Origin of the sequence: Streptomyces sp. NPDC029216, from assembly GCF_040648015.1 — a bacterium.
Classification (GTDB): Bacteria; Actinomycetota; Actinomycetes; order Streptomycetales; family Streptomycetaceae; genus Streptomyces.
Genome location: NZ_JBEZWL010000028.1, coordinates 1 through 56,806, shown reverse-complemented (window position 1 = coordinate 56,806; position 56,806 = coordinate 1). Strand labels below are relative to the sequence as shown.

Annotated in this window: 49 protein-coding genes, 1 tRNA gene and 1 other RNA gene (1 of these 51 cut by a window edge); 14 read left to right on the top strand and 37 right to left on the bottom strand. The window is 72.9% G+C overall.

The features are described 5' to 3' along the window. A protein-coding gene (locus AB0F18_RS13895; protein ID WP_362059088.1) for an FAD-linked oxidase C-terminal domain-containing protein crosses the window boundary here: on the bottom strand, window positions 1-612 show its start. 759 nt of this gene lie to the left of the window's left edge; only the first 612 of its 1,371 coding nucleotides appear in the window; the start codon lies at window positions 610-612; the stop codon falls past the left edge of the window. Window positions 613-708: 96 nt separating this feature from the next. Here AB0F18_RS13895 and AB0F18_RS13890 point away from each other — a divergent pair, with 96 nt between their 5' ends. Then, window positions 709-2,259 carry a tetratricopeptide repeat protein gene (locus AB0F18_RS13890; RefSeq protein ID WP_362059085.1) on the top strand — a complete coding sequence of 517 codons (1,551 nt, stop codon included), beginning with the start codon at window positions 709-711 and terminating at the stop codon, window positions 2,257-2,259. 75 nt (window positions 2,260-2,334) lie between these two features. Here AB0F18_RS13890 and hppD read toward each other — a convergent pair whose 3' ends face one another. Beyond that, a complete protein-coding gene (hppD, locus tag AB0F18_RS13885; RefSeq protein ID WP_362059082.1) occupies window positions 2,335-3,480 on the bottom strand; it encodes a 4-hydroxyphenylpyruvate dioxygenase in 1,146 nt (381 codons plus the stop codon). A 129-nt stretch (window positions 3,481-3,609) separates the two neighbouring features. Here hppD and AB0F18_RS13880 point away from each other — a divergent pair, with 129 nt between their 5' ends. From AB0F18_RS13880 to AB0F18_RS13865, 4 genes are all read left to right on the top strand, one after another. Then, the gene (locus AB0F18_RS13880; RefSeq protein WP_362059080.1) at window positions 3,610-4,080 is read left to right on the top strand and encodes an Lrp/AsnC family transcriptional regulator; all 471 of its coding nucleotides are present in this window, start codon (window positions 3,610-3,612) and stop codon (window positions 4,078-4,080) included. A 79-nt stretch (window positions 4,081-4,159) separates the two neighbouring features. Continuing rightward, window positions 4,160-4,765 (top strand): winged helix-turn-helix domain-containing protein, encoded by a 606-nt coding sequence (locus AB0F18_RS13875; protein WP_362059077.1) that lies wholly within the window; start codon window positions 4,160-4,162, stop codon window positions 4,763-4,765. 53 nt (window positions 4,766-4,818) lie between these two features. Beyond that, window positions 4,819-5,028 carry a hypothetical protein gene (locus AB0F18_RS13870; RefSeq protein ID WP_362059074.1) on the top strand — a complete coding sequence of 70 codons (210 nt, stop codon included), beginning with the start codon at window positions 4,819-4,821 and terminating at the stop codon, window positions 5,026-5,028. After that, complete coding sequence (locus AB0F18_RS13865) at window positions 5,025-6,326, top strand: MFS transporter (RefSeq protein WP_362059071.1); 1,302 nt, start codon at window positions 5,025-5,027, stop codon at window positions 6,324-6,326. Before AB0F18_RS13870 ends, AB0F18_RS13865 begins: the two co-directional genes overlap by 4 nt. Here AB0F18_RS13865 and AB0F18_RS13860 read toward each other — a convergent pair. Beyond that, window positions 6,256-7,053 carry a S16 family serine protease gene (locus tag AB0F18_RS13860; protein ID WP_362059068.1) on the bottom strand — a complete coding sequence of 266 codons (798 nt, stop codon included), beginning with the start codon at window positions 7,051-7,053 and terminating at the stop codon, window positions 6,256-6,258. The two genes, AB0F18_RS13865 and AB0F18_RS13860, sit on opposite strands and share 71 nt — an antisense overlap. Window positions 7,054-7,199: 146 nt before the next feature. Then, complete coding sequence (locus AB0F18_RS13855; protein ID WP_007264382.1) at window positions 7,200-7,841, bottom strand: helix-turn-helix domain-containing protein; 642 nt, start codon at window positions 7,839-7,841, stop codon at window positions 7,200-7,202. 369 nt (window positions 7,842-8,210) lie between these two features. On the opposite strand from AB0F18_RS13855, the gene AB0F18_RS13850 reads away from it, so the two are divergent. After that, window positions 8,211-9,218: an LPXTG cell wall anchor domain-containing protein gene (locus AB0F18_RS13850; RefSeq protein WP_362059065.1), complete on the top strand. Its 1,008-nt coding sequence runs from the start codon at window positions 8,211-8,213 to the stop codon at window positions 9,216-9,218. 75 nt (window positions 9,219-9,293) lie between these two features. Here AB0F18_RS13850 and AB0F18_RS13845 read toward each other — a convergent pair whose 3' ends face one another. The 4 genes from AB0F18_RS13845 to AB0F18_RS13830 all read right to left on the bottom strand — a co-directional run bounded on the left by AB0F18_RS13845 (window position 9,294) and on the right by AB0F18_RS13830 (window position 13,339). Beyond that, window positions 9,294-11,081, bottom strand: a complete 1,788-nt coding sequence (locus AB0F18_RS13845; protein WP_362059062.1) for a DEAD/DEAH box helicase — start codon at window positions 11,079-11,081, stop codon at window positions 9,294-9,296. A gap of 143 nt (window positions 11,082-11,224) precedes the next feature. Continuing rightward, window positions 11,225-11,632, bottom strand: coding sequence for a type II toxin-antitoxin system death-on-curing family toxin (locus AB0F18_RS13840; protein ID WP_362059059.1), 408 nt, complete (start codon window positions 11,630-11,632; stop codon window positions 11,225-11,227). Then, window positions 11,629-11,832: a hypothetical protein gene (locus AB0F18_RS13835; RefSeq protein WP_362059056.1), complete on the bottom strand. Its 204-nt coding sequence runs from the start codon at window positions 11,830-11,832 to the stop codon at window positions 11,629-11,631. The genes AB0F18_RS13840 and AB0F18_RS13835 overlap by 4 nt, the downstream gene beginning before the upstream one ends. A 31-nt stretch (window positions 11,833-11,863) precedes the next feature. Beyond that, entirely contained in the window at window positions 11,864-13,339 is a 1,476-nt protein-coding gene (locus tag AB0F18_RS13830; protein WP_362059053.1) for an MFS transporter, read from the bottom strand. A gap of 179 nt (window positions 13,340-13,518) precedes the next feature. On the opposite strand from AB0F18_RS13830, the gene AB0F18_RS13825 reads away from it, so the two are divergent. Then, window positions 13,519-13,590 (top strand) — tRNA-Cys (locus AB0F18_RS13825). Between the two features lie 47 nt (window positions 13,591-13,637). Here AB0F18_RS13825 and AB0F18_RS13820 read toward each other — a convergent pair. From AB0F18_RS13820 to AB0F18_RS13805, 4 genes are all read right to left on the bottom strand, one after another. Next, the gene (locus tag AB0F18_RS13820) at window positions 13,638-13,877 is read right to left on the bottom strand and encodes a hypothetical protein (protein WP_362059050.1); all 240 of its coding nucleotides are present in this window, start codon (window positions 13,875-13,877) and stop codon (window positions 13,638-13,640) included. A 443-nt stretch (window positions 13,878-14,320) separates the two neighbouring features. Next, window positions 14,321-16,675, bottom strand: coding sequence for a hypothetical protein (locus AB0F18_RS13815; RefSeq protein ID WP_362059047.1), 2,355 nt, complete (start codon window positions 16,673-16,675; stop codon window positions 14,321-14,323). 17 nt (window positions 16,676-16,692) lie between these two features. Beyond that, on the bottom strand, window positions 16,693-17,109 hold the full coding sequence (locus AB0F18_RS13810) for a hypothetical protein (RefSeq protein WP_362059044.1): 417 nt from the start codon (window positions 17,107-17,109) through the stop codon (window positions 16,693-16,695). Between the two features lie 31 nt (window positions 17,110-17,140). Continuing rightward, window positions 17,141-18,157, bottom strand: coding sequence for a S8 family serine peptidase (locus AB0F18_RS13805; RefSeq protein ID WP_362059117.1), 1,017 nt, complete (start codon window positions 18,155-18,157; stop codon window positions 17,141-17,143). Here AB0F18_RS13805 and AB0F18_RS13800 point away from each other — a divergent pair. Then, window positions 18,047-18,304 (top strand): hypothetical protein, encoded by a 258-nt coding sequence (locus tag AB0F18_RS13800; RefSeq protein WP_362059120.1) that lies wholly within the window; start codon window positions 18,047-18,049, stop codon window positions 18,302-18,304. The two genes, AB0F18_RS13805 and AB0F18_RS13800, sit on opposite strands and share 111 nt — an antisense overlap. A 42-nt stretch (window positions 18,305-18,346) precedes the next feature. On the opposite strand, the gene AB0F18_RS13795 is transcribed toward AB0F18_RS13800, so the two are convergent. The 8 genes from AB0F18_RS13795 to AB0F18_RS13760 all read right to left on the bottom strand — a co-directional run bounded on the left by AB0F18_RS13795 (window position 18,347) and on the right by AB0F18_RS13760 (window position 29,279). Beyond that, window positions 18,347-19,753 carry a hypothetical protein gene (locus AB0F18_RS13795; RefSeq protein ID WP_362059041.1) on the bottom strand — a complete coding sequence of 469 codons (1,407 nt, stop codon included), beginning with the start codon at window positions 19,751-19,753 and terminating at the stop codon, window positions 18,347-18,349. Beyond that, window positions 19,753-20,283 carry a DUF2563 family protein gene (locus AB0F18_RS13790; protein ID WP_362059038.1) on the bottom strand — a complete coding sequence of 177 codons (531 nt, stop codon included), beginning with the start codon at window positions 20,281-20,283 and terminating at the stop codon, window positions 19,753-19,755. The genes AB0F18_RS13795 and AB0F18_RS13790 overlap by 1 nt, the downstream gene beginning before the upstream one ends. Window positions 20,284-20,360: 77 nt before the next feature. Then, entirely contained in the window at window positions 20,361-22,676 is a 2,316-nt protein-coding gene (locus AB0F18_RS13785; protein ID WP_362059114.1) for a xanthine dehydrogenase family protein molybdopterin-binding subunit, read from the bottom strand. A gap of 47 nt (window positions 22,677-22,723) precedes the next feature. After that, window positions 22,724-25,153 carry a (2Fe-2S)-binding protein gene (locus tag AB0F18_RS13780; protein WP_362059035.1) on the bottom strand — a complete coding sequence of 810 codons (2,430 nt, stop codon included), beginning with the start codon at window positions 25,151-25,153 and terminating at the stop codon, window positions 22,724-22,726. Continuing rightward, the gene (locus tag AB0F18_RS13775; RefSeq protein ID WP_362059111.1) at window positions 25,150-25,989 is read right to left on the bottom strand and encodes an FAD binding domain-containing protein; all 840 of its coding nucleotides are present in this window, start codon (window positions 25,987-25,989) and stop codon (window positions 25,150-25,152) included. Before AB0F18_RS13775 ends, AB0F18_RS13780 begins: the two co-directional genes overlap by 4 nt. A 527-nt stretch (window positions 25,990-26,516) precedes the next feature. Then, complete coding sequence (locus AB0F18_RS13770; RefSeq protein ID WP_362059032.1) at window positions 26,517-28,157, bottom strand: beta-N-acetylhexosaminidase; 1,641 nt, start codon at window positions 28,155-28,157, stop codon at window positions 26,517-26,519. Window positions 28,158-28,404: 247 nt separating this feature from the next. Next, a complete protein-coding gene (locus AB0F18_RS13765; RefSeq protein ID WP_079427380.1) occupies window positions 28,405-28,689 on the bottom strand; it encodes a DUF3039 domain-containing protein in 285 nt (94 codons plus the stop codon). Between the two features lie 29 nt (window positions 28,690-28,718). Next, window positions 28,719-29,279, bottom strand: a complete 561-nt coding sequence (locus AB0F18_RS13760) for a YqgE/AlgH family protein (protein WP_045947037.1) — start codon at window positions 29,277-29,279, stop codon at window positions 28,719-28,721. A 262-nt stretch (window positions 29,280-29,541) separates the two neighbouring features. Between AB0F18_RS13760 and murA the strand changes: the two genes are divergently transcribed. Continuing rightward, the gene (murA, locus tag AB0F18_RS13755) at window positions 29,542-30,879 is read left to right on the top strand and encodes a UDP-N-acetylglucosamine 1-carboxyvinyltransferase (RefSeq protein ID WP_362059028.1); all 1,338 of its coding nucleotides are present in this window, start codon (window positions 29,542-29,544) and stop codon (window positions 30,877-30,879) included. A gap of 164 nt (window positions 30,880-31,043) precedes the next feature. On the opposite strand, the gene AB0F18_RS13750 is transcribed toward murA, so the two are convergent. From AB0F18_RS13750 to AB0F18_RS13715, 8 genes are all read right to left on the bottom strand, one after another. After that, window positions 31,044-31,325: an HU family DNA-binding protein gene (locus tag AB0F18_RS13750; protein ID WP_007264399.1), complete on the bottom strand. Its 282-nt coding sequence runs from the start codon at window positions 31,323-31,325 to the stop codon at window positions 31,044-31,046. Window positions 31,326-31,633: 308 nt separating this feature from the next. Continuing rightward, on the bottom strand, window positions 31,634-33,070 hold the full coding sequence (locus AB0F18_RS13745) for an NAD-dependent malic enzyme (RefSeq protein WP_362059025.1): 1,437 nt from the start codon (window positions 33,068-33,070) through the stop codon (window positions 31,634-31,636). A 419-nt stretch (window positions 33,071-33,489) separates the two neighbouring features. Next, a complete protein-coding gene (locus tag AB0F18_RS13740; protein ID WP_362059022.1) occupies window positions 33,490-35,796 on the bottom strand; it encodes a UvrD-helicase domain-containing protein in 2,307 nt (768 codons plus the stop codon). Window positions 35,797-36,823: 1,027 nt separating this feature from the next. Continuing rightward, a complete protein-coding gene (locus AB0F18_RS13735) occupies window positions 36,824-37,456 on the bottom strand; it encodes a CGNR zinc finger domain-containing protein (RefSeq protein ID WP_362059020.1) in 633 nt (210 codons plus the stop codon). 82 nt (window positions 37,457-37,538) lie between these two features. Continuing rightward, window positions 37,539-38,087, bottom strand: a complete 549-nt coding sequence (locus AB0F18_RS13730) for a GNAT family protein (RefSeq protein WP_362059017.1) — start codon at window positions 38,085-38,087, stop codon at window positions 37,539-37,541. 9 nt (window positions 38,088-38,096) lie between these two features. Further along, window positions 38,097-39,248, bottom strand: coding sequence for a uroporphyrinogen-III synthase (locus AB0F18_RS13725; RefSeq protein WP_362059014.1), 1,152 nt, complete (start codon window positions 39,246-39,248; stop codon window positions 38,097-38,099). A 160-nt stretch (window positions 39,249-39,408) separates the two neighbouring features. Continuing rightward, the gene (locus tag AB0F18_RS13720) at window positions 39,409-40,788 is read right to left on the bottom strand and encodes a nitrate/nitrite transporter (RefSeq protein ID WP_362059011.1); all 1,380 of its coding nucleotides are present in this window, start codon (window positions 40,786-40,788) and stop codon (window positions 39,409-39,411) included. Between the two features lie 97 nt (window positions 40,789-40,885). After that, a complete protein-coding gene (locus AB0F18_RS13715; RefSeq protein WP_362059008.1) occupies window positions 40,886-41,854 on the bottom strand; it encodes a LysR family transcriptional regulator in 969 nt (322 codons plus the stop codon). A gap of 84 nt (window positions 41,855-41,938) precedes the next feature. Between AB0F18_RS13715 and AB0F18_RS13710 the strand changes: the two genes are divergently transcribed. Continuing rightward, window positions 41,939-43,285 (top strand): MFS transporter, encoded by a 1,347-nt coding sequence (locus AB0F18_RS13710; RefSeq protein ID WP_362059005.1) that lies wholly within the window; start codon window positions 41,939-41,941, stop codon window positions 43,283-43,285. 119 nt (window positions 43,286-43,404) lie between these two features. Then, on the top strand, window positions 43,405-44,664 hold the full coding sequence (locus AB0F18_RS13705) for an SH3 domain-containing protein (protein ID WP_362059002.1): 1,260 nt from the start codon (window positions 43,405-43,407) through the stop codon (window positions 44,662-44,664). 112 nt (window positions 44,665-44,776) lie between these two features. On the opposite strand, the gene AB0F18_RS13700 is transcribed toward AB0F18_RS13705, so the two are convergent. The 6 genes from AB0F18_RS13700 to ftsE all read right to left on the bottom strand — a co-directional run bounded on the left by AB0F18_RS13700 (window position 44,777) and on the right by ftsE (window position 49,341). After that, window positions 44,777-45,325 carry a GNAT family protein gene (locus tag AB0F18_RS13700; protein ID WP_362058999.1) on the bottom strand — a complete coding sequence of 183 codons (549 nt, stop codon included), beginning with the start codon at window positions 45,323-45,325 and terminating at the stop codon, window positions 44,777-44,779. 98 nt (window positions 45,326-45,423) lie between these two features. Then, window positions 45,424-45,812, bottom strand: a transfer-messenger RNA (tmRNA) gene (gene ssrA / locus AB0F18_RS13695). 85 nt (window positions 45,813-45,897) lie between these two features. Then, complete coding sequence (smpB, locus tag AB0F18_RS13690; protein WP_362058997.1) at window positions 45,898-46,383, bottom strand: SsrA-binding protein SmpB; 486 nt, start codon at window positions 46,381-46,383, stop codon at window positions 45,898-45,900. A gap of 18 nt (window positions 46,384-46,401) precedes the next feature. After that, the gene (locus AB0F18_RS13685) at window positions 46,402-47,580 is read right to left on the bottom strand and encodes a S41 family peptidase (RefSeq protein ID WP_362058994.1); all 1,179 of its coding nucleotides are present in this window, start codon (window positions 47,578-47,580) and stop codon (window positions 46,402-46,404) included. 67 nt (window positions 47,581-47,647) lie between these two features. After that, a complete protein-coding gene (gene ftsX / locus AB0F18_RS13680) occupies window positions 47,648-48,634 on the bottom strand; it encodes a permease-like cell division protein FtsX (RefSeq protein ID WP_362058991.1) in 987 nt (328 codons plus the stop codon). A gap of 17 nt (window positions 48,635-48,651) precedes the next feature. Beyond that, complete coding sequence (gene ftsE / locus AB0F18_RS13675) at window positions 48,652-49,341, bottom strand: cell division ATP-binding protein FtsE (RefSeq protein ID WP_351887067.1); 690 nt, start codon at window positions 49,339-49,341, stop codon at window positions 48,652-48,654. 228 nt (window positions 49,342-49,569) lie between these two features. Between ftsE and AB0F18_RS13670 the strand changes: the two genes are divergently transcribed. After that, window positions 49,570-49,758, top strand: coding sequence for a hypothetical protein (locus AB0F18_RS13670; RefSeq protein ID WP_344155544.1), 189 nt, complete (start codon window positions 49,570-49,572; stop codon window positions 49,756-49,758). A gap of 84 nt (window positions 49,759-49,842) precedes the next feature. Here the strand turns inward: AB0F18_RS13670 and prfB are convergent, their stop codons facing one another. Next, on the bottom strand, window positions 49,843-50,955 hold the full coding sequence (gene prfB, locus AB0F18_RS13665; RefSeq protein WP_362058987.1) for a peptide chain release factor 2: 1,113 nt from the start codon (window positions 50,953-50,955) through the stop codon (window positions 49,843-49,845). 319 nt (window positions 50,956-51,274) lie between these two features. On the opposite strand from prfB, the gene AB0F18_RS13660 reads away from it, so the two are divergent. Next, window positions 51,275-52,291, top strand: a complete 1,017-nt coding sequence (locus AB0F18_RS13660; RefSeq protein WP_362058985.1) for a 2-oxoglutarate and iron-dependent oxygenase domain-containing protein — start codon at window positions 51,275-51,277, stop codon at window positions 52,289-52,291. A gap of 73 nt (window positions 52,292-52,364) precedes the next feature. Here the strand turns inward: AB0F18_RS13660 and AB0F18_RS13655 are convergent, their stop codons facing one another. After that, the gene (locus AB0F18_RS13655) at window positions 52,365-53,642 is read right to left on the bottom strand and encodes a serine/threonine-protein kinase (protein WP_362058982.1); all 1,278 of its coding nucleotides are present in this window, start codon (window positions 53,640-53,642) and stop codon (window positions 52,365-52,367) included. Window positions 53,643-53,831: 189 nt separating this feature from the next. Next, on the bottom strand, window positions 53,832-55,613 hold the full coding sequence (locus AB0F18_RS13650; protein ID WP_362058979.1) for a serine/threonine-protein kinase: 1,782 nt from the start codon (window positions 55,611-55,613) through the stop codon (window positions 53,832-53,834). Between the two features lie 481 nt (window positions 55,614-56,094). Between AB0F18_RS13650 and AB0F18_RS13645 the strand changes: the two genes are divergently transcribed. Then, a partial coding sequence (locus AB0F18_RS13645) for an FHA domain-containing protein (protein ID WP_362058976.1) occupies window positions 56,095-56,806 on the top strand: 712 nt, incomplete at its 3' end.

Here is a 56,806-nt window from a genome sequence, read left to right as displayed (position 1 = left end):
TCCCAGGGTGCCCTCGGAGCCCACGAAGAGCCGGGTCAGGTCATACCCGGCGACCCCCTTGGCGGTACGCCGCCCGGTGCGCAGCAGCCGCCCGTCGGCCAGCACCACGTCCAGCCCGAGCACGTACTCGGCGGTGACCCCGTACTTGACGCAGCACAGCCCGCCCGAGGCGGTGCCGATGTTGCCGCCGATCGTGCACTGCTCCCAGCTGGAGGGGTCCGGCGGGTAGTACAGGCCCTGTTCGGCGACGGCCCGGGAGAGGACCGCGTTGACCACGCCCGGCTCGACGACGGCGATCCGGTCGACGGCGGAGACCTCCAGGATGCGGTCCATCTTCACGAGGGAGAGCACGATGCAGCCGTCGGAGGCGTTGGCGGCCCCGGAGAGGCCCGTACGGGCGCCCTGGGGGACCACGGGGACCCGTAGGGCGGTCGCGGTGCGCATCACGTGCTGCACCTGCTCCACGGTGCGCGGCAGGACGACGGCGGCCGGGGTGCCGGCGGGGCAGAAGCCGGCCATGTCGGTGGCGTACGAGGCGGTCACCTGCGGGTCGGTGAGGAGCGCCCCGGGAGGCAGTCCTTCGCCGAGCCGGGCGATGAGATCGTCATCCATGGGGCCAGAGTGGCAGCCGGGGCCATCGGTGTGAACACGGCTGCGACGGGCTTCGGACACCCGGGCGGTCTCTTCATATTGACGCACAGTGAGCGCATGGACGGTTACGACGAGCATTCCCCGCAGCCCGCGCCGCCCGTGACGTTCACCGGCCGCAAGACGGTGGTGGCGGCCGCGGTGACGGTGGTCCTGATCGCCGCGACCCTGCTGATCCGCCCGGCCCGCTCGGGCGACGACGCCCGCCCGCCGGGGCCGAGCGAGCGGGCCGCGTCGGCGGTGGGCATGGGCGCGCCGGTGGCGGCGGTGGACCTGACGGCGCTGGTGGCGGACCGGGAGAAGTGGCTCGCCGGGCATCCGGACGACGACGCTTCGTGGGCGGTGCTCGGCTCGGCGTACCTGGAACAGGCCCGGCGGACGGCTGATTCCGGCTGGTTCCCCAAGGCGGAGCGGGCGCTGAAGCGGTCGCTGGAGGTCCGGCCCGTCGAGAAGGGCAACTTCGACGCGATGACGGGCATGGGCGCGCTGGCCGGCGCCCGGGGGGACTTCGCGACGGCCCGCAAGTGGGGCGAGCTGGTACGGGCGCAGGCGCCGCGGCGCTGGACGGCGTACCCGGTCCTGGTGGACGCGTACACGGGCCTGGGCGACTACAAGGCCGCGCAGCGGTCGATGGACCAGCTGCTGGAGCTGCGGCCGGGCCTGGCCGCGCACCTGAGGGCCGCCCAGGTCTACCGGGACCGGGGCTGGCGCGAGGACGCGGTGGTGGCGCTGGAGGCGGCGGGGGGCGCGGCGAAGTCCCCGGCGGAGAAGGCGTACGTGCTGTTCCGGCTCGGGGAGCTGGCCTGGGAGCGGGGCGACCCGGCCGAGGCGCTGCGCCAGTACGAGGCCGCGCAGCGCACGGACCCGGCGCAGGCGGAGGCCCTGGGCGGCCGGGCGCGGGCGCTGGCGGCGCTGGGGCGGGGCGGGGAGGCGGTGCGCGACTACCGGATGGCGCTGGGGCGTACGCCGCTGCCGAGGCTGGCGCTGGAGCTGGGCGAGCTGCTGGACTCGCTGGGGCGGCCGGAGGAGGCGCGGGAGCAGTACCGGGCGCTGTCGGTGCTGGCGGCGCGCAGCGGCGCGAACGGCGTCAACGAGGAGGTGGTCCTCGGCCTGTACGAGGCGGACCACGGCGATCCGGCGGTGGCGGTACGCCGCCTGTCGGCGGAGTGGGAGCGGCACAAGAGCGTGCAGGTGGCCGATGCGCTGGGGTGGGCGCTGCACCGGGGCGGGGAGGACGCGACGGCGCTGGAGTACGCGAAGAAGGCGACGGACCTGGGGCTGCGGAGCGCGGAGTTCGCGTACCACCGGGCGGTGATCGAGCAGGGCGTCGGGGACGAGGCGGCGGCGCGGCGGTACCTCCAGGAGGTGCAGCGCACCAACCCGGTCTTCTCGCCGGTGCGGGGGCCGCTGGCGAAGGAGGCCCTGGCGGCGGTGGGCCAGCCGGCGCCGGGCGGGCCGGAGAACATGCAGCCGCGCACGCCGTGGGTGGCGCCGGAGCTGCCGAAGCCGAACCCCAGGCCGAAGCCGGCGGCGCAGGCCCCGAAGCCGAAGCCGAAGCCGCAGCCGGCGAAGCCGGAGCCCCAGCCGAAGTCCAGCCCCGCCGGCACGTAGGCCCGGGCCGCTGCGCGCCGGCCCCGCCGCGGGGTCCCGCGGCGGGGCCGGACAAGGGCCCGGGGGCCTCGCGACCTACAGGTTGCCGCGCTTCTCCTGCTCCCGCTCGATCGCCTCGAACAGGGCCTTGAAGTTGCCCTTGCCGAAGCCCATCGAACCGTGCCGCTCGATGATCTCGAAGAACACCGTCGGCCGGTCCTGCACCGGCTTGGTGAAGATCTGCAGCAGGTAGCCGTCCTCGTCGCGGTCCGCGAGGATCTTCAGCTCGCGCAGCTCGTCGATCGGCACGCGGGTGTCGCCGACCCACTCGCCCAGGGTGTCGTAGTACGCGTCCGGCACGGACAGGAACTCCACGCCCGCGGCGCGCATGTTGCGGACGGTCGCGACGATGTCGTTCGAGGCCAGCGCGATGTGCTGGACGCCGGGGCCGTTGTAGAACTCCAGGTACTCGTCGATCTGCGACTTCTTCTTCGCGATCGCCGGCTCGTTGATCGGGAACTTCACCTTCTTGGTGCCGTCCGCGACGACCTTCGACATCAGCGCCGAGTACTCGGTCGCGATGTCGTCGCCCACGAACTCCTTCATGTTCGTGAAGCCCATGACCTTGTTGTAGAACGAGACCCACTCGTTCATGCGGCCCAGCTCGACGTTGCCGACGCAGTGGTCGATCGCCTGGAAGGTCCGCTTGGCCGGCGGCGCCACGAGCGGCTCGACGGCGGAGTAGCCCGGCAGGTAGGGGCCGGTGTAGTCGACGCGCTCGACGAGCGTGTGGCGGGTCTGGCCGTAGGTCGCGATGGCGGCCAGCACGACCGTGCCGTGCTCGTCCTTGATCTCGTAAGGCTCGTCGAGACCGCGGGCGCCCTGCTCGACGGCGTAGGCGTAGGCGGCGCGGACGTCCGGGACCTCGATGGCGAGGTCGATGACGCCGTCGCCGTGCTCGGCGACGTGCTCGGCGATGAAGCGGCCGTGGTCCGTCGTCGCCTTGATGACCGAGGTCAGGACGAAGCGCGCGGAGCCGTTGGTCAGCACGTAGCTGGCGGTCTCCCGGCTGCCGTTCTCCGGTCCGGAGTAGGCGACGAGCTTCATGCCGAAGGCGGTCGAGTAGTAGTGCGCGGCCTGCTTGGCGTTGCCCACGGCGAAGACGACCGCGTCCATGCCCTTCACCGGGAAGGGGTCTGCCTCACGCGCGGTCTGCGGGGTGGTGTCCAGGGTCTCAGTCATGAGCGCAGCGTCCCGCCGTTCCACAAGCTGCGCAACAGTTTCCATTTCTGCTGTACAGATTGCCCAGCCTGGCTCCAGGATGACTGAGTGATCTGTGCAGTATGACCAGCCGATCGAGGGAAGGTTTCCATGGCTATCGACGAGCTCGACGGACGCTTGATCGTGCTGCTCGCGCGCGAACCCCGCATCGGGGTCCTGGAGGCCTCGCGCCGGCTCGGGGTGGCGCGCGGCACGGTGCAGGCACGGCTGGACCGGCTCCAGTCGAACGGGGTGATCCGCGGCTTCGGCCCGCAGGTGGACCCGACGGCCCTGGGCTACCCGGTGACGGCCTTCGCCACGCTGGAGATCAAGCAGGGCCAGGGGGCGGACGTACGGGCCCACCTGGCCGGGGTGCCGGAGGTGCTGGAGCTGCACACCACCACCGGGCACGGGGACATGCTCTGCCGGCTGGTGGCGCGGTCCAACGCCGACCTCCAGCGGGTCATCGACCGGGTGGTCGGCTTCGAGGGGATCGTCCGGGCGTCGACGGCGATCGTCATGGAAAACCCGGTACCGCTGCGGATCATCCCGTTGGTAGAACAGGCGGCCGAAGACCACTGACCGCACCCCCACCGGCATCCAAAGAAAGGGTTGCAAAGAAACCCTTGCATAGAACTCTTTGCAACCCTACTGTTGAGGCATGCCCGAGAAGAACGACGAAACCCCCCGTCAGCCGACGCAGCCCGCGGTCCGGACGCTCGACGCCCGCTCCCTGCGCGGCCTCGCCCACCCCCTGCGCATGCGCATGCTGGCCATCCTGCGCCAGGAGGGACCGGCCACCGCCTCCCAACTGGCCGAGCGGCTCGGCGAGTCCAGCGGCGCCACCAGCTACCACCTGCGCCAGCTCGCCGCCCACGGCTTCGTCGAGGACGCGCCCGGGCACGGCAAGGGGCGCGAGCGCTGGTGGCAGGCGGTCCACCAGGGCACGGCCTTCGACGAGACGCTGATGTACGACGAGAGCGACCCGGAGACGCGCGGCGCCGCCGACGCCTTCCTCCACGAGATCGCCACCATCCACGCCCAGGAGCTCAACACCTGGCTCGGCGACTCGCACACCTGGCCGCGGGAATGGCGGTCCTCGACGGACATGAGCGACTTCACGCTCCGTCTGACGCCCGCCCAGGCCATCGAGATGATCCACAAGGTGCACGACGTGGTGAACACCTACCGCGACCTGCCGCAGGCCGAGGACACCGAGACGGTCCGCGTCCACACGCACGCCTTCCCGCGCCGCGGCCACGCGTAGCCCCTCCCCCGCACCGCCCAGCCCTTCCCCACCCGCTCCGAAGGAGTCCTGCCGTGCACGCCTTCCCGCACACCCGGATACACGCCGCCCGCACCGCCGAACTCGCCGCCGACGCCGCCGCCTGGCGTCTCGCCCGTGACGCCGCCCCCGCCGCCGCGCCCGCCGCCCTGCGCAACCGGCTCGGCGAGGCCCTGGTCGCCGCCGGGGCCCGCCTGATGCGCCCCGAGCACCTCCACGCCCGCGTCCAGCGGCACGCCGTATGAACCGGCGCCCGTTCGCGGCCGTCCTGGTCGCCAACACCATCTCCATCGCGGGAAGTTCACTCACCCTGATCGGTGTCCCGTGGTTCGTGCTCCAGACCACGGGCAGCGCCGGACGGGCCGGGGTCGTCGCCTTCTGCGCCACCCTGCCCATCGTCGTCGCGGCCCTCGTCGGCGGCCCGGTCATCGACCGGATCGGCCGCCGCCGGGTCTCCGCCGCCTCCGACCTGGTCTGCGCCCTCTCGGTCGGCGCGATCCCGCTGCTGCACTACGCGGGGCTGCTGGAGTTCTGGATGCTGTGCGCGCTGATGGCCCTCGGCGGCCTCGTGCACACCCCGGGCCTGACCGCCCGCTCCGTCCTGCTGCCCAGCCTCGCCGAGCACGCGGGCACCACCGTCACCCGGGCGGCGAGCCTCTACGACGCCGTCTCGCGCGGGGCCCGGATGATCGGGGCCGCCGTGGCCGGCCTGCTGATCGCGGTACTCGGCGCCGAGGCCGTCCTGCTGATGGACGCCGCCACCTACGCCGTGTCGGCCCTGCTGGTCTCCGCCTTCCTGCGCGGAGTTCCGGCCGCCGAACCCCAAAGGGCCGCGCAGAAGCCATCGTTCGCCGCCTACCGCGCCGAACTCGCCGAAGGCTGGCGGTTCCTGACCCGCTCACGGCTCCTGCTGGGCATCACCCTCATGGTGATGATGACCAACGGCCTCGACCAGGGCTGGTCCTCCGTCCTCCTGCCGGTCCACGGCCGCGAGGACCTCGGCGGCGCCACCGCCATCGGCCTGATGATCTCCCTCTTCGGCGGCTTCGCCCTGCTCGGCGCCCTCCTCTACGGGGCGTGGGGCGAGCGCTTCCCGCGCCGGGCTCTCTTCGCGGGCGCCTTCCTGGTCTCCGGCGGCACCCGCTACGTGGTCGCCGCCGTCACCGACACCCCGCTCCCCCTCGCGGTGACCATGGCCCTGGCGGGCCTGGGCGCGGGCGTGCTCAACCCCGTCCTGTCGACGGTGATCTTCGAGAGGGTGCCCGAGGAGCTGCGCAGCCGGGTCTCCGGCGTGACCACGGCCGGCTGCGAGCTGGCCATGCCGATGGGCGGCCTCGCGGCGGGCCTCCTGGTCGACGGGTTCGGCGTCCGCTGGGCCCTGCTCGCCTTCGGCGGCGTCTACCTGCTGACCACGCTGAGCCCGGTCCTCTTCCCGGCCTGGCGGGAGATGGACACGAAGCCGCCGGCCGCCGTCAGCAAGTCGGAGGGTCCTCACCCCGGTTCAGCCCCCGCAGAGCGTTCACCGCATCCGTCAGCGAAGTGACGGGGATCAGCTGGAGCCCTGCGGGCAGCTCGGACTTCGCGTCCGAGCACTCGGCCTTCGGCACCAGGAAGACGGTCGCCCCGTCACGGCGGGCGGCCTGGGTCTTCAGACCGACACCGCCGACCGCACCGACCGTCCCGTCGGCGCTGATGGTCCCCGTACCGGCGACGCTGCGCCCCCCGGTGAGGTCGCCGCCGCTGCCGTCACCGTCGAGCTTGTCGACGATGCCGAGGGTGAAGAGCAAGCCGGCGCTCGGGCCGCCGACGTCGGCGAGGTTGAGGTCGACCTTGACGGCCTTGGGGTCCTTGTGGAGGAAGCCGAGGGCGGCGTCGGCCGCGGCCGACTGCGACTGGGCCATCTCCTGCAGGTTGTGCTCCTCGATCTGCTTCTCGCTCCCGCCCGTGGGATAGACGGCCTCCCTGGGCATGACCGCCTGGTCGCTCCTGAACCAGTGGTCGACGAGCTCGTGCAGCTTCATCGTCGAGGTGGGGCCGGTGGCGCGGATGGTGGTCATCCGCAGCTGGCCCTTGGTCTCGTGGACCGGGGCACCGGTGATGGTGATGACCGGCTTGCCCTGGTCGGAGCCCAGTACGTCGGCCGTGGGCCCGGGGATCGCCACCACGAAGGGCAGCGGCGCGAAGGCCGCTACGGCGAACAGCGCGAGGACGGGCGCGGCGCAGACGGCCAGGGCGGTGGGACGCGGCAGACGTGTGAGGCGAGAGAGCACCCGGTCAATCTACCGACCCGGACCGCCCGGCCCGCGCCGCACGCAGCCGCGTCCGCCGGCGCGGGACGCCCGGAGGCCGGAGCGGCACGCGCTGCGGGACCGCTGCGGGACGCCCGGCGCGGGGCGCCCGGAGGCCGCGCCGGGCGTCAGCGCAGGGCGTCCGCCACCTCGCGGGCCGCGTCGACCACGCGGGGCCCGACGCGCTCCGGTACGGCGTCGGCGAGCATGACGACGCCCACGCTCCCCTCCAGGCCGGTGATGCCGACCAGGGGGGCGGCGGCGCCGCTGGCGCCCGCTTCGAGTTCGCCATGGGTGAGCGTGTAGCCGGGCTCGATCAGCGAGCCCTGACGGGCGGCCAGGATCGCCCGGCCGGCCGCTCCGCGGTCCAGCGGGTGGCGGAAACCGGCCCGGTAGGCGACGTGGTAGTCCGTCCAGGTGGGCTCCACGACGGCCACGGCGAGCGCCTCCGTACCGTCGACGAGGGTCAGGTGCGCGGTGGCCCCGATGTCCTCGGCGAGGGAGCGCAGGGCGGGCAGGGCCGCCTCGCGCACCAGCGGGTGGACCTGCCGGCCCAGCCGCAGCACGCCAAGGCCCACGCGGGCCCGGCCGCCGAGGTCGCGGCGGACCAGGGCGTGCTGTTCGAGCGTGGCCAGCAGGCGGTACACCACGGTGCGGTTGACGCCGAGCCGGTTGGAGAGCTCGGTCACGGTCAGCCCGTGGTCGGTGTCGGCGAGCAGTTTGAGGACTCTGAGCCCTCGGTCGAGAGTCTGGGAGGTTTCCGCGGTCACGACGCCTCTCCCTCTGTATCGGTGGGCGGCGGTGACTCTCACGCGGTGCAGCGCTGCCGGTCCGTCGGCGACGCACGGAGAGGCCGCCGGTAGCGGCCATGGCACCGGCTGCGCTCCCGCGGCGGCGCTGCCACGGGGCGTTCGATGCGGGGACAGTAGCGAGCGGGTCCGCTCAGCGGAAGGCCTCGTCCAGAATCCGGTCGCCTCCTGCCGGTTTCAGCCCTTTTCGGCGCGCGCCTGTATCGATTCGTAATGTCCCTCGACCGAAAATCGGTTTACCTGACCACTACTCTGATCGTGTTCAAAAAACGTTGGGGGGATCGGGGCGACACGCGTCTCGAAACGCATACCAGGGGAGAGAAGCACCAAGTGAAGCTGAAGCGCATGGCCGTCGTGGCCGCCGCCGCCGTAGTGGGTCCGACCGTCCTCATGGCCACGCCGGCCATGGCCGACGAGGCCAAGAACACCGCCGTCACCACCCCGGACTCGGCCCCGAAGGAAGACGCCGCCCCGGCCGCCGAGACCCCGGACGCCAAGTCCGCCGACGCCGCGAAGCCGGCCGTCGAGACCCCCGCCCCGGCCGCCAAGCCCGCTGCCGAGAACCCGGCCCCGGCTCCGGCCAAGCCCGCCCCGGCCCCGGTGGACGAGGACGTCCTCAACGCCACCGGCCCGGTCCTCGGCCTGGGTGGCGTCCCGGCCTCCTTCAAGGCCGGCGGCGACTGGACGAACCTCACCGTCAAGGTGGACAACTCGAAGGGCAAGGCGCAGGAGAGCTACGTGCTCGTCCTGGCCGTCGCCGACGAGGCCAACAAGCTGAGCGCCAAGGACGTCCACGTCCAGCTCTACTACCAGGGCAGCTGGCACGACGTCGAGGTCATCAGCGATGAGGGCACCCCGGTCGCCCTGCTCACCGACGACATCGAGATCCCGGCCAAGAACCTGAGCCTCCAGGTCCGCGTCAAGTTCAACGCGGGCGCCCCGAAGGGCGACATCGCCATCGCGGTGGCCGGCGGCAGCAACGTGGACGAGGACGTCTTCTCGGACACCGCCTGGGCCGAGTCGAAGATCGTCTCCGGCAGCACCAACGGCGGCGGCAACACGGGTGGCAACACCGGCAACACCGGCGGCAACCACAACGGTGGCGGCAACACCGGTGGCGGTAACGACACCAAGCCGAACGGCGGCGGTACCACCACGCCGATCGTCGACCACAACACCGGCAGCGGCACGGGCACCGGCACCACCGCCGGCGGCGAGCTCGCCGAGACCGGTGCGGACGCCGCCACCAGCTGGGCGCTCGGCGCCGGCGGTGTGGCCCTCGCCATGGGTGCGGCCCTGGTCGCCGGCACCGGCCGTCGTCGCCGCGTCACCAGCTGACCCGGCTCCACGCCCCACGGCAACGGGGTCCGTGCGCAGCAGCGCACGGACCCCGTTCCGCGTGTCAGGGACGGATCACCGCATCCGGGTGGCCCACTCCTGCACCTTCTTGATCCGCTCCTTCAGCTGACCCGCCGTCGCCTCCGCGCTCGGCGGCCCGCCGCACACGCGGCGCAGCTCGGTGTGGATCACCCCGTGCGGCTTGCCGCTCTGGTGGACGTACGCGCCCACCATCGTGTTCAGCGACTTGCGCAGCTCCAGCAGCTCCTTGTGCGAAACCACCGGACGCCGCTCCGCCGGAAGCTCCAGCAGGTCCGCCTCCGTGTCCGGCTTGCGCCGGCTGTGCGCGATCTGCCGCGACTGCCGCTTCTGCAGCAGCAGCTGCACCTGGTCCGGCTCCAGCAGGCCCGGAATGCCGAGGTAGTCCTGCTCCTCCTCGCTGCCCGGGTGGGCCTGCATGCCGAACTCGGCGCCGTCGTAGAGCACCCGGTCGAAGACGGCGTCGGATTCGAGGGCCTCGAAGGACATCTGCTCGTCCTCGCCGGTGTCCTCGTCCTCCTGCCGGTTCGCCTCCTCCATCTCCTTCTCGGACTCGGCGTACGGGTCGTCGTCCTCGCCCGCCTTCTTCGGCCGGTCCAGGACGTGGTCGCGCTCGACCTCCATCTCGCTGGCGAAGCCGAGGAGGTAGGGGATCGTCGGAAGGAACACGGAGGCCGTCTCGCCGCGCCTGCGCGATCGCACGAAGCGGCCGACGGCCTGCGCGAAGAACAGCGGGGTCGAGATCGTCGTCGCGTACACGCCCACCGCGAGGCGGGGGACGTCGACGCCCTCGGACACCATGCGGACCGCGACCATCCAGCGGTCGTCGTTCGCGCTGAAGGTGTCGATGTTCTTCGACGCGCCGGTGTCGTCGGAGAGCACGACGGTCGGCCTGGTCCCGGTGATCTCCCGGATCAGCTTCGCGTACGCGCGCGCCGCGTCCTGGTCCGCGGCGATGACGAGGCCGCCCGCGTCCGGGATGCCCTTGCGGACCTCCGTCAGCCGCTGGTCGGCGGCGCGCAGCACGTTCGGCATCCAGTCGCCGCGCGGGTCCAGCGCCGTGCGCCAGGCCTGCGAGATGGCGTCCTTGGTCATCGGCTCGCCGAGGCGGGCCTCGATCTCGTCGCCGGCCTTGGTGCGCCAGCGCATGTTCCCGCTGTAGGACAGGAAGATCACGGGCCGGACGACGCCGTCGCCGAGGGCGTTGCCGTAGCCGTAGGTGTAGTCGGCGGACGAGCGGCGGATGCCGTCGTTGCCCTCCTCGTACGTCACGAACGGGATCGGGTTCGTGTCGGACCGGAAGGGCGTGCCGGTCAGGGCCAGGCGGCGGGTCGCCGGGTCGAAGGCCTCCAGGCAGGCCTCGCCCCAGGACTTGGAGTCGCCCGCGTGGTGGATCTCGTCCAGGATCACCAGGGTCTTGCGCTGCTCGCAGCGGTTGCGGTGCAGCATGGGGCGCACGCCGACACCGGCGTAGGTGACGGCGACCCCGTGGTAGTCCTTGCTGAGCGGCCCGGCCGAGTACTCGGGGTCGAGCCGGATGCCTATGCGGGCGGCGGCTTCCGCCCACTGTTTCTTCAGGTGTTCGGTCGGCGCGACCACGGTCACCTGCTGGACCACGTGGTGGTGGAGCAGCCAGGAGGCCAGGGTCAGCGCGAAGGTGGTCTTGCCGGCGCCCGGGGTGGCGACGGCGAGGAAATCGCGGGGCTGGGTCTGGATGTACTTGTCCAGCGCCCCCTGCTGCCAGGCACGCAGTTTGCTGGCGGTACCCCACGGCGCGCGGCCGGGGAAGGCGGGTGAGAGGTGGTGGGAGGCGGTAGTAGTCACGGTCTCCGGGTTCGTCGCTCTCGGCAGTCGTGGCAGTCGTGGCTGTGCTGTCAGTCGTACGTAGGACAACCGGGCCACCTTACCGGCGCGGGCCCGCCCCTCGCGGAGGGACAGGCCCGTGACCTCGGCGGGTGCGGCGAGAGTCACACCGCGGCGGACAACTCCCGCAGCCTGGCGGCGATCACCGCGACCTCGGTCTCGGCCCCGGAGGCCACGGCGACGACCAGCGCGTACGCGGCGTCCTGGTCGACGGCCGCGAGGTCGGTCCCGTTCACGGCGAGGAAGGTCGCGGCGGCGAGCCAGGCGGTGCGCTTGTTCCCGTCGACCAGGGGGTGGTTCGTGGCGATGCCGTGGAGCAGCGCGGCGGCCTGCTCGTACGGGTCCGCGTAGGCCGGGGTCCCGAACATGCGGGCCCGGGGCCGGTGCACGGCGGACTCCAGCAGGCCCGGCGCCCGTAGCTCGACGGGCTGGTCCTGGGCCAGGCAGGCGTGCCGGGCCAGACCGAGGACCTCGGCGAGGGTGAGGTGGCGCACGCCGGGCGTCCCGGTCATTCGCCGAGCCGCTTCAGCAGCGGCGCGTGCCGCTCCGCCAGCCGGGCCGCCACGGCGCCGACCCGCTCGCGTTCCCGGCGCAGGTGCTCCCGTACGGCGGTCAGGGCGAGCTCCTCGGGTGTGGAGCCGGTGGCGTCGGCGAGGTCGGCGAGCTCCGCGTGATCGGCGTCGGAGAGCCGGACGGTCAGGTCGTTCTTCACGCACGCAGCGTAACGACGGGGAGGTGTCGCGTCAGCCGGATTTCACGGCCGGGCGCTCGTGCAGCCGGGTCGCGACCCAGGCCCCCACCAGCGCCACGCAGGCCATCGGCAGGAAGACGACGAGGAAGGCCGCCGGATGCGAGGCCCCCGCCGCCGAGGCGGCGGCGTGATCGGCGGCTGCGCCCACCGCTCCCCCGCCCAGCGCGGCGAAGGCCGCACCGCCGGCCGCCAGCAGGACGACGTTCGCCAGCGCGTCGGAGATCTGCAGCGCGGCGGAGTTCGTGCCCGCCTCCTCCGGCGCCGACAGCTTCAGCAGCAGCACGCTGGTCGAGCCGATCACCAGGCCCATGCCGAGGGAGCCCACGGCCCACGCCAGGGCCACCGTCCACACCGGCACCGACTCGATCAGCACCGCCGGGGCCGCGAGGATGGCGAGCGCCACCATCACCATCCCGGCCACCATCAGCCGCTCCCGGTACGGGGCCGTCCGCCCCTGGGACTGCAGCCACGAGCCCGCCGCCCACGTCACCCCGCCCAGCGCCAGCGAGAACCCGGCCAGGGTCGGGCTGAGCCCGCGCTGGGTGACCAGCATCAGCGGCACGAAGCTCTCCGCCCCGATGAAGGCCCCGGCGGCCACCCCGCGCAGCAGCACCACGGACGGCAGCCCGCGCCGCGCCCGGTACGTCCCGCGCGGCAGCAGCCCCAGCACCGCCGGCACCAGCAGGGCCGCTCCGGCGAGCCCGGGCAGCAGCGACAGCCACCGCAGGTCCTGGGCGGCGTACTGGAGCAGCCCGGCGCCCGCCGAGATCCCGAGGGCCAGCCGGATCCGCCGCCGGTCGAAGGCCGCGGGCACCGCCCCGCCGGTCTCCGCGCCCACCGGCCCGGACGCGGTCCGGCGGATGGCGGGCAGGGCCACCATCAGCGGTACGACGACCAGGACGGGGATCCCGAGGAACACCCACCGCCAGCCGAGGTGCTCGGTGACCGCCCCGGCGGCCAGCGGCCCGACGATCGACGGCACCACCCAGCTCGCGGCGAAGGCCGCCATGATCGCGGGCCGCAGCCGTTCCTCGTAGGCCCGGCCGACGACGACGTAGAGCGCGACGATCACCAGCCCGCCCCCGAACCCCTGCACGGCCCGCCCGAGCACGACCACCCCCATGACGGTGGCGGCCCCGGAACACACCAGCCCGGCGGCAAAGGCCCCGATCCCGACGGCCAGCGGCCGCAGCGGCCCCTGCCGGTCGGACCACTGGCCGGCCAGGACCATGCTGAAGAGGCTGGTGGTGAAGTAGGCGGAGAACGCGAAGGCGTAGAGCCCGACCCCGTCCAGCTCCCGCGCGACGACGGGCATGGCGGTGCCGACGGCGGTGGCCTCGAAGGCGATCATGAAGATGACGGAAATGATCCCGACACTGAGCGTCCGGTACGCCGGCCCCAGAATGCCGCCGGGCGGGTCGGCAGGGGCGGCGGCGGTCTCTGCTATCCGGGGTTCAAGGGCGCTCATCGCCCCAGAGTAAGGTCCGTCCCCTTGTCCCGCCCCTGTCATTTAGGCGGATCCCGCTTGGTCCGCAGGACCTAGGTCCGACGGCCCGTTGTGAACGCCGCATGTCAGTCGTATGGCGTCCCCCGGGCCTGCCTTCCCGGCCGCGGCCGTGGCCCGTACGTTCGTACTCGTCAGTGCTTGGCCGTGTGCCCGAGTGGTTGAGGGACTCGCCTGCAAAGCGAGTTACGCCGGTTCGATTCCGGTCACGGCCTCTGGGAGGGGGCCGTCCGGGGGAGTTCCCTGGGCGGCCCTCAGCGGTTCACGGGCTACTCGCCGGAAGCTCCTCGGCGCGGGGCGGGAGGCCGCCGTCGTCGGCGCACTGGAGTTCCTTGGCCACGGCCAGGGCGGCGGAGTGGGTGATGGTCAGGTAGTCGGGGCGGAGGATGGTTTCGCCTTTGCTGGCTTCCCACTGCTCGTGGAACAGAAGCCTGATCCGCAAGGGGATGTCCCGGGTGGAGCCGACGCGGGAGCTGACGCAGTCGTATTCGAGGTAGACCACCTTCCGCTCCCGAGTGGAAACCCGTACGCCCTGATCGTTCCCGACCGCAAAACCGTCATATTTACTGTCGGCGGTGAATCGCACAAACGCTGTGGCAAGACGAGACTCCGCTGGTTCCCCTGAAACCTTGCAGGTCGACTGCGGCATGTTACGAATACTCGCGCCTGCCCTGTACGCGTTCTCCATCGCCTGCGCGACAGCCCGGACGTCCGGGTTCCTGTCTTCGTCTCGAAGCAGGAACGTAGTGGATTCAAGGACCCGTTCCAGCGCCTTCCCCCCTTCTCCAGGGAAGAGACCGGCACAGACCTGACCGGTGGAAAGCTTCGGCCATTGCCACCCTCGCTCCGACGACTCCGCCTTCTTGGAGCAGCCCACAGCCGCCATACCGAGCACCCACAGGGCCACAGCCGAGCCCACCAACGACCGTCCGATCTGTCCACGGTTCACTTGACGCCCTTGGTCTGCGCCTCATGACCCTGCTGACGGGCAATGGAGTTGCCGCTCTCGTACCCGAGGCGCATCGACTCGACGAAGTCGTTGCCGAAGTCGCCGTTCGGATCGATGGCGTGGCGCTCCATGAACCCCCTCATCGGCGCCTCGGCACTGTGCTCACCTGCCTGGAACATCGCCTTGTTGCTGTCGTGCGTCTCGCCGTCGATCTTGTCTTTGTGCTGCTCCTTGGCCTCGTCCGACCACTCTCCGATGACCTGCCCAGCGGCCTGCTCCACGAGACCGGTACCGGTGTCCACGGCCAGGGGGACGACGACCGCCGCCGCGCCGGCCGCAGCGGCCGTGGCAGGCAGAAAGGCCACACCGGCCGCGATGGCGGCCGTGGTGCCGAACTCGACCCAGGCGGAGCTCTGCTCATGCGCCTTCTCGTACGCCTCGTGCTTCTTCTCGCCTACTCCCCTGACCTGCTCCGCCCGAGATTCGTCGAGAATGCCCTGCACCTCTGCACTGGTACGGATCGTCGCCCGGGCCCGCCCCTCGTCGATCGTTCCTTCGTGCACCGCTTGGCTCTCCAGAACGCTCGCGGAGTAGACGCGTTCAGCGGTGGACACGGTGGCGTAGGCGTCGGGGTGCTGCCCGAGGGCGGCGAGCAGGTCACGGGCAGGGTCGCGCTCGAATTTCGCATGCGCCTGCTTGTCACCGTCGCGCTGTGCGAAGACGCTCAGATCCTCGTTCCCATCGAGCGCACGGTTGACGTCGTCGATGTAGCCAGCGGTCATATGACCCAGGCTGTCCGCGAGGAACTCCTGGTGCTTCAGTAGCCCGGCATCGCCACCGTACTTCTGCGTCACTGCCTCCATGACGTGAGCCCCTGCCTCGGTCCGGTGGAGCTCCGGCTTGGGGGCGTCCCACGCGTGTCCGAGGGTGGCAGCCTCCAGGGCGTGCCCCAGGGCGTCGGGCATGTACCTCTGGGCCTTCTTCAGGTCGTCCGGGTTCATGCCCTCCATGTCGATGGTGGAGTGGTACTTCTCGTTGGCGAAGAAGTCGAGGTAGCTGGTGATGGGCTTACCCTTGGCGTCCTTGCCCAGTTCGAGCTTCCCCTCCCTGACCGTGCCGTCCTGGTTGTAAACGGGTGGCGAGGGCTCGCGCTCGGGGTCGAAGAACTGCGCCGACGCCTCCGGGCTGTGCCCCAGGGCCTCCAGGAAGCTCACCACCGGGTCGTAGCCCGCGCCGTTGACGCCCGACGGGTTGAGCATGTTCTTGCCGTAGCCGTTGAGCTGCCGGGACTGGCCGAAGAAGTCCGGGTTCCTGGCGTGGATCTGCGTCGCGTGCTCGGCGATCGGGACCAGGAACTTGGGGTCGTAGTTCCCGTAGCGCATGATCCCGCCGAGCAGCTGGTACCCGTACGGCGGGTTCTGGTCGTAGCGGGCCAGGGGGATCTGCTGGGTGCCCAGCCTGCGCAGCTCCGCCGCGTAGCCGTCGGGCAGGTGCGGCTCGGTGCTGGAGCGGGTGGCGGTGGCCAGGTTGAGGCCCAGGTTCCTCTGGAGCTCCTGGACGTCCTTCAGCCGCTGCTCGTCGAGCTTCCCGTACGCGTACGTGTCGGTCGACATGGTGCCGAAGAACTGGAGCGCGCCCTTGGGGCCCAGGTTCCCGTAGAAGGCGGTGGAGAACTCCGGCACCTTGGCGTTGTCGGCCAGCAGCTCGTTGAGCTCCGCCAGCTCGGCGTGCGAGAGGTTCCGCCCCTTGCGCGCGAGACCGGTCGCGCGGCCCGCCTGCTCGGCAGTGAGGCCCGCGTACTTCGGGGCGCTGAAGTCGTGGTCCTCGGCCACGTTGGCGTCGAGGAGACGGGCGAGGGACCGGTCGACGTCGTCGCAGGCGTCGACGACGGCGTCCACCTTCGCCTGCCACAGCGGGCGGTTGACGCGGAGGGACTCCTGGTAGTCGGGGTCGTGCCGGGCGGCTTCGCGGTCCGCCTCGGTGGCGAGGGGTAACGCCTCGACCTTCCCGTGGGCGTCGACCCGGAAGCCGGCTGCGGGAGCCTCCTCCTCGGCGATCTTCCTCAGCCGCTCGCGGGAGGACGTGAAGACGTCGTGGCCCTGGGAGAGGGCCTGGTGGATGCCCTGGGCCTCCTGGGCGGCGTCCTCGAACTCCTTGGCCGTCTTGTCGACGAACGGCCGCGCCACGCCCGCCGTGACCCCGCTCCACTCGGCCTTGTCGGACTTGGCCTTCATGCCGTTGCGGGCAGCCTCGGCCAGCTCCTCCAGCTTGGCGGCCGTCGCCCGCCAGTCGCGGACGGCGGTGGCGAGCCGGCCGACCGGGGCGTTCAGGACGTTCTGGTACGTCAGCACGGCCGCGCGCTTACCCGCTACTTGAGGTACTCGTCGATCTTGGAGGAGGTGAACTCGGCGTAGAGCTGCCGCTCTTCCCTGGCGTGGGAGGAGAGGGAGTAGTTGAGCCCGTTGGAGATCTGGGCGCAGGCGGCGACGAGGGTCTTGACCTGGGTCTCCCAGCGGGCGTTCGCCTTGGCGAGGGCGCCACCGCTGGCGAAGCCCTCCTTGGCGAGGGCGGCGGCCGCCTCGGCGGAAGCGGTGGCGGCGTGCTTGGCGTCGGTCTGGAGGCGGGAGTGGAGCGTGTGCGCTTCGCTGCCGATGGCGCCGATGTGGTCCTGGTTGAGGGCGAGGTCGGCTCCGCCGGTGGCTCCGCCGGGGGTGTGGTCGAGGTGCGTCGGCGCTGTGGCGGTGGCGGTGGCGCGTGCGGCGGCCCATTCCTGGTCGAAGGACATCGCGTGCGCTCCACTCCCGTGTCAGTTCAGGTCAACGCCTGGCCCGGCGTACGACGACCGCGGTGACGGCCCCGCCGATGAGGACGCACGCCCCGAGTCCGAGGGCGAGCCAGCGCCAGGTGCCGCTGTCGTCCTTGTCTACCGCAGGGACGGCCTGCGGCGCCTGCGACGGGGTGATCTTTCCCCCGGTCGAGGGAACGGGAGCGTCCTTGGCTGCCGCCGCCGCCGCGAGATCCGGGAGCGGGTACACGTCCGCCGGCCCGGGGTCACCGGGGGTGGGCAGCGCGACGCGGGGGCGCACGACGCCGTAGCCGATGTAGTCGTTCCGCTCGACGCCGTCCACGGGCTTGCCGGCGGTGTTGAGGAGGACGCGGAGGATCTGGTTGTTGGTCCAGGTGGGGTGAGCGGACCATAGGAGGGCGGCGGAGGCGGAGGTTAGGGCTGTGGCGTCGCTGGTTCCGTGGCTGGTGCAGAGCCCCGTCTTTCCCGTGCATGCCGTGACGATGTCATCGCCGGGGGCGGAAAGGTCAACCTGTGGGCCCCGCTCGGACTCCTTCGTCGCCTCTCCGCTGGAGCTCACCGCGGAAACACCAACCACTCCAGGCGTAGCAGCCGGGTAGTTGATCCTATTAAGGGTCTCCCCCTCATTTCCAACAGCAGCAAAGATCAACTTTCCTTTTGCTAGCGCATATTTCACCGCTTCAGCACGTGCCCCATCGTCCTTTGGCGTACCTGCTCTGCCTTGCGAAATGTTGATAACTCGGGCTTCCGAGTCAGCCGCGTATCGGATGGCATCCACCCAAGACGGAGTAGCAGCCCCTTCCAGCAGGTTCGGCACTCTGATCGGGAGGATCTTGGCGCCAGGCGCAAGACCATAAGCGCCATCCCCACTAGGATGCTTGCCAGTACCAGCGATGATCGCGGCCATGCTAGTTCCGTGACCGTCGTAGTCGTCGCGCGCATCCCCCCCGGCGTCTCCTGCGGGAAACACCTTTCCCGGCAGTACTTGACCTTCGAGTTCCGGGATGTGGCTTACGCCCGTATCGATGACCGCGACTGTAACTCCCTTACCGGTGCTGAGCTTCCAGATATCGTCGGCCTTCATGGCGTCGAGATGCCACTGTTGCTCTCGGATGGTCTGCGCATGCGCTGGGGTCGCTGCGACCCCAGTCAGCAGCAGACCAACCAGGGCTGAGGCCGGCTTCCGCATGCGCTTCCCGTACAACGTCCGTTCCAATCAGTCGATCACTGGGGGCACAACACGTCGGTTGCCTTGCCAGGTCTCTTCGTCCTCGGCCAAGTAGTCAGGGCGGTCGCCCCCCTGGCTTCCATGCCGCCTACTCGGAGCCACGGCGGCGCCACCATGGCCCACTGCTCCGACGCCCGGTCCACCGCGCACGAGGCCACTACCGCCCTGGGTGAATGACTGGCCGCCAGCCGCAGCCTGACGGCCACCGACGACACCGCCCGGCTCCATAGCCAGTCGTCGGCCAGTCGCAGGTGTGCCGGGGCCACCGTGCGGAGCACCCAAACCGCCGCCCATCATGCCCGGCATCGCGCGGCCACCACCTGCATGTGGGCCTTCCGCGCCGATGACTGTGCCGCGCGGGATGCCCGCGCCTGGTCCCCCCGTGGAAATTGGTCGGCCGCCGACGATCCCAGTGTCGCGCGGCGGCGGAATCGGAATGCCACCAAATTTACCGCCGATACCAACGGAAGGCCGCGTCACGGGCGAAGGGCCGCCCCCCGGCACCGGTGGTCCGCTGACTGGCGGGAGTGCCACAGGTGGTACCGGCCCATTGGGATGGTTCCAACCGCCGCTAGGGACAGTAGGACCGGGTGCGTCAGGCAGCCCAGGGGCAGGAGGCGCAGCCCTATCAGGAAGCGTGCCTACATGGTCGAGATCCACATCCACACGGTGGTCTGGCATCGGCAGTGTCGGCACTGTCGCCAAAGGAGCCGTACCGTCCAGCAAAGGACGGTGGCCAGGAGCCGACCCGGACTCGCTCGACGGGACACTGGACGGGATGTACGACTGGCCTCCGGATGCACCGCCCCCTGCCCCGGCAGGGCCTCCCGGACGCTCTCGGGCAAGCTCGCCGCCGTAATTGGTCGGCTCAAAGATCGGCGACGGCGGCGGAAACGTAGGTACCTCCGCCCGGCCCATTTGCGTGGCCGACGCGTCGTACGACTGGGCCAGCTTCGTCAGTTGCTGGACTGCCAGTTGGTGGTCGGCCGTCAGTTTGGCGTGGGCCGTCTGGCCCACCTGCTGGGCGTCCGGGTCGTTGTGGTACTTGCGGGACGCCTCCAGGTTTTCCGCCGCCGACGTGTCGTACTTCGGGGTGTTGGCCTTGACCTCCACCATCGTCTGCGCGGCGTGCTCCATCCACGTGCCGCCCGCCTCGCTGAACTTGGCCAGCGTCAGCGTCGCGCTGCCCGCGCGGCTCACCCAGTCCTGGAAGGCGTGTGCCGCCTCGCCCTCCCAGCCCTTCACCTGGTGCCTCTTGAGGCTGTCGCCGATCTCGTTGAGCGCCTTGGCCGCGTTCTGCAGCTGCGTGGCGCGGGTCTTGACCGTCTCCGGGTTGAGGGAGGCGATCATCGCGAGCAGCTGTTCGTGCGAGTAGCCGTCGAAGTTCGTCGCCATCAGATCGTGCCCTTCGACGTGCTCGGGGTCGGGGTCGGGGAGGGAGTGGGGGCGGAGGACTCCTGGCGCTTCTGCGCCTCCTTCTGCTGCTGGAGGGGGTCCCGGTCCGGGACGTACTCCTCCTTCGAGCGCCGGATCAGGGCCCGCATCCGCGCCTGCGTCTCCTCGTCCACGCCCCCGTAGCCCTTGCCGGCCGTGAGGACGGCGATGCCCAGTGCCTCGATCTGCCCCGCCAGGCCCGCCGACAGCTTCTGGAGCTCGCTGTGGACCGTGTCGTACGCCTTGAACAGGGCGTCCGCCTCCGCGAAGCCCGTGCCGAGGGTGCCGGCGGGGAGGGTGCCGTGGGACAGGCGGCGGGCGTCCGCCTCCGAGCCGTCCAGGGTCTTCAGCAGGGCGTCGACCCGGTTCTTGCAGTCCGTCAGCGACTCGTACTCGACTTCGAGCGCCTTCGCCTGGCGCGCCACCGCGTCCGCCAGGCTCCCGGCCACGTTCAAGCCGCCCAGCAACCCCGGAGCGTTGTCCACTGCCACGATGCCCTCCCCCACTCCCCGTACCGCGTCTCACCTCACTCTAACGACCGGCTCCGACAGCAATGCGAGGCGTCCGGCTACGAGTTGGGTGCCGCCACCGCCGCCGATGGCCGGATCGGGATCCTGTTCACCGGCCGCCCCGTCGCCGCCCGCACCGCCGAGGCCACCGCCGCAGGCGTCGTCACCACCGGGACCGCGCTCGCCGCCTTCGCCCCGAACGGCGCCACCACGTCCCGTTCCTCCACCAGCCGGACGATCCGCACCGCCGGGGCGTCCAGGGACGTCGGCAGGGCGTAGCCCGTCAGGTCGGGGTGGCGGACCAGGCCGGCGACCGAGCGGAGGTTCTCCGTGAGGGCCGCGCCCACGCCCTGGGTGACGCCCGCCTCGATACGGGCCTCCAGCTGGCGCGGGTTGAGGATGCGGCCGACGTCCTGGGCGACGGCGAGCTCCACCACCCGGACCGTGCCGAGCTCGATGTCGACGTCGACCACGGCGCGGATCGCGCAGAAGGCCAGGCCTACGAAGGCGTCGCCCTGGCCGTGCTCGTCCAGCGGCTCCGTCGGGTGCGGGCGGCACTGGGCCGTGGCCCAGAGCTCCTTGCCCTCTATGGCCTCCGCGACCGACATGGAGAAGGCCCCGTCGTACGACGTGATCCGGCCGTCCTGGATCTGCAGGAGTTCCGTCGACATGCCCAGTTTGTGGGCCATCGGCTGCAGGAGCTGCGTGCGGACCATCTTCGCGGCCCGCTCGACGGCGCCGCCCGAGACCCAGGTGTGCCGGCCGTGGGCGGAGGGGCCCGCGGGCGGCTGGTCCGTGTCGACGGGGGCCGTGGCCACCTCGTCGATGCCCAGGACCTCCTGGACGATCTGCCGTGCGAGGGTCGCGAAGCCCTGGCCGGTGTCGACGGCCGCGCAGATGACGGTGGCGGTGCCGCCCACCACCTTCACGGTGGCGGTGGACACCTCGTCGGTGCCCTCCGCGCCGAGCATGTGGACCATGCCCACGCCGTAGCCGACCCCGCGCCGCACCGCTCCCGGCTCGCCCGCGCCCTCGGGGCCGCCGGGCAGCAGCCAGTCCTCCTCCGGCGTGTCCTTCGGGAGGGAGGGGAGCGGGAAGTCACGGACCGCGCGCAGGAGTTCGGCCACCGGGGCCGGGCAGGTGACGGTCTGGCCGGTGGGCAGGAGGTCGCCGGTGGCGAGGACGTTGCGCAGGCGCAGTTCCGCGCCGTCGATGCCGAGGGCGGCCGCGAGTTTGTCCATCTGGCCCTCGTAGGCCGCGCAGACCTGCATCGCGCCCTCGCCCCGGACGTGGCCGGAGGGGGGGTTGTTCGTGCGGACCGCCCAGCCCTCGACGAAGGCGTGCGGGACGACGTACGGGCCGCAGGCGAAGGCCACGGCCGCCGCGAGGGACTCGGCGGAGGCGTCGGCGTAGGCGCCGGCGTCCATCAGGATCTGCGCCTCGACCTTGACCAGCCGGCCCTCGGCGTCCGCGTGGTGGCGGTAGCGCAGCAGGGTCGGGTGGCGGTGGGCGTGGCCGAGGAAGGACTCCTCGCGGGTGGCGGCCAGCTTGACCGGGCAGCCGGTGCGCAGGGCGAGGAGGCCGAGCGGGAGCTGGAAGGCGGGGTCCTCGCGGTCGGCGGTCGCGCCCGGGACGCCGGTGACGACGACGCGGACGCGGTCCGGGTCGAGGCCGAAGCAGGCGGCGGCGAGGTCGCGGTCGGTGTGCGGGTCGGTGGAGGCGGTGTAGATCTCGACGCCGCCGTCGGGGCGGGGCACGGCGAGGCCGGCCTCGGCGCCGATCGGGGCGGGGTCCTGGCGGCCGATGCGGTAGAGGCCCTCGACGACGACCTCGCCCGTGGCCTCCGGGTCGCCGTAGCGCAGCGGGATGTGCCGGATCAGGTTGCCGTCCGGGTGGATCGGGGCGGCGCCGAAGGAGTGCTCGGGGTCGGTGACGGCGTCGAGGAGCTCGTATTCGACGGCGATGGCGGCGGCCGCGAGGCGGGCCGTGTCGGGGTGGTCGGCGGCGACGGCGGCGATGGGCTCGCCGTGGTGGCGTACGACGTCGTGGGCGAAGACGGGCCGGTCGGCGATGCGGCGGCCGTGGGTGGTGGAGCCGGGGACGTCGGCGTGGGTGATGACGGCGCGCACGCCGGGCATCTCGGCGGCGGCCGACGTGTCGATGGAGCGGATGCGGGCGTGGGCGTGCGGGGAGCGCAGCACGGCGGCCCACAGCAGGCCCTCGGCCCACAGGTCGGCGGCGTAGGGGTAGGTGCCCTCGGTCTTGGCGCGGGTGTCCGCCGCCGGGACGGAGGCTCCGATGCCGCGCGCGGGGCGCTGCTGGTCGCCGTTGCCGCCGTCACCGTCTCCGTCGGCGCCGACGTTGAGCGTCGCCATGGTCATGGTGGTGGTCGTGGTCGTCGCCGTGGCCGCGTCCTGCCCGCTCACGCCATGCCTCCGTTGTGGTGGATTCCGTCGAATCCGGTCCCGTTGGTCCCGTCGAACCCGTGCGTGCCGGGGGCCGTTCCGCCGGTTCCGCCGAACCCGTCGAAGCCGTGTGCGGCGGGGGCCGCCCCGCCGGCCGTGCCGAACGGGTCGAAGCCTGCGGCCCCGTGGAGCGCGTCGGCCCCGTGGACCGGGTCGAAGCCGTTGCCGCCCAGGGTCCCGCCCGGACCGGCCGCACCGGCGTCGAAGCCGTTGCCGCCCAGGGTCCCGTTCGGGCCGGGTGCCCCGGGGTCGAAGCCGGCCGCAGGGTCGAAGCCGTTGCCGCCGAGGGTGCCGTTCGGGCCCGGCACCGCCGCGTCGAACGCGCCGGCGGCGTCGAAGCCGTTGCCGCCGAAGGTCCCGTTCGGGCCCGGGGCCGCCGCTTCGAAGCCGTGCGCCGTCCCGTGCACGCCGCCCTCTCCGGGCTGCGCCTGGTGCGGGATGAGGGGCTGCGCCGGTGCCTCCGGCGCCTGCGCCGCGGCGGACTCGCGCTCCGCGATGACCTCGCGGACCGCCTCGATGACCCCCTTGTAGCCGGAGCAGCGGCACAGGTTGCCGCACAGGGCCTGCCGGGTCTCCAGGTCGCTGGGGGCGTGGTTGCCCTCCAGCAGGTCATGGATGGTCATGGCCATGCCCGGAACGCAGAACCCGCACTGCACCCCGCCCGACCTGCACAACGCCTGCTGCACGTCCGAGAGTTCCCCGTTCGTCGCGAGGCCCTCCACGGTCCGCACCTCGGACCCGGCCGCCGTCGCCGCCGGGACCAGGCAGGAGGCGACGAGCCGCCCGTCGACCTGCACCGCGCAGGCCCCGCACTCGCCCTGCGAGCAGCCGTCCTTGGCACCGGCCAGGCCGAGCCGCTCGCGCAGCACGTAGAGCAGGGACTCGCCGATCCAGGCGCCGGTGACGGGCCGGTCGGCGCCGTTGACGCGCAGGACGTACGACGCCGACGGGTGCTCGTGATGGGCGACGGCGGGAAGGAGCTCTTCCTCGTACGCCGCCTCCCCGAGCGGGAACTCCCCGGTGTCGTGCCCGGCCGGTGGTGTCACAGCGCCGTCGGCGGTGTCCTCACCCGGCGCGGGCGCGGCCTCCGCTTCGGCGGGGGCGTCGGGCGCCTCAGCGAAGCCGGGCCCCTGTGCCTCACCCGGCACCGGGGCGGGGGCGGACCCCTCCCCGGGCGCGGCGTCGGCTCCGGCGCCCTCGGCCTCCGCCGGGCGCGGCCGCTCGTCCCCGGCCGGGGGCTGCGCCGGGCCGTGGCCGTGGGAGGCCTCGATGTCCGGGGCGGCCTCCAGTACGTTCTCGGGCTCCGGCCCGGCCCCGGGGTAGCCCTCCGGCAGCGGGGTCCCGACACCGGGACCGCCCAGCACCCTCGGACCGCGCCCCGGCGCCCCGGCCCCGGCTCCCTGCGCCCCCGGGGCACCGCCGCCCGGCAGCACGCCGGAGCTCAGCGGCCCCTCGGGCTCCGCACCCGGCACACCCGGTACGCCCGGCACCTCGGCCGCCGCCCAGGGGGCCGCGGCCCCGCCCGGCAGCGTCGCCGGGGCCTGGCCCCAGCCGGCGTCCAGCGCGACCGGCTCCCCGCCACCACCGACACCACCAACACCGACACCGACCCCGACACCAACACCGCCGCCCGTCAGGTCGGCCGGCATCGTCCAGTGCCCGGTCGTCGCGGGCTCCTCGTCGCGGTGCAGCGCGTCCGGGAACTGCCACTCGGCCGTCGCCCCCGAATCCTGCTCGGCAACACCGTGCGGATCGGAGTGCGCGCCGCGGTGCAGGCCGGCATGCGCCTCCGCATGCGCGCCCGCGTGCAGGTCGGCGTGCCCGTCCCCGTACTGGTCCACGTGCTGCGCGGCCCCGTGGGCGCCCGCGTGGGAGGACAGATGGGAACCCGCGTGCGCGGCCGCGTGCGTGCCGTCGGGCTGCGCGCCCCCGTGGAACTCGGCGTGCGCATCCGGCTCCGCCGCCGCGAAGGCGGCCGCCACCGACGCCGGCAGCGGGATGGACGCCGGGATCGGCCCGCGGGCCGGCGCCGCGTCGGCCGCGGGGGCCTGCGCGGGCGCCCCGCCCGCCTCGGGCCACTGGACCGGCATCGTCCAGGTCCCGGTGGCGCTGGGGTCCGTACTGCCGGCCGAACCCAGCGGCATGATCATCGGAGGCGGCACGAAGCCGTGCCCGGGCGCCGCGAGGGGCTCCCCGGTGTCGAGCGCGTCCAGCATCTCCTGCGGGAGCTGCACGAAGGCCGTGGCGTCCGAGTCGTAGTCGCCCCCCTGCGGCACCGGCTCCCAGCCCCAGCCGGCCGGCGCCTGCCCCCCGGCGCCCTGGGCGCCGACGTTCCCCGTGTTCCCCGTGTCCCCGGTCGTTCCGCTCACGTTCTCGTTCTCACTCATGAGGTCAGCGCCCTCCCCAGGGCCCTGCGCGCCAGCACGGCGACGGTCCGCCGCAGATGCAGTACTCCGGCGGAGACCTGCTCCCCCTGGTCGGGTACGCAGGCCGCCGCGACGTACTCCCCGAAGGCCTCCAGCGCCTCCGGGGCCAGGCTGCGGTCCCCGTCCCAGTCGATCAGCGAGGCCACCCACTGCTCGGCCTCCAGCGGCCGCAGCGGCATCGGGGCCACCGCGCCGATCGCGCACCGCACGCCCCGGCGCGCGGGATCCAGCACGAGCCCCACGGAGGCCACCGCACGCCCCGGCCCCGTGCGCCCCGTGGCCTTCAGGAACACCTGCGGCGCGTGCAGCAGCGGCACCCGCACGAAGCCGATCAGCTCGCCCTGCCGGAGCATGTCCCGCCCGGCGAGCAGGTGGGAGACGGGGATCTCGCGCTGCGAGCCGCCCGGGCCGACGATGACCAGCACCGCCTCCAGCGCGGCCAGCACGGGCAGCGCGTCACCGGTCGGCGCGGCCGTCACGATGTTGCCGCCGAGGGTGCCGGCGTTGCGGATCTGCGGCGGGCCGGCCGCACGGGCGGCCGCGGCCAGGGCCGGGATCAGAGCGGCGAAATCCGGCCGCCCCATCCGGGCGTGCGTCAGTCCGGCGCCGAGCAGCGCGTGCCCGTCCTGGTACTGCCAGCCGCGGATCTCGCTGATCCGCCCGAGGCCCACCAGCGCGGCGGGCCGCAGCAGCCCAACGTTGACGGCGGCCATGAGGTCGGTGCCGCCGGCCACCGGGACGGCCGCGGGCATGGCGGCGAGCGCCGCGACGGCCTCGTCGAGCGAGGCCGGCAGCATCACGGACTGCGCCGCCTGCCCCGGCGCCGAATGCGGGGTGTGCGGCCCCTGAGCCGAATGCGGTGTGTGCGGTGCGTGCGTGGTCAACCCAGCTGCCCCTTCCCGATGTCCCGGTCCTGGCGCTCACGCCTGTCCGCCGTACGGTACGTGCTCACCGCCGGGACGTGGCAACTCTGGCACATCTTCGGGACCACCCGGCGCGAGGGTCTCCCGCGTACCGGCGCCGCGCCCCGCCCGGAGCCCGGCGGCGCGGCGGCCGGGACACCTCCCGTGCGCCCGCCCTTCACGCCCCCTTCCACCCCGCCGGACCCCCCGGGTCCGGGCCCCGCCGGATCCCGCGGACCACCCGCGGACCTCCCCCGGACCCCGTCCGCACGCCCTCGCACCCCACCCACCCGAACGTCCGTTTTCCCCCGAATAAACCTTATTCGAGAGACAGTTCCAAAGGTTCCCGAAGAGTTCCGCTTCCGGTCGTCGAGGACGCCGCCGGGCGGACGGGTGTCCGCGCCGATCCGCGCGCTCCCGGGTCACACGATCGGAGGCGCGCCCTCGATCGGACGCCCCCGCACCCCCGGCCGCCGCTGCCACGGCAGCGGCCCCTCCGGTGGCCGGTAGTCGACCCCGAGGGCGTCCAGGCGCGCCCGGTGCGACCGCGTCCGCTCCTCGAAGCCGGCCCAGTCCCGGGATTCCGGTTCCGGCATCCACGACCACACCACCTCCGCGAAGGCGGCCAGCCTGGGGAACACCTGGTAGTCGACGCGCCCCTGGTGCTCCATCACCTCGGTCCACACGTTGGCCTGCGCGCCCAGCACGTGCGCGGCGGCCTCCGGCGACAGCTTCGGCGGCACCGGCTCGAACCGGTAGACGTCCTCCAGCGAACGCACGTACCCGATGGGCATCGGCTCGTCGGGGCCGTCCGCCTGACGGTGGTCCAGGTACACCTGCTGCTCGGGGCACATCACCACGTCGTGCCCGGCCTCGGCGGCGGCGATCCCGCCGGCGTAGCCGCGCCAGGAGGACACCGCCGCGCCGTCCGCGAGCCCGCCCTCCAGGATCTCGTCCCAGCCGATGAGCCGGCGGCCCCGGTCGGCGAGCCAGCGGCCGAAGTGCCCGATGAACCAGGACTGGAGGCCGTCCTCCCCGTCCACGCCCAGCTCCCGGATCCGCGCCTGCGCCGTCGCCGAGGCCCGCCACTGGGCCTTGGGGCACTCGTCGCCGCCGACGTGCACGAAGGGCGAGACCTCGGGCGGGAAGAGTTCCAGCACCTCCTCGAATACCCCTTCGTAGAAGCGCAGTACCTCCTCGGTCGGCGCGAGCACGTTCTCGCTGATGCCCCAGTCGTCCCACACGCCCAGGGCGGCGGTGTCGGCCACGTCGGTGTTCCCCAGCTCTGGGTACGCGGCGATGGCCGCCTGCGAATGCCCGGGGACGTCGATCTCGGGGACGACCCGCACGTGCCGCTCCGCCGCGTACGCGACGATCTCGCGGATGTCGTCCTGGGTGTAGAAGCCGCCGTGCGGCGTCTCGTTCCACAGCGGGGACGCCCGGTGGCCCCACCGGCTGCGGGCCCGCCAGGAGCCGGTCCGGGTGAGCTCGGGGTGGCGCCGGATCTCGATGCGCCAGCCCTGGTCGTCCGTCAGGTGCAGGTGCAGCACGTTCAGCTTGTGCGCGGCGAGCAGGTCGATGTAGCGCAGCACCCCGTCCTTGGGCATGAAGTGCCGGGCCACGTCCAGCATCATCCCGCGCCAGCCGAAGCGGGGTTGGTCGGCGATGCGGGCGTACGGCAGGTCCCAGGTCCGCCCGGGCCGCAGCGGCGCGCGCCGGTAGGCCTCGGGGCCGAGCAGCTGACGCAGCGTCTGGGCGCCCCAGAACAGCCCGGCCGCGTCCCCGCCGGTCAGCTCGACGCCGTCGGCGCCGACCTCCAGCCGGTACGACTCCGGCCCGAGCCCCTCGACGGCGGCCGGCTCCACCCGCAGCCGTACGTCGCCCCGCGCGCCCGCCCCGGCCGGCGGCAGCCCCCACCCGGTGGCAGCGCCGAGCTCGCGGCGCAGCCAGCGCGCGACGCCCTCGGCGCCCGGCCCCGCGTCGAGCACCGGCTCCGGGCCGAAGACGTAGCGGCGGCCCTCCTCGTCGGGAACGGCGACCCGGGGTACGGGGATCAGGTCCATGCGTCAGCCCCTCACGGCAGGACAGCAGAGCGCTTTCGCGCGACCCTAGCCCCGCCGCCGGGCCCGGCAAAGGCCCGGGAGACGAAAGGTCCGTCCCCATGGATCCGGGCAGACGAAAGGCCCCCGGGGTGCGCGCGGGCGCACGCCCCCGGGGGCCTCGTCGGCGGAAATCCGGACCGCCCCAGCCGTCCCTGGAGACCGCGTCAGCCGTCACTGGGGACCGCCTCGGCCGTCCCCGCGGACCGCGTCAGCTGTCCTTGCCGCCCTTGTCCTTGTCGCCGCCGGCGCCCATGGAGTCGTAGATCTCCTTGCACATCGGGCAGACGGGGTACTTCTTCGGGTCGCGGCCCGGCACCCAGACCTTGCCGCAGAGCGCGACGACGGGGGTCCCGTCGAGGGCGCTCGCCATGATCTTGTCCTTCTGGACGTAGTGGGCGAAGCGCTCGTGGTCGCCGTCGCCGTGGGACACCACCGGCGTCGGCTCTACGAGGGTCCCCGTACCAGTGCCGCGATCGGGCTCGAGAGTGCTCATGAATCCCAGGGTACTGGCCCCCGCCCGGGTCAGTTCAGCGACGGGTCGTCCAGATAGGTGGCCACCATCGCGAGCTCGCTGCGCTGGCGGCGCAGCACCGCCCGCCACAGCCGTTCGGGGTCGGGGAAGGAGACGTCGCCGGGTTCGGAGTCCACGACGTACCAGGCGCCGTCGCCGAGCTCGTCCTCCAGCTGGCCGGGCCCCCAGCCGGAGTACCCCGCGAAGATGCGCAGGCCCCCGAGGGCGGCGGCGAGCAGTTCCGGCGGGGCCTCCAGGTCGACCAGGCCGATGGCCCCGTGCACCCGGCGCCAGCCGAGGGGGCCCTCCTCGCCCGGGATCACCGCGACCCCCAGGGCCGAGTCGAGGGCGACCGGGCCGCCCTGGAACACCACGCCCGGGTCGCCGGCCAGCGGGGCCCACGGCAGCAGGATGTCGCGGACGTCCACCGGGGTGGGCCTGTTGAGGACCACACCGAGGGAGCCCTGCTCGTCGTGGTCGAGCAGCAGTACCACCGCGCGGTCGAAGTTCGGATCCGCGAGGGCGGGGGTGGCCACGAGCAGCCGCCCTGTGAGGGAGGACACCTCGGTCATGGGCACATGATCTCGCACAATCGCCCTCCGGGGGGAGCGGGCGGCGGGATCGGATCACGCGCAGCTCAGGGCGCACGGCTGCAGACGGGAGCGCGCACCGCCCCCAACGCCGGAACGCAACGCTCCGCTACTTGGCGGACACCGTACGTGGTGAGCCGAATTCATGACAGTCCTACGGCCCCGTCACCCATACAAACATGGGGGTGGTGGCCCTTACCCTTACGTCTGGTCCCCTGCCCATCCACTCCGGAACGCGAGATCCATGACCGGCAACGATGTCCTGCTTGTCCACGGCGGAACCCCGCTCGAGGGCGAGATCCGTGTCCGCGGTGCGAAGAACCTCGTGCCGAAGGCCATGGTGGCCGCCCTGCTCGGCAGCGAGCCGAGCCGGCTGCGCAATGTTCCCGACATCCGTGACGTGCGGGTCGTGCGCGGTCTCCTGCAGCTGCACGGTGTGACCGTGCGCCCCGGCGAGGAGCCGGGCGAGCTGATCCTCGACCCCACCCACGTCGAGAGCGCGAACGTCGCCGACATCGACGCGCACGCGGGCTCCTCCCGGATCCCGATCCTCTTCTGCGGCCCGCTGCTGCACCGCCTCGGCCACGCCTTCATCCCGGGCCTGGGCGGCTGCGACATCGGCGGCCGGCCGATCGACTTCCACTTCGACGTGCTCCGCCAGTTCGGCGCGACCATCGAGAAGCGCGAGGGCGGCCAGTACCTGGAGGCCCCGCAGCGCCTTCGCGGATGCAAGATCCGCCTGCCCTACCCGTCGGTCGGCTCCACCGAGCAGGTCCTGCTGACGGCCGTCCTGGCCGAGGGCGTGACCGAGCTCAGCAACGCCGCCGTCGAGCCCGAGATCGAGGACCTCATCTGCGTGCTGCAGAAGATGGGCGCGATCATCTCGATGGACACCGACCGGACCATCCGGATCACCGGTGTCGACCGCCTGAGCGGCTACAACCACCAGGCGCTCCCGGACCGCCTGGAGGCGGCGTCGTGGGCCTCCGCGGCCCTGGCGACCGGCGGCAACATCTACGTCCGCGGGGCGCAGCAGCGCTCGATGATGACCTTCCTGAACACCTTCCGGAAGGTCGGCGGCGCCTTCGAGATCGACGACGAGGGCATCCGCTTCTGGCACCCGGGCGGCCCGCTCAACGCCATCGCGCTGGAGACGGACGTGCACCCCGGCTTCCAGACCGACTGGCAGCAGCCGCTGGTCGTGGCCCTGACGCAGGCCTCGGGCCTGTCGATCGTCCACGAGACGGTCTACGAGTCCCGCCTCGGCTTCACCTCGGCGCTGAATCAGATGGGTGCTCACATCCAGCTGTACCGCGAGTGCCTGGGCGGCAGCGCCTGCCGCTTCGGCCAGCGCAACTTCCTGCACTCGGCGGTCGTCTCCGGCCCCACCAAACTGCAGGGCGCCGACCTGGTCATCCCCGACCTGCGCGGCGGGTTCTCGTACCTGATCGCGGCGCTGGCGGCCGAGGGCACCTCGCGCGTCCACGGCATCGACCTGATCAACCGCGGCTACGAGAACTTCATGGAGAAGCTCGTCGAGCTGGGCGCGAAGGTCGAACTGCCGAACGGCGACCTGGCCTGACGGTCCGGAACTTCCCCCTCCCAGGGCGTACAAGGCCTCTGGGAGGGCCTGGAAGGCCCGGACAAGGCCTGAGGGCGGCCACCCCCACGGGGTGGCCGCCCTCGGCCGTTCTACGTACTACTGCCGTCCCGAGGGCCTGCGCGGCCCTCGGCACAAGGGCGGTACTACTTGCCCTTGGCGGCTTCCTTGAGCTTGGAGCCCGCGGAGACCTTCACGCTGTAGCCGGCCGGGATCTGGATGGGGTCGCCGGTCTGCGGGTTGCGCGCGGTGCGAGCGGCACGGTGGGTGCGCTCGAAGGTCAGGAAGCCGGGGATGGTGACCTTCTCGTCGCCCTTGGCGACAATCTCCCCGACGGTCTCGGCGAGCGCGGCCAGAACGGCGTCGGCGTCCTTGCGGGTCACCTCGGCGCGCTCGGACAGAGCGGCCACCAGCTCACTGCGGTTCATGTTGTACTCCCGTGTTCAACTTGCCTTAGAGGCGTGAGATCGAAGCCGATGCTGCCAGGGCCCTCGGACAGTCCCCGGACCCGGGTCTGAACGTCAGACCCTCTCGCCCGGTTACGCATCCTGCCCCCACCAGCGGCGGGAAAGCCAATCCGGCACCCGCCAGGGTCACACGAAAAGCGCCACAGTCACGCCGCGGTGACGCTCCGTCGCACCCGAGGCTCCGACGCTGATGCGGACCACGCGCTGCGCGGGCATCCCCGCAACCCTAGAGGCGCCCCGGCGGGCCCGCATCCCGCGACGCGCCGGGATCAGACCGTGGGCCCCGTCACAGCGCCCTTCTCGGCACCGGCCTGCGCCGCCTTGCGCACGGCGCCGGCGACGGCGCCCGCGACCTTGTCGTTGAAGACGGACGGGATGATGTAGTTCGCGTTCAGCTCGTCGCGGCCGACGACGTCGGCGAGGGCGGTGGCGGCGGCCAGCATCATGTCGGTGTTCACGGTCCGGGACTGGGCGTCCAGGAGGCCGCGGAAGACGCCCGGGAAGACCAGCACGTTGTTGATCTGGTTCGGGAAGTCCGAGCGGCCGGTGGCCACGACGGCGGCGGTCTGGCGGGCGACGGCCGGGTCGACCTCCGGGTCCGGGTTCGCGAGCGCGAACACGATGGCACCCTCGGCCATGGTGGCGACGTCCTCGCCGGAGAGCACGTTCGGGGCGGAGACGCCGATGAAGACGTCGGCGCCGGCCACGGCCTCCTTGAGGGTGCCGGTGTAGCCCTCGGGGTTGGTGTTGTCGGCGATCCAGCGCAGCGGGGAGTCCGGCGCGGCGTCGACCAGGTCGGGGCGGCCGGCGTGCACGACGCCGTGGATGTCGGCGCTGACGGCGTTCTTCACGCCGGCGGCGAGGAGCAGCTTGAGGATGGCCGTACCGGCGGCTCCGGCGCCCGACATGACGACCTTGACGTCCTCAACTTCCTTGCCCACGACGCGCAGTGCGTTGGTGAGGGCGGCGAGGACGACGATGGCGGTGCCGTGCTGGTCGTCGTGGAAGACGGGGATGTCGAGGGCCTCGCGCAGCCGGGCCTCGATCTCGAAGCAGCGGGGCGCCGAGATGTCCTCCAGGTTGATTCCGGCGAAGCCCGGCGCGATGGCCTTGACGATGGCCACGATTTCATCGGAGTCCTGGGTGTCCAGGCAGATCGGCCACGCGTCGATGCCCGCGAAGCGCTTGAACAGCGCCGCCTTGCCCTCCATGACCGGCAGCGCGGCCATCGGGCCGATGTTGCCCAGGCCCAGGACGGCGGAGCCGTCGGTCACGACTGCGACGGAGTTGCGCTTGATGGTCAGACGGCGCGCGTCCTCGGGGTTCTCGGCGATGGCCGTGCACACGCGGGCGACGCCCGGGGTGTAGATCATCGAGAGGTCGTCACGGTTGCGGATGGGGTGCTTGGACGACATCTCGATCTTGCCGCCGAGGTGCATCAGGAAGGTGCGGTCGGAGACCTTCCCGAGGCTGACGCCCTCGATGCCGCGCAGCTTCTCGACGATCTCGTCGGCGTGGGCGGTGGAGGTGGCGGCGATGGTGACGTCGATACGGAGCTTCTCGTGCCCGGAGGCGGTCACGTCGAGGCCGGTGACCGAGCCTCCCGAAGACTCCACGGCGGTGGTGAGCTGGGAGACCGCGGTTCCGCTCGCGGGCACTTCCAGGCGGACCGTCATCGAATACGAGACGCTGGGCGCCGTTGCCATGGCCGTGTTCCTCTTCTGTCCCTGGTTCTTCTGTACACGCAGGGTCCCGCGCGGGCAGGACCTGTTGTCCGATCGTCCCACCTACCAGCCGGTACAAGGTAACCAGCTACAAACTCTGGAAGAACACTTCCACCATACGAGATAACTCGGGGTGGTGGAATGGTGGGTGCACACAAAACAGGTCCGCGCCCTCCACGGATGGAGGGCGCGGACCTGGTGTTCCGACTAAGACACCGACCCGCCATGCTCGCCTCGCGGCAAGTGGTCGCTCTAAGCGACGAAGGTTGGGCCCGGGGGCTTGGATCGAGCCGGTGTCGTACCCAGGCTAACAAAGGATCGCCGGAAGCGACTCCCCCTCCCGCGAGTTGGACACCACCGTCACGCTCCTGGCCGCGGGCCGATCGGCCGCGCCGCCCCGGTCACGGCCGCAGCAGCTCCGGCACCCCGTTCCCGTCCGGCCGGTCGGCCTCCGCCGAGACCACCGTCAGCTGCTGCGTGGCACGCGTCAGCGCCACGTACAGCACCCGCAGACCCGCCGCGGACTCCTCCGCGATCTCCGCCGGGGAGACCACCACCGTGGCGTCGTACTCCAGGCCCTTCGCCTCCAGGCTGCCCAGAGCCACCGCCCGCTCGCCCAGGTCGGCGAGCCAGCCCGCCGCCTCCGCACGCCGGTCCATGGCCACGACAACGCCCACCGTGCCGTCCACCTGGCCCAGCAGCCGCAGGGTCTCCTCCCGCACCGCCGCCCCGAGGTCGTCCCCGGCGGTCGTGAAGCGCGGCTCCAGGCCCGTCGAACGCACCGCCGTCGGCGGCTCCATCCCCGGCATCGCCAGCTTCAGCACCCGCGAGGCCACCTCCGCGACCTCCGCCGGGTTGCGGTAGTTCACCGTCAGCGTGAACCGCCGGCGCGGCCGGGAGCCCAGCGCCTCGTCACGGGCGGCCGCCGCCTCCTCCGGGTCCGTCCAGGAGGACTGCGCCGGGTCGCCCACCACCGTCCAGGTGCCCGTACGGCCCCGCCGGCCCACCATCCGCCACTGCATCGGCGTCAGGTCCTGGGCCTCGTCCACGATCACGTGCGTGTACTCGGTCCGCTCCGCCGCGATCCGCTCGGCCCGCTCCCAGGTGGTCTCCTCCCGGGTCGGCATCAGCTCCTCCAGCCCGCTGAGCTGGTCCAGCGGATCCATCTCCCGCTTGCGCTTCGGCCGCGCCGGCGCGCCGAGCAGCTGGTGGAGCTCGTCCAGCAGCGCCACGTCGTGCACCGACAACGGACCGGAGCCGTCCGGGCCGACCCGGCGCAGCGAACGCGCCAGCTGGCGGGTCTCGCGCGGGTTCAGGTCCCGGCGCGACCAGCGGCCCAGGCGCCGCTCGTCGGCCATCGCGGCCAGCACCCGGCGCGGGGTGAGCTCCGGCCACCAGGCGTTCAGGAAGCGGAGGAAGTCGTCCTCCGTGGAGATGTCCTCGTCGAAGGCGCTGCGCAGCTCGGCGGCCAGCTCCGGGTCGCTGTGCCGGCCGTTCGCGCCCGTCTTCGCGTACAGGGCGTCCAGGAGCAGCTTGCGGGCGCGCGGGCGCAGCAGGTTCACCGGCGTGTTGGCGCCCAGGATGCCCTGCCGGATCCGGTTCAGCTCCGGGGCCTCCAGCTCGACGCGGCGGCCGAAGGCCACCACGCGCAGCCGCTCCGGGGCGTCGCCCAGCTCCAGCGCGCCGCGCACCGCCTTGCGGAGCACCTTCAGCATGCGCGAGGAGCCCTTGATGCGGGCCACCGCCGGGTCGTCGTAGGTGGTCGCCTCGGCGCCGTCGACGAGGGAGCCCAGCGCCCGGATGGCGACCTGGCCCTCCTCGCCGAGCGAGGGCAGCACGCCCTCGGTGTAGGCCACCAGCAGCGGGGTCGGCGAGACGATCAGGATGCCGCCGGAGTAGCGGCGGCGGTCCTGGTAGAGGAGGTAGGCGGCCCGGTGCAGGGCGACGGCGGTCTTGCCCGTGCCCGGCCCGCCCGCGACCTCGGCGACCGAGGCGGCGGGAGCGCGGATGACCAGGTCCTGCTCGGCCTGGATGGACGAGACGATGTCCCGCATCGTGTGCGTCCGGGCCCGCCCGAGGGCGGCCATCAGCGCGCCGTCACCGATGGCGGGCAGCTCCCGGCCGTCGAGGCTGGCGGTGATCTCGGGACGCATCAGGTCGTCCTCGACGCCGAGCACCTTGCGGCCCTTGGAGCGGATCACCCGGCGGCGGACGACCCGGCCGGGGTCCTTGGGGGTCGACCGGTAGAACGGCGCGGCCGCGGGGGCGCGCCAGTCGATGACGAGGGGCGAGTAGTCGGTGTCGAGTACGCCGATGCGCCCGATGTGCAGGGTCTCGGCGATGTCGGCGGTGAGGTCCGGCCGGATCGCGTCGTCGGCGGGCTCGACGGAGGTGTACGCCCCGTCGGGTCCGCGCTCCCCGTCCTTCCCCAGGACGAGGTCGATGCGCCCGAAGAGGAAGTCCTCGAACTCGTTGTTCAGCCGGTTGAGGTGGATCCCGGCCCGGAACACCTGCGCGTCCCGCTCTGCGAGCGCGCCGGGCGTACCGACCTGGCCGCGCTTGGCGGCGTCGTTCATGAGGAACTCGGCCTCGTGGATCTTCTCCTCAAGGCGTCGGTACACCTGATCGAGATGCGTCTGCTCGACCGCGATCTCCCGATCGCGGACGGAATCCGCCGTGCTGTCGACAGCGGCATTCTGCGCGGCCACCAAGGCCCCCTTCTGACGTGCGTGGGCGACCGTCAACCGTACGCGAATCAGCCCCCACTCCGCACGCCAGGTCCGCGCGCCGGGACGGACCGCCCTGGTCGGGCGGGGTTGCGGGGGTGGGGACGGGGTGGGCGTGTGCTTTACGTCGGCACGGGGGGCGGGACTTTTTCCCCCTCGGGGGGCCGGGCGCGGCCGGTGGCTGCCCACCCGCCGGCCGGTGCCCCCGCGGGGCGGCGCCTGCCCAGTGCGGCGGGCCGACGGCGGCAAACCCCGCCGACCCGCACCGGTCAGCCGGGCCGGGCCCGGGGGACGACCGTGTCCCGGCGGGACGGTCTCAGAGAAGGGTTGGGGGTTTCCCGTCAGTCTCATCGTCCTTCCGCGTCGGGCCGGCCTGTCAAGGGCGCTCCTTCGTCGCGTCGCTGCGCGATCGCCTTCGGCGACCCTTGACAGACCGTCCCGCCACGAAAAGCCGAAGACTGCCGGGAAACCCCCAAAAGAACGGCACGGTCGACAGTCAGAGGAGCGGCTCACTCAGCGATCAGGCGGGCGGTCGGGGCCCGGCCCGCCGGGCATCCGGGCCGACATCCAGCGGATTCCGTGCCGGGGCGCACCTACCCGCACCAAAAGACGACGAGATCGTCCTGCGGAGCACCCAGGCGCCCCGGATCGCTACGCGCTCCTCTTTTCGCGGCGTCCGACGGCCGCCTTGGGCTGATACCCGCACCACAGGACGACAGGAAGGTTCCCCGGACCCGGCAGGCGCGGCAGATCGCTACGCGCTGCCCACGTCTTGGCGACTGCGGCCCGTCTGGGGCCGGGGTCCTCGGCAGATGAGGATGCCGCCCAGGCAATCCCCCGGTTCCGGTCCGCTGGGGTGTTCCGCCCCGGTCGGGTTCCGCGGCCCCGGTCCCGCCGCACTGTGTCAGTCGGTCGCGCTCAGGCCCCGGGTGGCGGGTGGGCAGCCACCGGCCCGCCCCCGGTGGGTCGCGGGGGATGAAGGGCCGCCCCACGTGCCCTCGTAAAGCCCCTATGCCCCCGCCCGCACCCGCCTCCGGTGCCGGGCCACCCGCTCCCTGTTGCCGCAGACCTCGCTTGAGCACCAGCGGCGGCGGTGGCCCCGGGAGGTGTCCAGGTAGAGGCGGGCGCAGCCGTCGCCGCCGCAGGTGCGCAGGAGGGCCAGTTCGCCGGGGTCGGTGAGGAGTTCCACGGCGTCCCGGGCCACGGTGGCCAGCAGGCCCGCGCATTCGACGCCGCCGCACAGCTCCCGCACCAGGTGCCCCTCCTGGTCCCGTACCGCGCACACCCCCGGCGGTGGTCCCGCGGCGGCGGCGTTGACCCGGGCCAGGGCGTCCTCGTCCGGGGCGGCGCCGGCCAGTGCGGCCCGTACGAGGCGGTCCACGTCGCGGCGCAGGCGGCGGAAGGCCTCCACCCAGTCGGGCCCGAGCCGGCCGAGCGGGGTCCGGTCGGGAACCAGTCCGGCGCCGACCAGCCACAGGCGCAGCTCGTCACCGTCACGAATGACCTCGCCGGACCCGCCAGACCCGCGGGACCCACCGGCACCACCGGAGTCACCAGGCCCACCGGGCCCGCCAGACCCCCCAGACCCCCCGAACCCCGTGGCCAGCAGGTCCAGACAGACCCGCCCGGAGTCGAACCACATGCCCGTCACCGCCTCGGTCGCCGTGGGACGCCTCCCCAGAGTGCCGTCGCCGTCCTCGAAGCGGAAGCCCCCGCGCGGGGGGCTACGCGGTCGGTGGGTCGTCGTGGAGCACGCGCTGGAAGAGGCGGTGGTCGCGCCAGGCGCCGTTGATGTGGAGGTAGCGGGGGGCGAGGCCGATCTCGGTGAACCCCGCCTTGGCCAGGACCCGCATGGACGCGGTGTTGTCGACGAGGGTCTGGGCCTCGATCCGGTGCAGTCCGAGCTCGTCGCGGGCGGCCCGGCAGACCTCCTCCAGCGCGGCGGTGGCCAGCCCCTTGCCGTGCCACTCCCGGTCGACCCAGTAGCCGACGCCCCCGCTGCACAGCGGCCCGTACGCGATGCTGCCCAGGTTCATCGCGCCGACGACCGCGCCGCCGGCCGCCTCCACCAGCACGTACGGGACCAGCCGGCCCCCGTCCCGCTCGTCGAGCATGCCCTCGATGCGGGCCCGCTGGCCCGCCTCGGTGTAGAACGCCTCGGGCCGCGAGGGCTCGTAGGGCGCCAAGTACGCCCGGTTGCGCGTCAGTACGTCGGCCAGCCCGGCGGCGTCGTCGACGGCCAGGCCCCTCATCTCCACCCCGTTGATGATCATTCGGGCACGCTAACGGATGGCCCCCGCCCCGTTCCAGCCCTCGCCCTCCCCCGGGTCCAGCGACAGCCGGTAGCCCCGCTTGACCACCGTCTGGATCAGGTTCGGCGCCCCCAGGGCGGCCCGCAGCCGGGCCATCGCCGTCTCGACGGCGTGCTCGTCGCGCCCCGCCCCCGGCAGCGCGCTCAGCAGGTCGGCCCGGGACACCACCCAGCCGGGCCGCCGGGCCAGTGCCCCCAGCAGGGCCATACCGGCCGGCGGCACCGGGCGCAGCCGGTCGTCGACTACCGCCGCGTGCCCCCGGATCTCCAGCCGGTGCCCCGCGACGGGCAGCACCCGCGCCCGGCCGGGGAGTTCCTGGCAGAGCAGCTGCACCAGCGGCCCGAGGCGGAACCGCTCCGGCTGGACGGTCGCCACCGCCTCGGCCTGCAGCGGCAGCGCCGTCACGGGCCCCACGCAGGCCGCGAGCACCGGCCCCCGCAGCGCCTCCAGCACGGCCTCGCGCAGCCCCCGCTCCGCGGCCCGGGAGAGCAGGGAGGCCGCGGCGGGCGCGGAGGTGAAGGTGACGGCGTCCAGCGCCCCGACGGCCAGCGCGTCGAGCATCCGGTCCAGCGGTGCGAGGTCCTCGGGCGGCATCCACCGGTACACCGGCACCGGCACCACCTCGGCCCCGCCGTCGCGCAGCGCCTCGACGAACCCGGGCAGGGGCTCCCCGTGCAGCTGGAGCGCGATGCGCCGTCCGGCGAGCGGCCCGGCCAGCAGCCGGTCCAGTACCTCGGCCAGGGACTCGGACTGCGGGGACCAGGCCTCCACCAGCCCGGCGGCCCGTACGGCGCCCTTGACCTTCGGCCCGCGGGCCAGCAGTTCGGTGGCGCGCAGCCGCTCCAGCAGCCGTTCGCCGATGCCCCAGCCGTCGGCGGCCTCGATCCAGCCGCGGAAGCCGATGGCGGTGGTGGCGACGACGGCGTCCGGCGGGTTGTCGACGAGCTCCTTGGTGGCGGCCATCAGCTCGCCGTCGTCGGCGAGCGGCACGATCCGCAGCGCGGGCGCGTGCACGACGGCCGCGCCGCGCCGGCGCAGCAGGGCGATCAGCTCGTCCGCGCGGCGCGCGGCGGTGACTCCGACGGTGAACCCCGCGAGGGGGCCGTGCGTAGCGTCGTCCATCGTGTGACCTGCCTTGCCCAGTACGTCTGTTACCCGGTGCGGCTGTTACCCGGTGCGTCCGCCACCAGCCTGCCCGACGTCGTCGTCGTCGCGGGGACCGAGCCTGCCAACCCGCCGTGTCAGGCTCGGTTCCACCGTATTTCCGGACCGTTAACCCCCCCTACACGGAGGTGAGCTGCGGCTTCGTCTCCGTCCCGGCGCCTTCCGGGCCGGCGGGCGCCGGGGCCGGCCGGCGAAGGTATACCGCCCAGGTGACCGCGCAGCACACCGCGTAGAAGCCGAGGAAGGCGACGAAGGCGGCCGTTCCGGTCCCGGAGGCCGTGAAGGCCTCGCGGAAGGCCAGGTTGATGCCGAGGCCGCCGAGCGCGCCCACCGCGCCGATCAGACCCATGGCGGCGCCGGACAGCCGCCGCCCCTGCGCGGCGGCCTCCTCGTCGCCGAGGCCGCGGGCCAGCGCCTTGGCCTGGAAGATGCCGGGGATCATCTTGTAGGTGGAGCCGTTGCCGAGCCCGCTGAGCGCGAACAGGGCGACGAAGCCGACGAGGAACACCGGCAGGGATTCCCGTACGGAGGCCAGCACGACCACGCCGGTGGCCGCGGCCATCGCCACGAAGGCGCCGAGGGTGATCCGGGCCCCGCCGAACCGGTCGGCGAGCGCCCCGCCCACGGGCCGGACCAGCGAGCCGAGCAGCGGTCCGATGAAGGTGAGGGAGGCGGCCTGGAGCGGGGTGCGTCCGAACTGGGTCTGCAGGACCAGTCCGAAGGCGAAGCTGTAGCCGATGAAGGAGCCGAAGCAGCCGACGTACAGCAGGGCCATGATCCAGGTGTGCGGCTCGCGGACGGCTTCCCGTGCGGCGCCCGCGTCGTTGCGGACGGGGGCCAGGTTGTCCATGCGGACGAGGGCCAGCGCGGCGGCGGCCACGATCAGCGGGAGGTAGGCGGCGAGCAGCAGCCGGGGGTGTCCGGCTCCGGCGGTGCCGATGACGAGGAGGGCGGCGAGCTGCACCACCGGGACGCCGATGTTGCCGCCGCCGGCGTTGAGGCCGAGGGCCCAGCCCTTCTTCCGCAGGGGGAAGAAGGCGTTGATGTTGGTCATGGAGGAGGCGAAGTTGCCGCCGCCCACCCCGGTCAGCGCGGCCACGGCCAGGAAGGTCCCGTACGAGGTGCCGGGGTCCATGACGACCAGCGCGGCGACGGTCGGCGCGAGCAGCAGCAGGGCGCTGGCGACGGTCCAGTTGCGGCCGCCGAAGCGGGCGACGGCGAAGGTGTAGGGGACGCGGACGAGGCCGCCGACGGTGGTGGCGGTGGCGATCAGGAAGAACTTCCCGGCCGGGTCGATCCCGTACGCGGGTCCCATGAAGAGCACCATCACGGACCACAGGGACCAGATGGAGAAGCCGATGTGCTCGGAGAGGACGGAGTAGAGGAGGTTGCGGCGGGCGGTCTTCTCGCCGGTCTCCCGCCAGAAGGTCTCGTCCTCGGGGTCCCAGTGCTCGATCCAGCGGCCGCCCCGGCGGCCTTGCGGCCGGCTTCCGTTCATCTCACGCCTCCACAGCTGTCGGGTCCGTGGTGACGACGCTAGGAACGGCGCGTTTCGGCCCCGGTCCCCGCCGGATGACCGGGGGGAAACCTTGCTCTCACCCGCCGTGCGCGCCGGGTGTGAGCGCGGCGGGGAGCCAGCCGGCCGGGGGGACTTCCAGCCAGCGGTGGGCGTCCTGGAGTTCGGCGGCGGCCCGGGCGAGGGCGTCCAGGCCGGGGTGGCGCAGGCCCGCGCGCCAGACCATGGACAGCGGGGAGAGCGGTACGGGGTCCACGAGGGGGCGTTTGACGCAGCCGGGGATGTCGGCGAAGACGACGGTGACCAGGACGGGGTTGCGGGTCTTGGCCATCACCCGCACGAACTCCTCCTTGCCGATGGCCACCGGCGCGGGCGGGGCCACGGCGATGCCCCGCCCGGCGAACAGCTCGCGGGCCAGGCCGGTCCACTCCAGGGTGCGCGGGTTCCCGGCGCCGGCGTAGACGCTCTCCCCGGCGAGCGCGTCGAGCGGTACGGATTCCAGCGCGGCCAGCGGGTGGTCCTCGGGCAGGAGCACGGCGAGGGGTTCGTGGCGCACGGGCCGGTGGGCGAGCCGGGACCGCAGGGCGGGGTCCAGGCCGTCGAAGTAGCCGAAGGAGACGTCGAGCCGCCCGGCGGCGATCTCGGCGGCGGCGTGGGTGAGGCCGCTCTCGAACCGGGCCATCAGCTCGTGGCCGGGGGCGAGTTCGCGGGCCCGTTCCAGGACGAGGCGGGCGGTGGTGGGGCCGTCGGTGTTGAGGTCGACGAGGAGGGCGGGTGGCGGGCCGGCGAAGGCGGCGGCGAGTTCCTCGTGGGCGCGGAGCACCTCGCGGGCGTGGGGCAGCAGGCGTGCGCCGTCGGCGGTGAGCTCGACGGCCCGGGTGGTGCGGGTGAACAGGGTGGCGCCCAGGGTCTGTTCGAGGCGGCGGACGTCGCGGCTGAGGGCCTGCTGGGCCACGTAGAGGCGGGCGGCGGCTCGGGTGAAGTGCAGCTCTTCGGCGACGGCGAGGAAGCCGCGCAGCAGCCGGGGGTCCACGTCGGGGGAGGTCACCCGGGAAGATTAACAACGGGAGGGCGTGAATGGCCCCGGAACAGGTGTTGGACCGCCGCCGGGGCCGGGGCGCAGGCTCGGGGCATGCCGCAAGAGACCCCGCTCATGGCCGTGACGGGCACCACCCTGGTCCTGGCCTCGCCCGCCCCTGCCGCCGCTACCGACCCCGCCCGCCGCCGCGCCCGGACCGGCCCGGCGGTCCCGGCTCCCGCCGCCTCCCCGGCTCCCGCCGGAGCCCCGGCCCCCGTCCGGCGTTCCGCCGCCGCCCGCCTCCTGGGCCCGTACGCCCGCCTGTTCGCCGTCCCGGGGGCGCGCGGGTTCACCGCCGGGAACCTGCTCGCCCGGCTCCCCATGGGCATGTTCGGGATCAGCGCGGTCATGATGATCGCCGGCCAGCGCGGCTCGTACGCCCTCGCCGGTGCGGTCACTGCGACCGGCATGGCCGCCACCGCCGTCGTCGCCCCGTGGACGGCCCGCCTCGTCGACCGGTACGGGCAGGCCCGTATCGCCGTACCGGCCACCGTGATCGCCGTCCTCGGCTCGCTCTCCCTCGTCCTGTGCGTCCGTACGCAGGCCCCGGCCTGGACCCTGTTCGCCTCCTACGCGGCCACCGCCACCACCCCCAACATCGGCGGCATGTCCCGGGCCCGCTGGACGCACCTGCTCCCCCGGTCCGCGCACCACACCGCGATGTCCTTCGAACAGGCCGCCGACGAGCTGTGCTACATGCTCGGCCCGGTCCTCGCCGCCTTCCTGTGCACCGCCGTCTTCCCGGAGGCCGGCACCCTCACGGGGGCGGTGCTGCTGCTGACCGGCATGCTGGTGTTCACCGCGCACCGCGCCACCGAGCCCCCGCCCGGCGGGGCGCCGCGGGCCGGAGGGGGCCGCTCGCCGCTGCGCGCCCTGGCGCCCCTGCTCGGCCTGTTCCTCGCCACCGGCCTGGTCTTCGGCTCGATGGAGGTCACCTCGGTCGCCCACCTCTCCGCCCTGGGCCTGGGCGGCGCGTCCGGCCCGGTCCTCGCGCTCCAGGCGGCCGGCTCCTGCGTGGCCGGGCTGCTGTACGGGGCCAGGCGGCCGCTCGGTCTGCGGACCTGCCTGCTGGCGCTGGCCGGGGCGATGGCCCTGCCCTGGGCGGCGGCGGCCACCGGCTCCCTCGTACCGCTGGCGGCGGCCCTGCTGCTGGCGGGCATGTCCACGGCGCCGGTGATGGTGACCGCGATGGGCCTGGTCCAGTCCCGGACCCCGGAGGGCCGCCTCAACGAGGGCATGACCCTGGCCGTGACCGCGATCCTCGCGGGCATCGCGGCCGGTTCCGCCACGGCGGGTCTCGCCGTCGACCGCTTCGGCACCGGGACGGCGTACCTCCTCCCGGCGGCCGCCGCTCTGGCCGCACTGCTTATCGGATCGGCGACTCCACGGCCCGGTCGTTGATCGGGATTTCATCCGGCTGCCGGGTGACGTCACCGCGTGGGTCGCACCCTTCCTCGCCGCAATCCGCCATAACTGGGGAGGCTTTCTCCCAAACCCTTCCCTTCGCGGAGGAACTCCCCTTGCCTGCTTCGCGTTCCGTCTCCTCGGCCCTGATCGTCGCAGCCGTCACCGCGTCCTGCCTGACGCCGGCCGTGCCGGCCCTGGCGGACTCCTCGCACATCCGCTTCTCCCAGCCGTACGTCCCCTCCATCGCCCCCGGGAAGACGGGCCGCGTCGTCATCGCGGCCCTGAACGGGGCCGACGCCGCGCACAGCAACACCTTCCGGATCACCGCCCCGGAGCGGACCACGTTCCCGGAGGCCCGCTTCTACTGGAACGGCCAGCGGGCGGGCGGCTCGTGCAGCCGCTCGAAGGACGCGCGCCTGCTGACCTGCAACGCCGGGACCCGCGCCGGCTTCGCCTTCCCGGCGAACACCCAGACGCGGCTGGCGGTTTCCCTCAAGGTGGACGCGAACGCCCCCGAGGGCACCACCCTGGACGGCGGCGAATGGTCCGACGGCGAGGACGCCCCGGCCCTGTTCGCCGTCGCCACCCCGGTGCGGGGCCCGAAGGGCGACGACGGCCCGCCCGGACACGACGGCCACGACGGCCACGAGGGCAGGCCCGGCCACCACGGCAAGCCCGGCCGCCCGGGCCCCAAGGGCGAGAAGGGCGACAAGGGCGACACCGGCGAGCGCGGCCAGACAGGCCCCCAGGGCCCGCAGGGCAGGCCGGGCCCGGCCGGCCCGCAGGGACCGCAGGGCCCCAAGGGCGACAAGGGCGACAGGGGCGACACCGGCCCGGCCGGCGGCCCCCAGGGCCCCAAGGGCGACAAGGGCGACCAGGGCCCCGAAGGCCCCCGCGGCCCGAGGGGCTACCCGGGCGAGCAGGGCCCGAAGGGCGACCGCGGCCCGGCCGGCTCGCAGGGACCCAAGGGCGACAAGGGCGACCAGGGCAAGCCCGGCGACTGCAAGTGCGGCAGCCACCACGGCGGCAAGGACCACGACGGCAAGGACCACCACGGCAAGGGTGACCACCACGGCAAGGGTGACCACCACGGCAAGGGCGATCACCACGGCAAGGGCGACAAGGGCGACCACAAGGGCGGCCCGAAGGCCCGCATCGTCACCTCCGGCAAGGGCCTCGGCATCCGCTCCGGCCCCGGCACGGGCTACGCGAAGACCGGAAAGATCGCGGCCGACACGGTCGTGGTGCTCCAGTGCAAGGTCAACGGCGAACAGGTCGACGACAACGCCATCTGGTACAAGCTCGCCGACGGCCGCGGCTGGATCTCCGCCCGCTACGCCCTGAACCTCAACAAGGTCCCGTACTGCTCGTGACCCCACCACGGTCCCCGGCCCCGCCGCCCGCACCGGCGGCGGTCCGGCGGCCCGGACACGGGCGAAGGCCCCGCAGCCGGCAGGCCGCGGGGCCTTCGCCCGTGTCCACCGCTCACACGGCCTTCGACCACTCCTCGCGCAGCATCCCGAAGAGCACCCGGTCGTAGCGCTCGCCCGCCACCAGCACGGCCGCCCGCAGCCGCCCCTCCTCACGGAAGCCGAGCCCCGAAAAGGCCCGTACGGCACGCTCGTTGCCGCTCCAGGTGTCCAGCTCCAGCCGGTGCAGCCCGTACGCGCCGAACAGGTGGTCCACCAGCAGCCGCACCGCGTCACGGCCGTGCCCCCGGCCCCAGAACTCCCGCTCGCCGATCGTGATGCCCAGGGTGGCCACCCCGACGTAGGGGTCGAGGTCGCGGTAGTCGGCCATGCCGATGACCCGCCCGCTCTCCAGGTCCTCGACCGTGAACACGGCCGCCTCCCTCGGCACCAGCCGCAGCTTCCCCTCGAACGCGATCGCGACCGCCTCCGCCGTGACCGGCCCGAAGAGGGGATCACCGGCCGCGGCCAGACGCACCACCTCCGGGTCGTTGCGCCACCGCAGGTGGTGTTCGGCGTCTTCGGCGCGCAGCGCGCGCAGTCTCACCAGGTTTCCTTCGAACATCGCGCCACCCTAAACGATCAAGAACGTAGGCCGAGGGGCCACGGACATGACGAAGGCCCCGCAGCCAACCGGCTGCGGGGCCTTCGCCCACATGGGATGAGTGGAGATGGCGGGAATCGAACCCGCGTCCAACGGTGCAGAAGCAGGGCTTCTCCGAGCGCAGTCCGCTGCGCTTTTCTCGGCCCCGGAGATCACACGGACAAGTCTCCGACGGGCTCAGTCACTGTTTGGTTTCCCTCCAGCCCCCGTGACCGGGGCTAGAGGTTTAGATCCCTTGTTGACGCCAGGATCCGGACCGGGACCACTTCCGGGCTGACGCTCCTCACAGAGGCTTCAGCTCACTGTTATTAGGCAGCGAGGGTGAAGCGGGAGTTATCGCTCTTGGAGTTGGCGATTATTGTTTGCGACATGTGGTTAGCGAGATCATTGCCGCTTCCTCGGCTCGCTTCCCCTGCATCGACATCCGCTGTCGAAACCGATCATCCCCATGTTTTTTTCTCAAGGTGCGCCGCCCCCTGGGGGGTGGTGCTGGTCCCCATCGTACGCGAAGTGGACCACCGGGTGCCAGGAGATTAAACCGTGCCCCGCTGCTTGCGGCGGATCGCCGAGATCGTCCGCTGGGTCTCGCGCGTGTCCTGCTTCTCGCGCATGGTCTGGCGCTTGTCGTACTCCTTCTTGCCCTTCGCCAGCGCGATCTCGACCTTCGCGCGGCCGTCCTTGAAGTACAGGGCCAGGGGCACGATCGTGTGACCCGACTCGTCGGCCTTGCGCTCCAGCTTGTCGATCTCCTCGCGGTGCATGAGGAGCTTGCGCTTGCGCCGGGCGCTGTGGTTGGTCCAGGTGCCCTGGCTGTACTCCGGCACGTGGACGTTGTACATCCACACCTCGCGGCTCTCGACCGACACGAAGCCGTCCACCAGCGAGGCCCGGCCCTGGCGCAGGGACTTGACCTCGGTGCCCGTGAGCACGATGCCGCACTCGTAGGTGTCGATGATCGTGTAGTCGTGCCGCGCCTTCTTGTTCTGGGCGATCAGCTTGCGCCCTTTTTCCTTAGCCATAGTGCGGTCATTTTCGCACTACGACCCCACCCCGAGGCCACCCAATACCGACCGCGCCCGCTCCTCGGCCCCCTCGCCGGCCGCCAGGTCCGGGGTGATGCCGCCGCCGTCGAGGCTGCGGCCCGCCGGGGTGCGGTACGTGCCCACCGTCAGCTCCGCCACCGCCCCGCCCGGGAGCTGGGTGGGCATCTGCACGGAGCCCTTGCCGAAGGTGCGGGTGCCCACCGTCACCGCGCGGCCGCGGTCCTGGAGGGCGCCGGTGACCAGCTCGGCCGCGCTCATCGTGCCGCCGTCCACGAGGGCCACCAGGGGGCGGTCGGTGTCCCCGCCGGGCGGGGCGTACAGGGCGCGCTCGGAGCCTCGTACGTCGTACGTCGCCACGAGCCCGCCGTCCAGGAACGCGGAGGCCGCCGTGACCGCCTCGGTGACCAGCCCGCCCGGGTTGCCGCGCAGGTCCAGCATCACCCCGGCGCCGGGCGGGGCCTGCCGTACGGCCTCCCTGACGCGCTCGCCCGAACCCCGGGTGAAGGAGGCCACCTTGATCACGGTGATGCCGCCCGCGAGGCGGCGTACGGTCACCGGGTCGGCGCGCAGCTCCTCGCGGCGGACGGTCTCGGTGAGGTCGGCGCCGTCCCGGCTCAGGCGCAGGACCACCGGGGTGCCGGCCTCCCCACGCAGCCGGGCCACCACGTCGGCGACGGCCAGGCCGGTGACGCTCCGGCCGTCCACGCTCAGCAGCCGGTCCCCGGCGCGCAGGCCGGCCCGCTCGGCGGGGCTGTCGGGCTGGACCCGGTCGACCTCGATCCGGCCGTCGCCGCGCCGCCCGGCCCAGAGCCCGACGCCGGTCCAGCGGCCGTCGAGGGCCTCGGCGAAGGCGGCGTACTCGCCCTGGTCGTAGACGGCGCCCCAGCGGTCGCCGCTGCGGCTGACCACCTCCTCGGCGGCCTTCTTGCCGGACTTGCCCTCGGCGACGGCCTCGGCGGCGGCCCGCGCGACGGCCTCCCGGTCGGCGGTCCCGGGGGCGGGGACGGCCTCCGGCTCCTCGGCACTCGTGAGGACGGCGGCCGGCCCGCCCTCGGGCCCGCCCCAGCACCCGGTGGCCGCCGCGGCCCCCACGGAGACGGCGAACAGCAGCGTCAAGAAGGCCCCGCGACGCAGGTCACGGGGCCGGAGACAGAGAGCGGGCAGACCCGGCATGCGGCCGAGTCTAGGACAAGCCCCGCTTCCGCAAGCGGGGTTGACCGTAGACGACAGGGGGCGCTCGTCACACCTTCAGGTACTTGCGCAACGCGACGAACGCCGCCAGGGAGGGCATCAGCAGGCCGATGACGAGGACCAGCGGGAGCTTCGTGAGGACCGCGTCCCAGCCGATGAAGTTGATCAGCTGGAGCTTGTCGCGGAGGCCGATGCCGTGGTCGATCACGAAGTACTGGCCGGCGCCGAGCATGGCGCAGGCGAAGCCGGCGCCGATGAGGCCGGCCACGGCCGCCTCCATGATGAACGGCACCTGGATGTAGAAGCCGGAGGCGCCGACCAGCCGCATGATGCCGGTCTCCCGCCGACGGCTGAACGCCGAGACGCGCACGGTGTTGACGATCAGCAGCAGCGCCACGATCAGCATGATCATCATGATGCCGAGGGCGGCCCAGTTGAGGGTGCCGAGCAGGGCGAAGAGGTTGTCGAGCTCGGTGGACTGGTCGGCCACCGACTGGACCCCGTCGCGGCCCGCGAAGGCGGAGGTGATGACCTCGTACTTCTCGGGGTTCTTCAGCTTGACCCGGAAGGAGTCCGGCATCTGGTCGGGGGTGACGACCGAGGCCAGGGCGGTGTGCCCGAAGCGCTCCTTGTAGTGCTTGTAGGCCTCGTCCGAGGACTCGTACATGACGGTCTGGACGAGGTCCATCTTCTTGAGCTCGCGCTCGATGCCCTGCTTCTGCTCGGGCGTGACGGCCCCCTTGGAGCAGGGCTTGCCGTTCCCGGCGGCGGGCGCCGCGGCTGCGCCCGGTGCGCCGGCCGCCGCCGGGGCGTTGCCCGCGGCGGCGTCCAGGGCGTCGTTCTTGGTGCAGAGGTAGACGGTGACGTTGACCTTGTCGTACCAGTACCCCTTCATGGCGCTGACCTGGTCCCGCATGAGCAGGGAGCCCCCGAAGAGGGCCAGCGACAGGGCCACGGAGATGATGACCGCGAAGGTCATGGTGAGATTGCGGCGGAGGCCGACGCCGATCTCCGACATGACGAACTGGGCGCGCATGGCGTCTCAGAGACCTTTCAGTGCTGGTAGCCGTAGACGCCGCGCGACTGGTCGCGTACGAGTCGGCCCTGTTCGAGTTCGATGACGCGCTTGCGCATCTGGTCCACGATCTGCTGGTCGTGCGTGGCCATGATGACGGTGGTGCCGGTCCGGTTGATCCGGTCCAGCAGCTTCATGATCCCCACGGAGGTCTGCGGGTCGAGGTTGCCCGTCGGCTCGTCGGCGATCAGCAGGGCGGGGCGGTTGACGAAGGCGCGGGCGATGGCCACGCGCTGCTGCTCGCCGCCGGACAGCTCGCCCGGCATCCGCCCCTCCTTGCCGCCCAGGCCGACCAGCTCCAGCACCTGCGGGACGGCCTTGCGGATCTCACCGCGCGGTTTGCCGATGACCTCCTGGGCGAAGGCGACGTTCTCGGCCACCGTCTTGTTGGGCAGGAGCCGGAAGTCCTGGAAGACGGTCCCCAGCTGGCGCCGCATGTGCGGGACCTTCCAGTTGGAGAGCTTCGCGAGGTCCTTCCCCAGGACGTGCACCTGCCCGTGGCTCGCCCGTTCCTCGCGCAGGACCAGCCGCAGGAAGGTGGACTTGCCGGAGCCGGAGGAGCCGACCAGGAAGACGAACTCGCCCTTGGCGATGTCGAGGGAGACATCTCTGAGTGCGGGCCGGGATTGCTTCGGGTAGGACTTGGAGACGTTGTCGAATCGGATCACGGGTGCACCACGGTCGCCGGGAGTAGGTGTGCGTGACCATACGCGAACGGGCGCGGAGTGGGGACCCGGCATCCGGAGTTGCCTGATTTATCCCCCGCTCGCGGGGGAGCCGGACCGCTCTTGCCCGGACGGGCCGCGCCGAATGTCGGCGGAGCTGGCACAGTGGTAGGGGGAACGGACTCGGTCCCCTTGCCGTTAAGCGTCACGAGGGGACGAGAGGAGGAGCGCATGACATATGACCGGCTCGTGTGCGCGAACTGCGCCGCACCTGTCAGCCAGGGCCGCTGCCCGGTGTGCCGGGCGAACCGGGAGCGCCTCCAGCAGGAGGGCCCCTTCGCAGGGCTGAATCCGATGGCGCTCATCGCGCTCATGGTGGTGCTGGTGGCCGCGCTGGCGCTGGTGGCCCGGACCGCGTAGGCCGCGCCGCGTTCCGATCACAGGCGAAGAGAGAAGGGCCCGGACACCATGGGTGTCCGGGCCCTTCCTCACTGTTGCCACCGCTTAGGCGGTCTGCTGCTCCTGCTGCTTGCGCCAGCGGATGCCGGCCTCCAGGAAGCCGTCGATCTCGCCGTCGAGGACGGCCTGCGGGTTGCCGACCTCGAACTCCGTCCGCAGGTCCTTGACCATCTGGTACGGGTGCAGGACGTAGGAGCGCATCTGGTTGCCCCAGGAGCTGCCGCCGTCCTTGAGGGCGTCCATCCTGGCCTGCTCCTCCTGGCGGCGCCGCTCCAGCAGCTTGGCCTGGAGCACGTTCATCGCGCTGGCCTTGTTCTGGATCTGGGAGCGCTCGTTCTGGCAGGAGACCACGATGCCGGTCGGGAGGTGCGTGATGCGCACGGCCGAGTCGGTCGTGTTGACGCCCTGGCCGCCGGGGCCGGAGGCGCGGTACACGTCCACGCGCAGCTCGGACTCGTCGATCTCGACGTGGTCGCTGGTCTCGACGACCGGGAGCACCTCGACGCCCGCGAAGGAGGTCTGGCGGCGTCCCTGGTTGTCGAAGGGGGAGATGCGCACGAGGCGGTGGGTGCCCTGCTCGACGGAGAGGGTGCCGTACGCGTACGGGGCCTTGACCACGAAGGTGGTCGACTTGATGCCGGCCTCTTCCGCGTACGAGGTCTCGTAGATCTCGGTCGGGTAGCCGTGGCGCTCGGCCCAGCGCAGGTACATGCGCTGGAGGCGCTCGGCGAAGTCGGAGGCGTCGACGCCGCCGGCCTCGGCGCGGATGTTGACCAGGGCCTCGCGCTCGGCGTACTCGCCGGAGAGCAGGGTCCGGACCTCCATCTCGTCCAGCGCCTTGCGGACGGACACCAGCTCGGCCTCCGCCTCGGCGAGGGTGTCCGCGTCCTCCATCTCCTGCGCGAGCTCGAAGAGCACCGCGAGGTCGTCGATGCGGCCGCGCAGCGCCTCGGTCTTGCGGACCTCGGCCTGGAGGTGCGAAAGCTTGCTCGTGATCTTCTGGGCGGCCTCCGGGTCGTCCCACAGGGACGGCGCGGCGGCCTGCTCCTCGAGCACGGCGATATCTGCCCTCAGCTTGTCGAGGTCCAGGACGGCCTCGATCGACCCCATGGTCGAGGAGAGGGACTTCAGCTCTTCGGAAACATCGACGACTGCCACGGGTCCAGCGTAGCCGGTCCGCGGACGGCCATCTCCGGTCAGGCCGGATCAACGGGTTCGGGGGAGGGCGGGTACGGGCGTACGCTCACCGTATGACCGTTCTACTCGTGAAGCGCCGCCATGTGGATCACATGCGTGTCACCACCACGAGCTGTCTGCCGCCGGACCTCGCACAAGCCTGATCAACCCCGATCCGACTTCGGTCCTGTACGCGGTCACGCCCGCCCGGCCCCATCCCCGCCGGCGGTCCGTTCCACGCTGCCCGCCGCCCCGCCATCTCTGGGGCACAGGACCCCGTGACATCCGAAACGGAGCCGTCATGCCGTCCGCGCACCCCTCCTCCTCTCCTTCCCTCGCTGTGATCGACCTCTCCCGGGCCGACGACCCCGCCGAGCGGGACGACTTCCTCAAGCAGCTGCACGCCGCCGCCCGCGACACCGGGTTCCTCTATCTGACCGGGCACGGGATAACCGAGGCCGAGACCGCCCGCATCCTGGAGCTGACCAGGGCCTTCTTCGCGCTCCCGGAGGCCGACCGGCTGAGCGTGAGCAATCTGAACTCCCCGCACTTCCGGGGCTACACCCGCATCGGACACGAGCTGACCGGCGGGGCCTCCGACTGGCGGGACCAGCTGGACGTCGGCGCGGAACGGCCGGCGCCGCAGCTGGGGCCGGAGGACCCGGCGTACCTGTGGCTGGAGGGCCCCAACCAGTGGCCGGCGGCGCTGCCGGAGCTGCGGGAGGCGGTGCTCGGGTGGCAGGAGCGGCTGGCGGCGGTGGCGCACCGGCTGCTGCGGGAGCTGCTGACCTCGATCGGAGCCCCCTCGGACTTCTTCGACGCGGCCTTCGCGGACCGGCCGCACCTGCACACGAAGCTGATCCGCTACCCCGGATCCGCCCCGTCGGGCGCGGACCAGGGGGTGGGCGCGCACAAGGACTACGGCTTCCTGACGCTGCTGCTGCAGGACGGGGTGGGCGGGCTGCAGGTCGTGCGGGACGGCGGCTTCGTGGACATCCCGCCGATGCCGGGGGCGTTCGTGGTGAACCTGGGCGAGCTGCTGGAGATCGCCACGGAGGGGTACCTGGTGGCCACCGACCACCGGGTGGTCAGTCCGCCGGGGGCGGTGGAGCGGTTCTCGGTGCCGTTCTTCTACAACCCGCGGCTGGACGCGGTGATCGAAACGGTCCCCGGGGAGTACCTGCGGTCCGCGCCGGGGGTCGCGCACGACGCGTCGAACCCGCTGCACGCGGAGTACGGGCGCAACGAGCTGAAGGGGTGGGTCCGGGCCCACCCGGCGGTGGCCCGGCGCTGGCACCCCGCGCTCGTCTCGGCGTAGCCGTCCGCCGGGGCGCCACCCCGCGGCCCCGCCCGGCGGCTAGGGGGCCCGGCCATGATCCGCCGGACGCCCCCTACGGCCGGGACGGGGCGGAGTGCTTCGTGCCCGGAGGGCGGGGGGCCGGGTCGTCCTCGGCGGTGGCGAGCCAGCTGCCCACCCCGACCGCCGCGGCCAGCGCCAGCGCCGACGCCGAGATGACCAGCCGCCGCTTGCGCACCGCCTCCGCCCGGTGCCGGGCGGAGCCCGGGCGGTGGCCGCCGGCGGGGCGCGGGACGCGGGCGGTGCCCAGGGCCCCGCCGGCGAGCTCGTCGGGCGTCGGCACCCGCATGGAGGTGTGCGTGTCCCGGTTGGAGTCCGTCGCGGAACCGGGGACCAGCGGGACCACCCCCCGCCTCCGTACCGGATCGGCGGCGGCCGACTCCTCCGCGGCGGCCGCCGGGGCCTCCGGCTCCGCCGGGTCGGCGTCGTCCGGCTCGTCCACGTCCAGCGGCGGCATCCCGGCCAGCAGCGGCAGCAGCTCCCGCAGCCGCACCGACAGCTCCGAGGCCCGCAGCCGCGAGGCCGGGGCCTTGGCCAGGCACTGGACGATCAGCTGCCACAGCTCCTCGGGAATCCCCGGCAGCGGGACGACGGTCTCCGTGACGTGCCGGCGCAGCACCGCGCCGGGGTGTCCCCCGCCGAAGGGGGTGAACCCGGCCAGGAGCTCGTACAGGACCGTGGCCAGGGCGTATATGTCGACGGCGGCCCGCGGGGGCAGGCCCTCCACTATTTCCGGGGCCAGATAGTCCGGGGTCCCGATGATCCGGGTCGCCTGGGCCGTCGCCCGCGCGCCGGCCGGCGCGGGGGCCCGGCGCGGGTGGTCGATGAGCTTGGCCACGCCGAAGTCGGTCAGCAGCGCGGGGTGCGCGCCGCCGGGCCCGAGCGGGCCCTGCATGTCGAGCAGGACGTTCTCCGGCTTCACGTCCCGGTGGACGACGCCCGCCGCGTGCGCCGCGGCCAGCGCGTCCGCGACGTCGGCGACGATGGTCACGGCCGCCTCGGGGGCCAGCCGCCGCTCGCGGTCGAGGCGCGTGCGCAGGTCCGTGCCGCGGACGAGGTCCATGACGAGGGCGAGGTCGTTGCCGTCCACGACCAGGTCGCGGACGGAGACGATGTGCGGGTGCTCCAGGCCGAGCAGCGCGCTGCGCTCCTGGACGAAGCGTCCGACCAGCTCCTGGTCGGAGGCGAGGTCCTCGCGCAGCAGTTTGACGGCGACGGGCCCGTCCGGCCCCTCGCCCAGCCACACCGTGCCCGCGCTGCCGCGCCCCAGGATCTGGTGGGCGGTGTACCGGCTGCCGATCTTCCGTGCCACGACTGCTCCCTCAGCGGCTGGCGTAACGCCCCAAAGCTACGCGGCCGAATGGGGGCCCGGCGCTCCGGATCGCGGTGACCTTCACTTCTGCGGGCGAAATCACGTCCTGGATGTCGACAAATCTACGAAGTCGGCGCTACGGGGGGCCGTTGGGGCCCGTCCGGAGCCGCAGCGCCGGCTGTCGGGTCGTCAGGACCCGCCGTCGGCGCCGCCGTTCACCTTGTCGCCGATCGAGCCGATGAAGTCGATGGCGTCGCTGCCCCAGCTCCAGACCTGGTCCCACCAGCCCTTGCCGGTGCCGACCCACTCTTGGAGCGGGGTCAGTTCCCAGATCAGCCAGCCGCCCACGAAGAGCAGCAGGACCAGCACCAGGCAGCCCTTGAGGCAGCCCAGGCCCGGGATGCGGACCGGGTTGGCGCTGCGGGGGCGCGGCTCGCGCGGTGGACGGGGCTCGCGCGGGGGCTGCGGCCGGGGCGGGCGCGGCTGCTGCGGGGGCTGCTGCACGGGCGGCTGCTGCACCGGCGGCTGGGGCTGCCGGTACGGCGCCTGCTGCTGCGGGGGCTGCGGAGGCTGGTACGCCTGCGGCTGCTGGTACGGCTGGGGCTGCGGGGCGTACTGGGGCGGCTGCTGGTACTGCTGCGGCGGAGGGGCCGGGCGGTACTGCGGCGGCTGCGGGGGCTGGTGCTGCGGGGGCGGCGGGGCCTGGCGCTGCGGGCGGCGGCGCAGCGGGTCCTCGCTCGGGTCCAGGTAGTGCATCTGCGTCTGCTCGTTGCGGTCCCGCGCGGCCCGCATCTGCGACTGCCAGGGGTGCGGCGCGTCGGGCCGCTGCACCGGCGGCATCACGGAGGTCGGGTCGGGGGCGCCCTGGGCCCCGGCGCCCTGCGCTCCGGCGACGGGCGGCAGCACGCTGGTGGCGTCCGCCCCGTCGACCGGCGGCAGCACGCTGGTCATCGCGTTCGGGTCGTACTGGTCGTACTCCCCCGCGGCCGGTACGGGCGTCGCCTGGGTCGGTGCGTTGCTCCCGGGGAGCTGCGGGGCGGCGGCGGGCACCGGCGCGGGCGAGGGGTCGGGGGCGAGCAGCGCGCCGACGCCGAGCGCGGCCTCGACCTCGTCGGGCGAGGAGTGCACGCGGATGCCGGCGGCGACCACGCGCAGGCCGCGGGCCAGGCTCTCGGCGCTCGGGCGCTCGTCGGGTTCCTTGCGCAGGCAGCGCTCGATGACGATCCACAGCGCCTCCGGCACGGACGGGGGCCGCTGCGGGTCCTCGCTGAGGTGGCGGTGGAGCACTTCGAGCGCGGTGCCGCCGGCGAAGGGCGGGCGGCCGGTGAGGAGCTCGTACAGGAGGATGCCGGCGCCGTAGATGTCGACGGCGGAGGTCTGCGGGCGGCCCTCGGCGGACTCGGGGGCGACGTAGGCGGGGGTGCCGACGAACTCGTGGGTGCGGGTGAGGCCCGGGGAGTCGGCGAGGCGGGCGATGCCGAAGTCGGTGAGCATCGGGCGCATCTGCCCGTTGCTCTCGTCGAGCAGGACGTTGGCCGGCTTCAGGTCGCGGTGGACGACGCCGTCGGCGTGGCTGGCGGCGAGCGCGTCCGCGATCTGGGCGGTCAGCAGGGCGGCGGCGACGGGGCTGAAGGGGCCGTTCTGCCGGATGTACTTGTGCAGGTCCGGGCCGTCGATCAGGTCCATGACGAGGGCGAGGAGGTCGCCCTCGACGACGAGGTCACGGGTGCGGACGATGTTGGGGTGCGTCAGGCGCAGCAGGACGGAGCGTTCGCGCAGGAAGCGCATGACGATGTCCGCGTCCTGGGCCAGCTCCTCCTTGAGGACCTTGATGGCCACGGTCTCGCCGGGCTGGCCGGCGACGGCCGCCTCCGCGCCGGCGGTCTCCCGCTGGCGGGCACGCCAGACGGTGCCCGTGGCGCCGCGTCCGAGCGGCTCCTCGAGCAGGTACTTGCTGCCGACTGGCCGCACGTCTCGCGCTCCCCTGCTGTCGTTTTCCGGCTGATTGGCGCCGAGGTGGTTTCCGGATGGGTTCCGGAGGGGTTTCCGGCCCAACTCTAGGGGGTGTCTCCGTGGAGGACGCGGGCCGAGGGAGGTTGGTTGCCGCACATTTGTGCGAAGGGTGAGTTTTGCGGCGTATGCCGGAGGCTCTTTTCCCCGGAATTACCTCGGCATTCGCTCGATCGGGTGGCCGGATCCTTGCGGTGAGCGGGGGCGGCCACCGCCTATCAAGATCATTTGTTGGCGGGTGCCGGGCGTGTTGCGGGCGACAGGTGCGAGGATGCACCCGTACGGAACGGCCGGGACGGGAGCCCTGCCTTCCGGCAGACCTGAACGGACGAAGCGTCCGTGCCGGGCGGGGGGTTGACCGGGCAGACATGTCCCGCCGCTCCCCCGCCGGGCGCCCCCGCACCGTGCACTGCGCTCCGCGCAGAAGGGACCGCTGACGGCGATGCAGATCCGGCTGACCGTCCTCGGGTCGCGCGGCGGCCACCAGGCCGCCGCCGCACCCGCCGGCTGTGACGTGCTCGTCACCGCGCCCGCCGGGACCGCCCTGGCCGCCGTGGCCTCCGGGCTCGCGGCGACCGTCGGCGGGCCCGATACCGGTGGCACGGTCGTGCTGTACGCCGGGTCGCGCCGGCTCGACCCCCAGCGGACGGTGCTGGGCGAGCCGCCGCTGGTGGACGGAGCGGTGCTCACCCTGCACGTACCGGCCCCGGACGCGGACGCCCTGGGGGACGAGGGGCTCGGCGCCCCGCAGCTGCACGTGGTGGCCGGGCCGGACGCGGGCGGCGTCCACCTGCTGCACCCGGGGTCGGTGCGGATCGGGCGCTCGGCGGACGCGGATGTCCCGCTGGACGACCCGGACGTGTCGCGGCTGCACTGCACGGTGACCGTGATGCCGGACGGGCGCGTGGCGGTGGCCGACCTCGGCTCGACGAACGGCACGACGCTGGACGGCGCCGCCGTGGGGGTCCGGGCGGTCCCCCTGGCGCCGGGGGCGCTGCTGCGGATCGGCGAATCCACCCTCCGCCTGGCGCCGGGCGGCGGCACCCGCCTCCCGGTCGTCCCGGACCCGATCACCGCCACCCGTACGTGCTCGCGCCCGTGCTCACGCCCGCCCATGCCGCTCATGCCCGCCGCCTCCCGCTTCCGCAGTCCGT

What these genes read in the sequence shown, in the direction of transcription:
- AB0F18_RS13760 (WP_045947037.1), bottom strand. Translation starts at nt 29,279, where the DNA reads ATGACCGAGGTGTCCTCCCTCACAGGGCGGCTGCTCGTGGCCACCCCC.
- AB0F18_RS13775 (WP_362059111.1), bottom strand. Translation starts at nt 25,989, where the DNA reads ATGCTGCCGGCCTCGCTCGACGAGGCCGTCGCGGCGCTCGCCGCCATG.
- AB0F18_RS13725 (WP_362059014.1), bottom strand. Translation starts at nt 39,248, where the DNA reads ATGGACGACGCTACGCACGGCCCCCTCGCGGGGTTCACCGTCGGAGTC.
- AB0F18_RS13700 (WP_362058999.1), bottom strand. Translation starts at nt 45,325, where the DNA reads ATGTTCGAAGGAAACCTGGTGAGACTGCGCGCGCTGCGCGCCGAAGAC.
- AB0F18_RS13880 (WP_362059080.1), top strand. Translation starts at nt 3,610, where the DNA reads ATGGCTATCGACGAGCTCGACGGACGCTTGATCGTGCTGCTCGCGCGC.
- AB0F18_RS13670 (WP_344155544.1), top strand. Translation starts at nt 49,570, where the DNA reads ATGACATATGACCGGCTCGTGTGCGCGAACTGCGCCGCACCTGTCAGC.
- AB0F18_RS13770 (WP_362059032.1), bottom strand. Translation starts at nt 28,157, where the DNA reads ATGGACCTGATCCCCGTACCCCGGGTCGCCGTTCCCGACGAGGAGGGC.
- ftsX (WP_362058991.1), bottom strand. Translation starts at nt 48,634, where the DNA reads ATGCGCGCCCAGTTCGTCATGTCGGAGATCGGCGTCGGCCTCCGCCGC.
- AB0F18_RS13750 (WP_007264399.1), bottom strand. Translation starts at nt 31,325, where the DNA reads ATGAACCGCAGTGAGCTGGTGGCCGCTCTGTCCGAGCGCGCCGAGGTG.
- AB0F18_RS13730 (WP_362059017.1), bottom strand. Translation starts at nt 38,087, where the DNA reads ATGATCATCAACGGGGTGGAGATGAGGGGCCTGGCCGTCGACGACGCC.
- AB0F18_RS13875 (WP_362059077.1), top strand. Translation starts at nt 4,160, where the DNA reads ATGCCCGAGAAGAACGACGAAACCCCCCGTCAGCCGACGCAGCCCGCG.
- AB0F18_RS13795 (WP_362059041.1), bottom strand. Translation starts at nt 19,753, where the DNA reads ATGGCGACGAACTTCGACGGCTACTCGCACGAACAGCTGCTCGCGATG.
- AB0F18_RS13660 (WP_362058985.1), top strand. Translation starts at nt 51,275, where the DNA reads ATGCCGTCCGCGCACCCCTCCTCCTCTCCTTCCCTCGCTGTGATCGAC.
- AB0F18_RS13830 (WP_362059053.1), bottom strand. Translation starts at nt 13,339, where the DNA reads ATGAGCGCCCTTGAACCCCGGATAGCAGAGACCGCCGCCGCCCCTGCC.
- AB0F18_RS13865 (WP_362059071.1), top strand. Translation starts at nt 5,025, where the DNA reads ATGAACCGGCGCCCGTTCGCGGCCGTCCTGGTCGCCAACACCATCTCC.
- smpB (WP_362058997.1), bottom strand. Translation starts at nt 46,383, where the DNA reads ATGGCTAAGGAAAAAGGGCGCAAGCTGATCGCCCAGAACAAGAAGGCG.
- AB0F18_RS13735 (WP_362059020.1), bottom strand. Translation starts at nt 37,456, where the DNA reads ATGTGGTTCGACTCCGGGCGGGTCTGTCTGGACCTGCTGGCCACGGGG.
- AB0F18_RS13840 (WP_362059059.1), bottom strand. Translation starts at nt 11,632, where the DNA reads ATGACCGGGACGCCCGGCGTGCGCCACCTCACCCTCGCCGAGGTCCTC.
- AB0F18_RS13685 (WP_362058994.1), bottom strand. Translation starts at nt 47,580, where the DNA reads ATGCCGGGTCTGCCCGCTCTCTGTCTCCGGCCCCGTGACCTGCGTCGC.
- AB0F18_RS13890 (WP_362059085.1), top strand. Translation starts at nt 709, where the DNA reads ATGGACGGTTACGACGAGCATTCCCCGCAGCCCGCGCCGCCCGTGACG.
- hppD (WP_362059082.1), bottom strand. Translation starts at nt 3,480, where the DNA reads ATGACTGAGACCCTGGACACCACCCCGCAGACCGCGCGTGAGGCAGAC.
- AB0F18_RS13710 (WP_362059005.1), top strand. Translation starts at nt 41,939, where the DNA reads ATGCCGCAAGAGACCCCGCTCATGGCCGTGACGGGCACCACCCTGGTC.
- AB0F18_RS13810 (WP_362059044.1), bottom strand. Translation starts at nt 17,109, where the DNA reads ATGTCCTTCGACCAGGAATGGGCCGCCGCACGCGCCACCGCCACCGCC.
- AB0F18_RS13785 (WP_362059114.1), bottom strand. Translation starts at nt 22,676, where the DNA reads ATGGCGACGCTCAACGTCGGCGCCGACGGAGACGGTGACGGCGGCAAC.
- AB0F18_RS13745 (WP_362059025.1), bottom strand. Translation starts at nt 33,070, where the DNA reads ATGGCAACGGCGCCCAGCGTCTCGTATTCGATGACGGTCCGCCTGGAA.
- AB0F18_RS13780 (WP_362059035.1), bottom strand. Translation starts at nt 25,153, where the DNA reads ATGAGTGAGAACGAGAACGTGAGCGGAACGACCGGGGACACGGGGAAC.
- murA (WP_362059028.1), top strand. Translation starts at nt 29,542, where the DNA reads ATGACCGGCAACGATGTCCTGCTTGTCCACGGCGGAACCCCGCTCGAG.
- AB0F18_RS13765 (WP_079427380.1), bottom strand. Translation starts at nt 28,689, where the DNA reads ATGAGCACTCTCGAGCCCGATCGCGGCACTGGTACGGGGACCCTCGTA.
- AB0F18_RS13720 (WP_362059011.1), bottom strand. Translation starts at nt 40,788, where the DNA reads ATGAACGGAAGCCGGCCGCAAGGCCGCCGGGGCGGCCGCTGGATCGAG.